Here is a 49394-nt window from a genome sequence, read left to right on the forward strand (position 1 = left end):
TCGACCCGGCTGGAGGCCAAGCGGCAGCGCCGTCGGGACGGCAGGGAGGCGGGCCGCCGCCGTGCGCCGATCCTGTCCGAGTCCGAGTTCCTGGCGCGCCGCGAGTCGGTCGATCGCACGATGGTGGTCGCGGAGCGCGGCGATTCCACCCAGATCGGCGTGCTGGAGGACGGCGTGCTGGTCGAGCACTTCGTCACGTCGGCGGGCAGCGGCTCGATCGTCGGCAACGTCTACCTCGGCCGGGTGCAGAACGTGCTGCCCTCGATGGAGGCCGCGTTCATCGACATCGGCCGTGGTCGCAACGCCGTGCTCTACGCCGGTGAGGTGGACTGGGACGCCGCCGGGCTGGAGGGCAAGGCGCGCAAGATCGAGCAGGCGCTGTCCACCGGTGACCACGTCCTGGTCCAGGCGACCAAGGACCCGGTCGGTCACAAGGGCGCGCGGTTGACCACGCAGATCTCGCTGCCCGGTCGATTTCTCGTGTACGTGCCCTCGGGCGGCGCGACCGGCATCTCCCGGAAGCTGCCCGAGAACGAGCGGCGCAGGCTCAAGGACATCCTCAAGCGCATCGTCCCCTCCGACGCGGGTGTGATCATCCGCACGGCCTCCGAGGGCGTCAGCGAGGACGAGCTCGACCGGGACGTGCGCAGGCTGAAGGCCCAGTGGGACGTCATCAAGGAGAAGGCCGACTCGGTCGGCAGCAAGAAGTCGGGCGCTCCCGCCCTGCTGTACGAGGAGCCGGACCTGCTGGTGAAGGTCGTGCGCGACCTGTTCACCGAGGACTTCGGCAAGCTGGAGATCCAGGGCGCCACCGCCTGGGAGACGATCCACTCCTACGTCGAGCACGTCGCGCCCGACCTGGTGGATCGCGTGAAGCGCTACGTCGGTCAGGGTGACGTCTTCGCCGACCACCGCATCGACGAGCAGATGACGAAGGCACTCGATCGCAAGGTGTGGCTGCCCTCGGGCGGGTACCTCGTGATCGACCGCACCGAGGCCATGACGGTCATCGATGTCAACACCGGCAAGTTCACCGGATCGGGCGGCAATCTGGAGGAGACGGTCACCAGGAACAACCTGGAGTCCGCCGAGGAGATCGTGCGCCAGCTGCGCCTGCGTGACATCGGCGGCATCATCGTGATCGACTTCATCGACATGGTGCTGGAGTCGAACCGCGAGCTGGTGCTGCGCAGGCTCACCGAGTGCCTCGGCCGCGACCGGACCCGCCACCAGGTCGCGGAGGTGACGTCACTGGGGCTGGTGCAGATGACCCGTAAGCGGGTCGGCACGGGGCTGCTGGAGGCGTTCTCCACCACCTGCGAACACTGCAAGGGCCGGGGCGTGCTCGTGTCGAGCGAGCCGCAGCGCGGTCACGGCCAGAACGGCCACGGTGGCCACAATGGCCACGGCGGCGGCGGTCAGGGCGGTGGCCAAGGCGGCCAGGGCGGCTCCCGGCGTGCGCGGAACAAGGCGAAGGCGGCGGAGCAGGAGGCGGCCAAGGCCGCCGAGGCGCCCGCGCCGACGCCCGAGCAGCGTGAGTCGGCGGTGTCGGCCGTGCAGGCCGTGGCCAACGCGTCCAAGGTGACGAACAAGGCCACCGACGCGGAGCCGGAGGCTGATCGGCCGAGCGAGGACACGCCTACCCGGTCGAGGGGACGGCAGCGCGTCACCCGCGAGACGTCCCCACCCGCCAAGCAGCGCAAGCGGGCCGACGCCGCGCCCACCGAGAAGCGGGAGGACGCTCCCGCTCCGCCCGCTCCTGCGGCGGAGCCCGCTCCGGCGGAGTCCACTCCTGCCGCTCCGGTTGCCCCCGCCGCTCCGGCCGAGCCGGCCGCTCCGGCTGCGTCGGCGGTGTCGGCCGAGCCGGCCGAGTCGGCTGCCCCGGTGCCCGCGACGCGGACCGCGACCCGGCGGCCCCGGCGGGCCGCCAGCAGGCCGGCGGGTCCGCCCGTGTCGGCACAGGACAACGGCGTGGCGGGCCACTGAGCGGACCGGCGCGGAACCCGGTGGTGGGAACGACCCCGGTGCGCCGCGCCGGGAACCGACTCAGTACCCTGTAAGGCGGCCCGCGCCCACGGCGGGTCGTCGCAGCCCCAAACCAAGTAGTCGAGTAATCAGGAGACTTCCGTGTCGGCGTATGCAGTCGTCAAGACCGGCGGCAAGCAGTACAAGGTCGCCGTCGGCGATGTCGTCGAGGTCGAGAAGCTCGACGGCGAGCCGGGCACCGAGCACACCCTTCCCGCCGTGATGGTGGTCGACGACGGCAAGGTCACGACGGGCGCCGACGCGCTGGCGAAGGTCTCGGTCACGGGCAAGGTCGTCGAGCAGACCAAGGGCCCGAAGATCCGCATCCACAAGTTCAAGAACAAGACCGGCTACCACAAGCGGCAGGGTCACCGGCAGCAGCTGACCCGCCTTGAGGTCACCGGCATCAACAAGTAAGGAACCTGACCAGCCATGGCACACAAGAAGGGCGCGTCCAGCTCTCGGAACGGCCGTGACTCCAACCCGAAGTACCTCGGCGTCAAGCGGTTTGGCGGTCAGGTCGTCAAGTCGGGCGAGATCCTCGTTCGGCAGCGCGGCACGAAGTTCCACCCCGGCGTGAACGTCGGCCGTGGCGGCGACGACACCTTGTTCGCGCTGGCGGCGGGCTCGGTGGAGTTCGGCACGAAGCGTGGCCGCAAGACGGTCAACATCGTGTCGGCCGAGGCCTGACCGGCCCGGACGGCACACGCTACTCACAACGAGGGACGGGCCCGGAACACATCCGGCCCCGTCCCTCGTTTTGTTGTGACAGGTGGACCCGGTGGTCCTGAGGAAGGCGGCACGATGGCATCCCGGTTCGTGGATCGCGCGGTGATTCATGTCGCCGCGGGCGACGGGGGCAACGGTTGCGCGTCGGTGCACCGCGAGAAGTTCAAGCCCCTCGGCGGCCCCGACGGCGGCAACGGCGGGCACGGCGGTGACGTGGTGCTGGTCGTGGATCCCGGGGTCCACACACTGCTGGACTTTCACTTCCGGCCGCACGCGCGTGGCGGCAGCGGTAAGCAGGGCCAGGGTGGGCACCGCAGCGGCGCGGCAGGGGACACGCTGGAGATGCGCGTTCCCGACGGGACCGTGGTGCTCACCGAGGACGGCGAGGTGCTGGCCGACCTGATGGGCGCGGGGACGCGGTTCGTGGCCGCACAGGGCGGCCGGGGCGGGCTCGGTAACGCCGCGCTGGCCTCGCGAGCGCGCAAGGCCCCCGGTTTCGCGTTGCTGGGCGAGCCCGGCGAGGAACGTGACCTGGTACTGGAGCTGCGCTCCGTCGCCGATGTCGGCCTGCTCGGATTCCCCTCGGCAGGCAAGTCGTCGCTGATCTCGGTGTTGTCGGCGGCCAAACCCAAGATCGCCGACTACCCCTTCACGACGCTGGTGCCCAATCTGGGTGTGGTCAGCGCGGGCGACCTCGTGTTCACCATGGCCGACGTTCCCGGCCTGATCCCCGGCGCGAGCGAGGGCAAGGGGTTGGGGCTGGACTTCCTGCGGCACATCGAGCGCTGTGCCGTGCTCGTGCACGTGGTGGACTGTGCGACCTACGAGCCGGGCCGCGATCCCGTGTCGGACATCGACGCGCTGGAGGACGAACTGGCCCGGTATACGCCCGCGCTCGGAGGCGAGCTGGCCTCGCGGCCCAGGGTCGTGGTGCTCAACAAGCTGGACGTGCCCGACGCCGCCGAGCTGGCGGAACTCGTGCGGCCGGACCTCGAAGCGCGAGGCTGGCGGGTGTTCGAGGTGTCCACGGTGGCGCACCGAGGACTGCGGGAGCTGACCTACGCGCTGGGTGAGATCGTCGAGGCCCACCGTGCCGCCCAGCCGCCGCCCACGCCGGCCAAGGTCGTGGTGACGCCGAAGGCGGTGGACGACGGCGGGTTCACGGTGGAGGCCGATCCCGACGAGGACGGCGCCTTCGTGGTGCGCGGGCCCAAGCCGGAACGCTGGGTGCGGCAGACGAACTTCGCCAACGACGAGGCCGTCGGTTACCTCGCCGACCGCCTGCACCGGCTGGGTGTCGAGGAGAAGCTGGCGAAGGCGGGCGCGACGCCGGGGTGCCCGGTCACCATCGGTGGCGTCACCTTCGACTGGGAGCCCTCCACCCCCGGCGTGGTCGGCACCCTCGCGGGCCGGGGCAGCGATCCCCGGCTGGCGGAGCAGGGCCGGGTGACCGCGGCCGAACGCAAGGAGGCGCGGCGGCTGCGCCGGGAGGGCACCGGAGACGTCGACGTGTCGGGGGAGCCCGGTGATCCCGGTACGTCCGGGAACGCCGATGAGTGAGGTCCGGCGTCGCCTCGCCGGGGCGGAGCGGCTCGTCGTCAAGGTGGGATCGTCGGCGCTGACCACGGCGGGAAGCGGACTCGACGTCGAGCGTCTCGACTCGCTGGTGGACGCGGTCGTCGGCCGGGTGAGGCGGGGTACGCAGATTGTGCTCGTGTCTTCGGGTGCCATCGGCGCGGGACTTGCCCCGCTGTCGATCAGCGCCCGGCCCAGGGACCTCGCGACCCAGCAGGCCGCCGCGAGTGTCGGTCAGCTCGCGCTGGCGCACGCGTACGCCGAGTCGTTCGGCCGCTATGCCCTGACGGTGGGACAGGTGCTGCTGACCTCCGACGACGTGGTGCGCCGCGCGCACTACCGCAACGCGCAGCGCACGTTCTCGCGGTTGCTGACGCTGGGCGCGGTGCCCGTGGTGAACGAGAACGACACCGTGGCCACCGAGGAGATCCGGTTCGGCGACAACGATCGGCTCGCGTCGCTGGTGGCCCATCTGATCGGCGCGGAGGGGCTCATTCTGCTGTCCGATGTGGACGCGCTGTACGACGGTGATCCCCGCGCGGGCGGGACCCGGCGGATCGCGGAGGTCCGTTCCGAGTCGGACCTGGCGGGCCTGGCCGTCGGCAGGTCCAGCTCGGGGCTCGGCACGGGCGGGATGATGTCCAAGGTGGCCGCCGCGCGGACCGCGGCGGCGGCGGGCATTCCCGCGCTCATCGCGTCGGCGGGCGAGGCGCCGTGCGCGCTCGGCGACGCGGCGGTCGGTACCGCGTTCACTCACGCGGCCACCCGGATGTCGGCCCGCCGGTTCTGGCTCGGGTACGCGGCGGGCTCGCACGGTCGCCTGCATCTGGACGACGGCGCGGTGGCGGCCGTGGTGGGGCGGCGGCGTTCCCTGCTCGCCGCCGGGGTCACCGGCGTCGACGGCGACTTCCAGGCCGGTGATGTGGTGGACCTGGTCGACCCGTCGCAAGCCGTGGTCGCGCGCGGGGTGGTGGCCTACGACGTCACCGAACTGCCCGACCTCATCGGCCGCTCGACCCGGGACCTTCCACCCGACCAGCGGCGCGAGGTGGTCCATGCGGACGACCTGGCGCCCCTGCCTCACTGACACCGTGTCCGCAGCCTGCGTAGCCGTGTCCGCAGGTTCTGTAGCCGTGTCCGCACTTCTCGTAGGCCGAAATCAGGTGGAGCCGTCCCGCCGCGTGGGCTAGGCTGCCCGTGTGTCCAGCCCTGAGGCGTCCAGACCCTGACCACCGGTCGTCATCGGTGGTGCTTTGTCCCGGTAGGTGAGTGCGCGTGTTGTCGTCCGCGCACGCCGCCCGCCGTGGCTCCCCGCGGCGACCGTGTCCGGTCGTTGTCCTTTTCCCGGTGATCGCCGCGCCGTCGCGCCGGTGATCATCGCGTTTTCCGACGCCGCGTGGAGTGTGTCGTGCCTGTTGTGCTGTACCTGCTCGGGTTGGCCGTGTTCGCCCAGGGAACGTCCGAGTTCATGTTGTCCGGCCTCGTCGTGGCCATCGCCGACGACCTCGCCGTCTCCGTGCCCACCGCGGGCCTGCTGACCTCGGCTTTCGCCGTCGGGATGGTCGTCGGGGCGCCGTCGATGGCGGTGTTGAGCTCGCGGTGGTCCCGCCGCCGTGCCCTGCTGTTCTTCCTGGGAACCTTCACCGCCGTCCACGTGCTCGGGGCGATGAGTGCTCACTTCGCGGTGCTGCTGGCCACGAGGGTGGTCGGCGCGCTGGCGAACGCCGGGTTCCTCGCGGTCGCCCTGGCCGCCACGGCGACTCTGGTGCCGCAGCGGTCTCGGGCGCGCGCGACGGCGGTCCTGCTCGCCGGGGTGACGCTCGCGTGCGTGGTGGGAGTGCCCGCGGGTGCGGTCCTGGGCCAGCTCTGGGGCTGGCGCGCGGCGTTCTGGGCCGTGGCGGCTCTCGCCCTCCCTGCTCTCGTGGCGATCGCGTGGGCCGTCCCGCACCAGGACCCCGGTGCGTCCCGGCCGAACGTCCGCGCCGAGTGGGCCGCGTCCCGGAACCCGGACCTGGTGCTCACGCTGCTGGCCGGTGCGTTCGTCAACGCCGCCACCTTCGCGACGTTCACGTATCTCGGCCCGGTGGCGACCTCCGCGACCGGGTTGCCCGCCGCGTCGGTGCCCGCCGTACTCGCGCTGTTCGGTGCGGGCTCGTTCGTGGGCGTCACGGTCGCGGGCCGGATCGCCGACGCACGACCCGCCGTCGTATTGCTGGGCGGCGGGCCGCTCCTGATCGTGGGATGGGCTGTGTTCGCGATGGTGGCGTCCCAGCCGGCGATCACACTGGCACTGGTGTTCGTCCAGGGCGCGCTCTCGTTCGCGGTCGGCTCGACGCTGATCGCCAGGGCACTGTCGGTGGCACCAGGAGCGCCGACGCTGGGCGGAGGGCTGGCCACGGCCGCGCTCAACGTCGGTGCGGCGGCGGGACCGTGGCTCGGTGGGGTCGCGCTCGCGGGTGGTGGCGACGCCCGGTCACCGTTGTGGGCGAGCGCGGCGCTGGCGGCACTCGGCGTCCTGTTCACCGCGACCGCACTGTGGCGCGGTGCCGCCCGCAGCGGTGTCCCGCACGCTGCGCTCACGCGGGCACGCGGCTCGTGGAGTGAGCGGTCCCGTCGGCGGTGAACTGCACCACAACCGAGGTGGGGCGGGAAAGGTCTCGACCACTGCGGGGGTTGGACTCGGACAGGTCGCCGGGACGCCGGTGCCGCCGTGCAGCGTTTAAGGTGGGTTGTCATGTCTCCACGCCGTCTCGGGGTGATGGGCGGAACCTTCGATCCCGTCCATCACGGACACCTCGTCGCCGCCAGCGAGGTGCAGCATCGCTTCGGGCTGGACGAGGTCATCTTCGTGCCCACGGGGCAGCCGTGGCAGAAGGTCGGGCGGGACGTCTCGCAGGCCGAGGACCGCTACCTCATGACCGTGATCGCGACGGCGTCCAATCCGGTGTTCTCCGTCAGCAGGGTCGACATCGACCGGGGCGGGCAGACGTACACCGTGGACACGCTGCGCGACCTGCGGACGCAGTATCCCGACGACGAGCTGTTCTTCATCACGGGTGCCGACGCGCTGGAACAGATCCTCACCTGGCGTGATGCCGACGAATTGTTCACCCTCGCGCACTTCATCGGTGTCACCAGACCGGGTTACCGGTTGGACGGCCACCATCTTCCCGAGGGCAAGGTGAGCCTGGTGGAGGTCACCGCGATGGCGATCTCGTCCACCGGATGCCGCGACCGGGTCCGGGAGGGCGCACCCGTCTGGTACCTGGTTCCGGACGGCGTGGTGCGCTACATCAGCAAGCGGGGACTGTACCTGCGTGATTCGGGCTGACCTGCGGCGTCACCTCGTTTCGGCGCTCCGGGTACGCTTTTTCGGCATACGTTCCACCGAGTAAGGAGTACCGTGGCAGCGACGGCCGAAGCCCGAGACCTCGCGACCGCGGCCGCGCACGCGGCGGCGGACAAGAAGGCGACCAACGTGGTGCTGCTGGACGTCTCGGACCGTCTGGTGATCACCGACGTGTTCGTGATCGCGTCGGCACCCAACGAGCGCCAGGTCGGCGCCATCGTCGACAACATCGAGGAGAAGCTGCGCGGCGCCGGGCACAAGCCGGTGCGCAGGGAGGGCACGCGCGAGGGCCGCTGGGTGCTGATCGACTACGTCGACGTCGTCGTGCATGTCCAGCACGAGGAGGAGCGCTCCTTCTACGGTCTCGAACGGCTGTGGAAGGACTGTCCCCGCATCGAGGTGGACGGCCTGGAGCCCGGTGCGGACACCGGGGCCGACCGGGAAACGGACACGCCGTGACACTGAGACGGCTCGTGCTGTGGCGGCACGGGGAGACCGACTACAACGCCGCGGGCCGGATGCAGGGCCAGCTCGACTCGGCGTTGACCGAGGTCGGCTGGAAGCAGGCACGGTTCGCCGCTCCCGCGCTGGCGCGCTTCGAACCGGATCTCGTCATCGCCTCCGACCTGCGCAGGGCCACCGACACCGCCACGGTGCTGACGACGGCGTTCGACCTGCCGTTGCGGTTGGACAAGCGCCTTCGGGAGACGCATCTGGGTGAGTGGCAGGGGTTGACCGGCGCTGCCATCGACGAGCGCGCCCCCGGGGAGCGCGAACACTGGCGGTTCGACGTCACGTGGGCGCCCCCGGGTGGTGAGTCGCGGCTGGAAGTGGCGGAACGCGCCCAGGAGGTCGTGGCCGACCTTCTCCACGGCGACGAACGGGTCGACACGGCGCTGTTCGCCGCGCACGGCGGCCTCATCCTCGCGTTGACGGCACGCCTGCTGCGGCTTCCGGTCGAGCTGTGGCCGTCACTCGGCGGCATCGGCAACTGTCACTGGGTGGATCTGGTGCTGCACGACGACGCCTGGCGGCTGAGGGCCTACAACGCGGGAATCACCGGGTGAGTGGACCCGGCTCGCCCCGGCTGCTGGTGTTCGGCGACTCGCTGAGCTTCCACGGCCCGGAGGGCGGCCATCCCGCCGACGACCCGAGGCTGTGGCCGAACGTCACCGCGCGGGAGCTGGGCGGGCACGCCGAACTCGTCGCGGGCACCGGGTGGACCGCCCGGGACGCCTGGTGGTCGATGACCGGTGATCCGAGGGTGTGGGCCGAGCTGCACCGCGCCGACGTGGTGGTGCTGGCGGTGGGCAGCATGGACACGCTGCCGTCGCCGCTACCGACCTATCTGCGTACGGGCCTGCGGTACCTGCGGCCCGACCGGGTGCGCCGGGTGGCTCGGCTGGCATACCTCTCCGTGCAACCCGCGCTGTCGGTGGTCCTGCGCGGACGTCCCCCCGCGCTTCCGGCACGGTTGACGGTGCGTTACCTCGACACGGCCGTGTCCGCACTGCGCGTGCTGCGGCCGACGCTTCCCGTGGTGGGATGGCTACCGTCGGTCCATCGTGCCGCGTCGTACGGATACGTGCAGGCGAACCGGCCACGGGCTGCCGCCGCCGTCAGCCGCTGGGCGGCGGGCGCCGGGGTTCCGCTGCTGGACGTGCCCGCCGTGGTGGGACGGCACATCGACCACGGGCGCGGCAATCCCGACGGAATGCACTGGGGGTGGGAGGGCCACGCCCTGGTCGGGCAGGCCATGGCCACTCTGATCGGGCCGCTGGTGACCCGCCCGCGGCACGACATGACCGGCTCCGAGGCGGTCGGGCACGTAGGCTGACCGCGTGCCGGTCGCGGTTGTCACGGATTCCACAGCTCATCTGCCCGAAGGGTTCGCCGAGAGGCACGGTGTCCGGGTCGTTCCCCTGCACGTGCTGGTCGACGGTGTGGCCTCACCCGACGGCGTCGAGATGGGGCCCGAGGCGCTCGCAGAGGCGCTCGGACAACACCGGATCGTCACCACGTCCCGGCCCACGCCGGGGGAGCTCGCGGCCGCCTTCCGCAACGCGCTCGCCGACGGGGCGGACTCGGTCGTGTCGGTGCATCTGTCGAAGAAGCTGTCCGGCACGTGGGAGGCGGCGGTGGTGGCCGCGCAGGAGGTCGGCCCCGACCGGGTCAGGGTCGTCGACTCCCGCAGCACCGCCATGGGGCTGGGATTCGCCGCGTTACGTGCGGCCGAGGAAGCCCACCGGGGCGGTTCGGCGCAGGACGTGGAGCGTGTCGCCGTGGCCACCGCGGGCCGCGCGGAGACGTTCTTCGCGGTCGAGACCCTCGACTACCTCCGCCGGGGTGGGCGCATCGGCCCCGCTGCCGCACTGCTGGGCACCGCGCTCGCCGTGAAACCCGTGCTGCACATCGCGGACGGGGAGATCCGTCCGTGGGAGAAGGTGCGCACCATGCAACGGGCGACCAACCGGCTGGTCGAGCTGGCCGCCGACGCGGCGGCGGGCGGTCCGGTCGATCTCGCCGTGCATCATCTCGCGTCACCGGAGCGGGCCGCCGAGCTGGCCACGCGACTGGAGGAGCGGTTGCACCGGTCCGCGGGATGTGTGGTGTCCGAACTCGGTGCCGTTGTCGGCGCGCACACGGGGCCCGGCGTGCTCGGCGTCGTGGTGCAGCGCGTGGAGTGAGCGGTACCGGTCGGTGACCGGGTTATCCACAGCCCTGGAGTTGTCCACAGGCTCGACAAGACGCCCTCGCCACGAGGCGACGGCGGGCCCTAGCGTCGAATGCGTGTTCGAGACAGGACGTGCGAGGCGAAACCCGAATCCGCGACGTGACGAGATCGACCGAGACGACGGCAGGGGCCCTGACCTCACTCGCGAGTCGCCAGTGGACGGTGGCGGCGAGGGCGGTGAGCGCGGGGAGCGCGGTGATGGTGACGCCGACCGGATTCGCGCCGGGCCGAGGGTCCGGCTGGCACAACTCGCCGCCCAGGCAGCACGACGACCGGCTCGGTCCCCGCGCCACGCGGCGACCGAGCCGGGTGACGACCACAGCTCCGTGCGGGGTGCGGGCAGTCTCGTCGAACGCTGGCTTCCCCGCGGTGACCGCGCCACCAACCCCCGGCGACGTCTCGCGATCGGAGCCGTCGCGGCCGGGGTGGTCACGGTGGTCGCCGTGGCGGCGACCGTGCTGGGAACCCGACCGGAGCCCGAACGTGCTCCGGATCTGCCCACGGTGCGGGAGGTCACGGAGGTGGGCGCGGCTTCACACTCGGTCGCCTCGGCCGCGGCGTCCCCGACGACGTCCGAGCGGGCGACTCCCACCTCACTCGTCGTCAGTGTCGTGGGTACCGTCGCGGAGCCTGGCCTGATCACCGTACGGTCCGGTGCACGCGTCGCGGACGCGATCGAGCGAGCGGGAGGCGCCGCCGACGACAGCGATCTGCTGGCGGTGAACCTGGCGCGCCGGGTGTCGGACGGGGAACAGATCTACGTCGGGGTGACGCCACCTCCGGGGGTGCCCGCCGAGCCACCGGAATCCGGCGCGTCCGGTCCGGTCACGACGAGCACGGCGGGCACGGCGGGCACCGTGGATCTCAACACGGCCGACGAGGGGCTGCTCGACACGCTTCCCGGCATCGGGGAGGTCATGGCCTCGCGCATCCTCGACTGGCGCGAGCGGCACGGTCGCTTCACCTCCGTGGACCAACTTCGCGAGGTGGACGGGATCGGTGACAAGCGTTTCGCTCGCCTGTCCGGTCTGGTGTCCGTCGGATGAGCGCGGTCGGACATGGTGATCAGAGCCTCCGCCGGGGTGGGCGAGGGGACCGCGCGAACGCACGACTGGCGGTTGGTTCCCGCCGCGATGACGGTGTGGACGGGCGCTCTGCTCGGACTGTTGTGGGGGTGGTGGGCATGTCTGGTGGCCGGTCTGCTGGGCTGCGGCGCCGCTGTGGCGCTGGCGCGAACCGTGTCCCGGGACGGTCGGCCCGGCACGCGCCGATGGCGGCCCGCGGCGGTGGTTCTGCTGTTCTGCGGGCTGCTGCTGGCGTGGCCGACCGCCGACCGGCTCGCGGAGGCGGAGCGGGACCCGCTGCGCGCGCTCGCGCGGTCGGGCGCCGAGACGACCCTGTCGGTCGTGGTGACCGAGCGCCCTCGCGCGTTGCGCTCGGCAGGCTACGCGGGCTCGCCGGGCGGCGCTCGATCGGTGCTCGTGGCGGCGGATGTCGTCTCGGCATCCACGAACGGCGAGACCGTGAGATCACGGGGCCGGGTGGTCCTGATCGGACCGTCGCCACCGTGGACCGGTGTGGTGCCGGGCCAGCGTGTCGAGGTGAGGGCCGAACTGGCTCCCCCACGGCCGCACGAGCTGACCGTCGCCGTCGGCTTCGTCCGCGAGGGGATCGAACGCGAGAATCCGGCGCCGTGGTGGCAGCAACAGGCGGATTCCCTCCGGACGGCGCTGCGGGCCGTGTGCGGTGTGCTGGCGGAGGAGGAGGCGGGCCTGCTTCCGGGGCTCGTGGTCGGCGACACGGGCGGGTTGCCGGAGCGCGTCGAGCAGGAGTTCCTCGACGCGGGAATGTCGCACCTCACGGCCGTGTCGGGCTCCAACGTGGCCATCCTGTGCGGCGCGGTGCTGTTGCTGGCCCGGGGTGTGCGGTGCGGGCCCCGGCTGGCCGCTCTCCTGGCCGGGGCGGCGTTGCTCGGGTTCGTCGTGCTCGTGGGCTACGAGCCCAGTGTGCTCCGGGCCGGTGTGATGGGCGCGGTGGGTCTGGGCGCGCTCGTGCTGGGGCGGCGTGGCTCAGCCCTGCCCGCCCTGGCCGTCGCGGTGGGGGCGCTGGTGCTGTACGACCCCGCGATGGCCGTCAGCATGGGTTTCACGCTGTCGGTCGTCGCGACGGCGGGGCTGGTACTCGTCGCTCCGGTCTGGTCACGAGCGCTGGGGCGCCGGGGAGTGCCCGCCGGCGCGTCCCAGGCGCTCGCTGTGCCCATCGTGGCCTTCCTCGCGACCGCTCCCGTCATCGCGGGAATGGTCGGCGAGGTGAGCCTCGTGTCGATCGTGGCCAACCTCGTGGCGGCGCCTGTCGTCGCCCCGGTCACTGTCGTGGGTGTGTCGGCGGCGGCACTCGCGCCGATGTGGCCCGGCGCGGCCGAGTTGCTGGTGCTGGTTGCCTCGCCCGGTGTGAGCTGGTTGATCGTGGTGGCACGCCAGGCCGCTGCCGTGCCGGGCGCGGTGCTGCCGTGGCCGTCCGGCTGGTGGGGAGGGCTCCTGGCCGCGCTCGTGGTGGCGGCGCTGGGACTCGCGGTGTGGCACCGGCGGGCGCGGCTGGTGGTGGCGCTGCTGCTGGCCGGGTCACTGCTGGTCCTGGTTCCCGTGCGGGTGGTGGCGCCGGCGTGGCCACCGGAGCGCTGGGCGCTCGTCGCCTGCGATGTGGGCCAGGGCGACGGCCTGGTGCTCGCTACCGGGGAGCCCGACCGTGCTGTTGTCGTCGACACCGGTCCCGACCCGGCGCTGCTCGGCCGTTGTCTGGACCGGCTCGACATCACGCGGGTGCCGCTGGTGGTGCTCACCCACCTGCACGCCGATCACGTCGGTGGCCTGGCCGCGGTGTTCGAGGGGCGCACCGTCGGCGGGGTGGCCGTGGGATCGGGCCGTACGCCGCGGTGGGCCTGGCGCGAGGTCGCCGGCACCGCGGCCGAGCACGGTGTCCCGCTCGTCCGGCTTGCCGAGGGAGACCGGTTCGGGTGGGACGAACTCCGCGTCGACGTGCTCGCGCCGCCGGGGCGGACGTCAGGTGCCGCCGTCGACAACACGGACGGCACCGAGGTCAACAACACCTCGGTCGTGCTGCGGGCCACCACCGCGGCGGGGCGCGTGCTGCTCACCGGCGATGTGGAACTGGCCGCACAGGCGCGGCTGCTGACCGGGGAAGCCGATCTGCGTGCGGACGTGCTCAAGGTGCCGCACCACGGCAGCCGCTACACCCTGGCGGCCTTCCTTGCGGCGGTGTCGCCGCGCATCGCCGTCACCAGCGTGGGCGCGGACAACACCTACGGCCACCCCAGCCCGGTGACACTGCGGGTGCTGCGCGGGCTGGGCGCACTGATCGCCAGGACCGACACCGGAGGTGACACCGCAGTGGTCAACCAGGACGGTGAGCCCGCAGTGGTCCGAAGAGGACCGTCGCGGCGGGGCAGGGTCAGTCGTCGAGCGCGGACTGCACGGCCTCCACCGACGGTGGCACGGTCGCCTTGGGGCCCACCCGGTCACCGAGCGCGTCGAGGGTCTTGAGTCCGTCACCGGTGATGAGCAGCACCGTCTCGGCGTCGGGGTCGATCGACCCGGACTCGATGAGCTTCTTCGCCGTCGCGACGGTGACGCCGCCCGCGGTCTCGGTGAAGATACCTTCGGTACGTGCCAGCAACCGGATGCCCTCCACCACCTCGTCGTCCGTGACGTCCTGGATGGCGCCACCGGTGCGGCGCACGGTGTCGAGCACGTAGGGACCGTCGGCGGGATTGCCGATCGCCAGGGACCGCGCGATGGTGTCCGGGCGTACCGGCTGCACCACGTCGTGGCCGTCGCGGTAGGCCGAGGAGACCGGTGAACACCCCGTGGCCTGGGCGCCGAACACCCGGTACGGGCTCGCCTCCACGAGCCCCAGCTCGCCCAGCTCCCGGAATCCCTTGTCCACCTTGGTCAGCTGCGAGCCGGAGGCGATGGGAACGACGATCTGCTCGGGGAGCCGCCAGCCGAGTTGCTCGGCGACCTCGAAGGCGAGCGTCTTCGAGCCCTCGGAGTAGTACGGACGCACGTTGACGTTGACGAAGGCCCACGACTCGTGCTCGGCCGCCAGTTGGGTGGCCAGCCGGTTCACGTCGTCGTAGTTGCCGTCGACCGCGAGCAGCGCGCCGTCGTACACCGCCGTCGTGAGCACCTTGGCGCGTTCCAGCGACGACGGGATCAGCACCACCGAACGCCAGCCCGCCCGTGCCGCAGCGGCGGCGACGGCGTTCGCGAGGTTGCCGGTCGACGGGCAGGCCAGCGTGTCGAAGCCGAACTCCCGTGCGGCCGCCAGCGCGACGGCGACGACGCGGTCCTTGAAGGAGTGGGTCGGATTGCCCGTGTCGTCCTTGACCCAGAGCCGCCGCACTCCCAGCGCCTTCGCGAGCCGGTCGGCGCGCACCAGCCGGGTACAGCCGGGCTCGGTGTTCGGCGTCTGCTCGACGGTGGTGGGCACGGGCAGCAGCTTCTTGTAGCGCCAGATGTTGCGCGGCCCGGATTCGATGTCCTCACGGCGTACCCGGCCGAAGTCGTAGGCGACCTCGAGCGGCGAGAAGTCGTGGGGTGAGACGAACTCGGGGGCCAGGGGCTGGCGGTGGCCCTCTTCCTTGGAGATCAACTCCGCGGCGGGGCCGAGGTTCACGGCGCGGGGGGAGGGCGTGGGCGCAACTGCGGTCATCGCGAGGTCCTTCCTCATCTGTCCCACTGACTGCGGGTCGGAATTGGCACCGATGCCGTCAGCTACCTCGCGGGATCCGAGATGACAGGCTGACGCCGGTTGCCGGGGCTTCAACGGGCCGTTCCCTCTGCCCCTCTGGATGAGCTGTTCAGTTGTGGCCGCCGCAGGCTCGTGCCCCGGCGTCGATCCGAAGCCTACGACACTCGATCGCCCGCACGCCATGCCCGTGCGGGACAGCTCACCGTGGCAGGATCGGGGGGTGACCCGCCCCTCGACCACACCGCCACCGCTGAACCTGGTGCTCGGTGACGAAGAACTGCTCGTCGAACGGGCCGTACGGCAGGCGCTCGACACCGCCCGGCTCTCCGATCCCACGGCCGACGCCACCCGGGTGCGGGTGAGCGAACTCACGCCGTCGCAGCTCGCGGAGCTGGTGAGCCCGTCGCTGTTCAGCGAGGGCCGCGTCGTCGTGCTCGACGGTGCGCAGGACATGTCGCAGGAGAACGCCGACGCCCTGCTGGCGTACGTCGCCGAACCCGCCGACGGTGTCGTCCTCGTGGTGGTGCACAACGGCGGGGGCCGCAGCAAGGCGGGCAAGGCGCTGCCCGCCGCGCTGCGCAAGGCGGGTGCGGTCGTCACGGACTGCCCGAAGATCACGAAGCCAGCAGACCGGGAGTCCTTCGTGCGCGCGGAGGTCCGCAGGGCCGGCGGCCGGATCGACGCACCGGGGCTGCTGGCCCTCATCGACGCGGTCGGCACCGACCTGCGTGAGCTGGCGTCGGCGGCGGCACAGCTGGTGGCCGACTCGGGCGGCTCGGTGGACGAGGAGGCCGTGCGGCGTTACCACCGGGGCCGGGCGGACGTGACCGGTTTCCAGGTCGCGGAGAAGGCTGTGGCGGGCGACCGGGCGGCAGCGCTGGAGTCCCTGCGCTGGGCTCAGCAGATCGGTGTCGCCCATGTCCTGCTCGCGGACGCGCTGGCGGACGCGGTGCGTACCATCGCCAAGGTCTCGGCGGCCGGACGGGGTAACCCGAACCAGCTGGCCGGGGAACTCGGCATGCCACCGTGGAAGATCCGCAAGGCGCAGGGCCAGTCCCGTGGCTGGAGCGCGCCGGGCCTCGCCGTCGCCATGCGGGTCGCCGCGCGGGTGAACGCCGAGGTCAAGGGAGCGGCGGCCGATCCGGGGTACGCGATCGAGCGCGCGGTCCTCGACATCGTGGCCGCACGGCAGCGGCGGTGACCGGATCCGGTGCCGGAGACGACGAATCCCCGGGCGCCGGAGCGCACCGGGGATTCGTCGAGAACGGCTGCCTCAGAGGCTGTTCACGCGCCGGGCCATTGCGGACTTCTTGTTCGCGGCCTGGTTCTTGTGGATGACGCCCTTGCTCGCGGCCTTGTCGAGCTTGCGACCGGCCTCGCGCTGCATCTCGGCGGCCTTGGTCTTGTCGCCCGAGGCGGCGGCGTCGCGGAACTTGCGGATCGCCGTCTTCACCGCCGACTTCTCCGACTGGTTGCGCAGGCGACGCTTCTCGTTGGTCTTGATGCGCTTCATCTGCGACTTGATGTTGGCCACGGGGGCGCTCCTTCATCCTTCGGCGGTGTTGGTCCTGCGCCGCGTTCGATCGGCCCCGGACCGGGAAGGCCCGGGTTTCCTCCCTTGCGGAATGCCACACGGCGACAGCTGACCAGCCTAGCAACGCGGCGGGTGCGGCGAGAACCACACCCCGTCGTCGCGGGTACGTGAGACGGTGGTGCCCATGGACGTGTTGAGCAGCCGTTTTCTGTTGAAGCCCGCGGACCCGGCCGTGACCACGGCGTTCTACCGCGATGTGCTGGGCTTGGCGGTGTACCGCGAGTTTCCCGTCGGGACCGTGTTCTTCCTCGGTGGGGGACTGCTGGAGATCGTGGGGAGCGGTGAGCAGGGCCGCACGGCGGACGTGGCGTTGTGGCTTCAGGTGAGGGACCTCGACACGGAGGTGGCGACGCTGCGCGAGCGCGGTGTCGTGTTCGACCGGGAGCCGCGACGGGAGCCGTGGGGCCTGGACGAGGCGTGGCTGAGCGACCCCGACGGCACCCGGATCGTGCTGGTGCAGATCCCCGCCGACCACCCCCTCAGGGTCGACGTCCGTACGCCCTGAGGGGTGCCTCAGCGTGGCCGGTAGGTGCGCAGTTGTGCGGCGCGGCTCGCGATCGGCCCCGGTGGGTCCCAGACCCAGGTCTGCGTGTCGGTGAAACCGGCGGCGGCGACCTCTCTGGCCAGGTCGTGGCGGGCGACGGGTAGCCACCGTTCGTGTGCGGAGAGCACCAGCCGCCCGCCCGGCCGCAGCACCCGGTGCAGCTCGGCGAGTGCGGCGGGCCGGTCCTCCCACAGCTGCAGTGTGTTGACGCTGAGCACCACGCTGACGCAGGCGTCGGGGAGACCGGTGTCGGTGGCCGTGCCCTCCCGCAGCGCCACGGTGCCCGCCTCGACGGACTCGGCGCACCGGCGCGCGCATGCCGCCAGCATGTCCGGCGACGGGTCGAGTCCGATCACGCTCGCGGCCCGGTCGGCCGCGGCGGCGAGCCCGACGCCGGGTCCCGGGCCGACGACCAGCACGGTCTCGTCGGCGTCGGGCTTGGCGACGGCGACGACGTGGCGTTCGGTGGCGGCGTTGCCGCGGGCCATCACCGCGCCGCCGAGCCTGCCCAGGCGGCCCCGCGGACGGCCGAAGGTGCGGTCGAGCACGTGTCCGAGAGAACTCATACTTCGAGGTCAGCACGAAAGCCCTTGACGCGCATCGGGGATCACCCCGGGATCGCCCGGGGCGAGCATGGGAACATGGAGGGCACCAGCCGCGAGTGACCCGAGGTAGGCGAGTGACACAGCGACGTCCGTCAGCCGACACCACGTTCACGCCACCGGAGCGCATCCGGAACTTCTGCATCATCGCCCACATCGACCACGGCAAGTCCACCCTGGCCGACCGGATGCTGCAGCTCACCGGTGTGGTCGAGGACAGGACGATGCGGGCCCAGTACCTCGACCGCATGGACATCGAGCGGGAACGAGGCATCACGATCAAGGCGCAGAACGTGCGCCTGCCCTGGTCGCACGAGGGTACCGAGCACGTTCTGCACCTCATCGACACGCCGGGGCACGTGGACTTCACCTACGAGGTGTCGCGGGCGCTGGAGGCGTGTGAGGGCGCCATCCTGCTGGTCGACGCGGCTCAGGGCATCGAGGCTCAGACACTGGCCAACCTGTACCTCGCGCTCGACAAGGACCTGCACATCATCCCGGTCCTGAACAAGATCGACCTGCCCGCGGCCGAGCCGGACAAGTACGCCGCCGAACTCGCCAACATCATCGGCTGCGAGCCCGGTGACGTGCTCCGGGTGTCGGCGAAGACCGGGGAGGGCGTGCGGGAGCTGCTGGACCAGGTCGTCACGCAGGTGCCCCCGCCCGAGGGGGACTCCGACGCCGCCTCCCGTGCGCTGATCTTCGACTCCGTGTACGACACGTACCGGGGCGTGGTCACCTACATCCGGGTCGTGGACGGGCGGATCACACCGCGCGAGCGCATCAAGATGATGTCGACGGGCGCCACGCACGAGCTGCTGGAGGTCGGCATCATCTCGCCGGAGCCGAAGCCCTGCAAGGGGCTCGGGGTGGGCGAGGTCGGTTACCTCATCACCGGCGTCAAGGACGTCCGGCAGTCGAAGGTCGGTGACACGATCACCGCGCAGCACCACGGTGCGGCCGAGCCGCTCGCGGGCTACCGGGAGCCGGTGCCGATGGTGTTCTCCGGTCTCTACCCGATGGACGGTTCCGACTACCCCGACCTGCGGGACGCGCTCGACAAACTCCAGCTCAACGACGCCGCGCTGAGCTACGAACCCGAGACGTCGGTGGCACTGGGCTTCGGGTTCCGCTGTGGCTTCCTCGGGCTGCTGCATCTGGAGATCACCAGGGCCCGCCTGGAGCGCGAGTTCGGTCTCGAACTGATCTCCACCGCGCCCAACGTCGTCTACGAGGTGTTCCTGGAGGACGGCACCGAGCTGCTCGTCACCAACCCGTCCGACTGGCCCACCGGCGCCAAGATCGCCGAGGTGCGGGAGCCGGTCAGCAAGGTGACCGTCATCGCCCCGTCGGAGTTCATCGGCGCGATCATGGAGCTCTGCCAGAGCAAGCGCGGTCAGCTGCTGGGCATGGACTACCTGTCGGAGGACCGCGTCGAGCTGCGCTACCAGCTGCCGCTCGGCGAGATCATCTTCGACTTCTTCGACGGCCTCAAGTCCCGTACCCGCGGCTACGCCTCCCTGGACTACGAGGAGTCGGGTGACCAGGCCGCCGATCTCGTGAAGGTCGACATCCTGTTGCAGGGCGAGCCGGTCGACGCGTTCTCGGCGATCGTGCACAAGGACGCCGCGTACACCTACGGCAACAAGATGGCCACCCGGCTGCGCGAACTCATCCCGCGCCAGCAGTTCGAGGTGCCGATCCAGGCTGCCATCGGGTCGCGGATCATCGCCCGCGAGACCATCAGGGCGATCCGCAAGGACGTGCTCGCCAAGTGCTACGGCGGCGACATTTCGCGCAAGCGCAAGCTGCTGGAGAAGCAGAAAGAGGGCAAGAAGCGCATGAAGACCGTCGGCAGGGTCGAGGTACCCCAGGAGGCCTTCGTCGCGGCGCTCTCGACGGGCGAGGGGGACAAACCCGACAAGTCCAAGGGCAAGGGAAAGAAGTAGGTCGCCGGGTGATGTGGTCCACACCTGTGGGCGCGTCATACCCCGGCCGAGGCGCTTCGTAGGCTGGTGCCATGTTCGAGAGCTTGCGCGTGCCCGTGATCGCCGCGCCCATGGCCGGTGGACCCACCACGCCCGAGCTCGTCGCCGCAGCGGGCCGGGCGGGAGCCTTCGGTTACCTCGCGGGCGGGTACCTCACCGCCGCGAGCCTGGCCGGGCAGATCGCCGCCGTCCGGGGCCTGTCGAACTCCGCGTTCGGCGTCAACCTCTTCGTCCCCGGCATCCGTTCCACTGTGGATCTGCGCGGGTACGTCGAGCGCGTGGGCCGGGAGGCCGCGCGCTACGGCACCGAGCCCGGCGAGCCCCGCTGGGACGACGACGGCTACTCGGCGAAGCTGGACCTGCTGGTCGAGTCCAGGGTTCCCGTCGTCTCGTTCACCTTCGGCCTGCCCGGGGAGTCCGACGTCGAGCGGCTGCACGAGGTGGGCACGACCGTCGTCGTGACCGTGACCACGCCGGAGGAGGCGCGGGAAGCGGCCGAGGTCGGCGCGGACGCGCTGTGCGTGCAGGGGTTCGAGGCCGGGGGACACCGCAGTGTGTTCCACGACGATCCCGCGGACCCGTGCGGGGGCGCGAGCTACGGCCTGCTGGCCGCGCTACGGCTGGTCTCAGCCGTCACCGATCTGCCGCTGGTGGCCGCCGGAGGGCTCGTGGCCGGTGCCGACATCGCGGCCGTGTTGACCGCGGGCGCGGTGGCCGCCCAGCTCGGGACGGCGTTCCTGCGCGCCGACGAGGCGGGCACCAACGCCACGCAACGGCAGGTACTCGCGGCGGGGGACCGGCCCACCGCCGTCACCCGCGCGTTCAGCGGCAGGCCAGCGCGCGGGCTGGTCAACCGGTTCCTGCGCGAGCACTCCGAGCACGCCCCGGCCGCCTACCCGCAGCTGCACCGGCTCACCAGGCCGGTGCGGTCGGCGTCGGGTCAGGCCGGAGACCCCGAGGCCATGTCGCTCTGGGCGGGGCAGACCTATCCACTGGCCGGTGCGCTGCCCGCCGACGAGATCATCGGCAGGCTGTGGCGCGACGCCCGGGAGGCCGCGCACCGGACGGCACGTCGGTTCGGATGAGCACGGTGTCCTCGGCGAAGTCGGCGACGAGCCGCGCGACCGACGCCGGGTCGTCGAGTTGCGGGCAGTGACCCCATTCGGGGCGGTGCAACAGCCTGCTGCCCGGGAGCAGTGCCGACAACCGTGCCCCTGAGCCGGTTGTCACCAGCCGGTCGCGGCCACACGCCACGACCAGGGCGGGCGTCGTGCAGGCGGGCACGTCGGTGTAGGCGTCGGTGAGTTCGGCGACGAGGGAACACGCCGCCAACCACGCGCGCGCCGTGGAATGGTGGTCGGTGAACAGCGCGGTGAAGCGCTCGACGTGGCCGGGCTGGGCGCGCGCCGCGTCCGCGTACAGCAGGCGGGGCACCAGCGCCGCCGCCACCGCGCGTACCACCGGAGAGGGAACTGGCAGCGGCCACGCCGACCACAGCCGTGCGGGCAGTGCCACCCCCGTCGCGGCCCGCACGAGCCACGAGTCGGCGAGCCCGGGGGCCGCGACCGACACCACACCCGCGATCCGGTCGCGGTGCGTGCCGCGCGCCGCCGCGCGCAGGCTGAGTGTGCCGCCGAGCGAGTTGCCCACCAGCAGCGTGGCGTGCGGTGAGCTCTCCCTGAGGAGTACGGCGTCGAGGAAGTTGTCCAGCTCGGGCAGTGCCGGTCCTTCGCCGAGAGCCGGAAGATCGACGGCGACGGCGGGTACTCCCGCGCGTGCCAGCTCGCCGAGTACGTCGAACCAGGTGTCGGCGTTGTCGCAGAAGCCGTGGAGCAGCACGACGCGGGGACCGGCCGGGTCCGCGTCAGGCGGGAGGACCTCGAGGACCCGGGTCGCGACCGTCGTGTAGCGGCGGTAGGACACCCGGACCTCGGGCACGGCGCGGCGAGCCGGTACCTGTGCCGTTCGCCGCGCCGCGATCATCCGTTCAGGTTATCCCAGATCGGGTGAATTTCGAGGCGGTCAGACCGGTCACCGGGTGAAGACGATCTTGCCGGCGGTGCGCCCGTCCAGCATGTCGGTGAATCCTCGCGCAGCCTCGGAAAACGGAAGTTCGGTGCCGACCTGCGGTCGCAGGCCCTTCAGGTCGACGTACGACAACAGGTCGGCCAGCTCGTCGCGGGTGCCCATCGTCGAGCCCGCCACGCGGAGCTGCAGGAAGAACACGCGCTGGAGATCGGCGCTCGGGTCAGGGCCACTCGTGGAGCCCGAGACCACCACGATCCCGCCCGGTTTCAGCGATTTCAGGGAGTGGGCCCAGGTCGCCTTCCCCACGGTCTCGAACACGGCGTCGACCCGTTCGGGCAGCCGCGTGCCCGGCTCGAAGGTGGCGTGCGCGCCGAGCCGCTCGGCCAGCGCGCGCTTCTCCTCGGAGCGGCCCGTCACCCACACCCGGAACCCGGCGGCGCGCCCGAGCTGGACCAGCGCCGTGGAAACGCCCCCGGACGCTCCCTGCACGAGCATCGTCTGCCCCGGGCGCAGACCGGACTTGACGAACAGCATGCGGTAGGCCGTGAGCCACGCGGTTCCCATCGTGGCCGCCTCCGCGAAGGACAGCCCGGGCGGCTTCGGCAGCACGTTGTGAGCGGGCACGACCACGCTGTCCGCGAAGGTGCCCTGCAACTTCTCGGTGAGCAGCGTGCGCTTCGGGTCCAGGGTGTCGTCCCCTCGCCACGCGGGGTCGTTGATCACCGAGTGCAGCACCACCTCGGAGCCGTCGTCCGTCACCCCGGCCCCGTCACATCCGAGGATCATCGGGAACTGGTCGGGCTTGATCCCGACCCCGCGCAGGGTCCAGAGATCGTGCATGTTCAGGCTGGCCGCGCGCACCGAAACCCGCACCCAGCCGTCGGGCACCTCGGGATCGGGACGCTCGCCCACGACGAGGGAGGCCAGCGGATCGTCGGCGTTCGGTTCTTTGGCGTAGACGGCGAACATGGCGTCAACCTACCTGGCGTACGCTCGGTCGCGTGTTCGACGGAGTGGCCCGCTGGTGGGACGGCGCTGAGCTGTGGCTCGCGCAGCAGTGGTTTCCCGTCCAGTTCGTGCTGGTGATCGCCGTGCTCCTGCCGTTGTGCGCCGGGCTGGCCTGGGTGATCCATCGCGGCGTGGACGGTGTGGCCGACCTGCTCGGCCGGTCGCGTCGCGGCGACCGGACGGCCGCCGGTGGCGAGGGAGGCGATCCCGGTGCTCGCTCGTAGGCGCATTCGGGTCGCGCTCGTCGTTCTGCTCGTGCTCGCGCTCGTCGGGTGGTTCGTGCAACAGGCCTTCGGGGTTGGAAATCCGGGCCCCCACAGCGGTAGCCTGCCGGGCGCGGAACGGGAAACCGGGCCGGTGCCGGTGTGCGCCGCCCCGGGACCCGGCCCGTGGCAGGACGGCTGGACCTTCGGCACGAGGGAGATGGAGTTGCCTCACTCGGCATCCCCCTGCGGGCAGCACATCCCGCAGCACGTCACGGCGGTTCTGCCGTGACCACGGTCAACCCCCGCCTCGACTCGGCGACCGCCGCCGACCAGGCACGGGCGCGGGGCGCCTACCCGCACGTCGTCGACGCGGCCTCGTGCCCGGATCGGTGCGGCACACTGGACGCGATCGCGTCGGCGCTGTCGCTGCCCGATCACTTCGGTCACAATCTCGACACGCTGTACGACGGGCTCACCGACCTGTCGTGGCTGCCGCCGGGCGAGCACGTGCTGATCTGGCGGGCCGCCGACGTGCTCAGGCGCAGCGACCCCCGCTCCTACCTCGCCGTACACGGGGTGCTCTCCGACGCCCAGCGCGCGCTCACCCCTCGGCGGGGCACCCGGGACGGGCGCAGGTTGACCGTGGTGCTCGCGGACTGACCCACGCCCGGCAGGCGTTCGGCTCAGTCCTTCGGTACCCAGTTCGGCCTGCGTTTCTCGGCGAACGCCGCGATGCCCTCCTGGCCTTCCTCCCCCGCGAAGAACTGCGCCGACAGTGACTGCATCGCCTCGAAGGTCTCCGGCATCGTGCGTGCCACCTCGCCCTGGAGCAGTTCCTTCGTGGCCGCGAGCGCGGTCGGGGCCCCGAGGGCCAGCGCCGTGGTGTAGCGCCGCACGGTGGCGTCCAGCTCCCCGGCGGGAACGGCGGCGTTGAGCAGGCCGATCGCGGCGGCCCTTCGCGCGTCGAACGTCTCGCCGGTCAGGAACAGTTCGTGCGCCGCCCGCGCGTCCAGCCGGGGCAGTACGGTCACCGAGATCACCGCGGGGACCACGCCGATCCGGACCTCGGTGAAGGCGAACGTGGCGTCCTCGACGGCCACCGCGATGTCGGTGGCGGCCACCAGCCCGACGCCCCCGGCTCGCGCGGGGCCCGCCAGCTTCGCGACGACGGGTTTCGGGCTCGTCCAGAGGCGGTGCAGCAGCGCGGGGAAGTCGTTCACGCCCTGCTGCCCGGCTCCGGCGCCCCTGGCTTCCTTGAGGTCCATTCCCGCGCAGAACACGGGCCCGGTGTGGTCGAGGACGACCACGCGCACGGTGTCGTCGCCGAGGGCCTGGTCCAGCCGCGCGCCGAGTTCCGAGCGCAGCTGGGCCGACAGCGCGTTGCGGTTGTGGGGGGAGTCGAGCGTGATGGTCGCGACTCCTGCCGCCGTGGTGTAGTGCACCAGTTCGTCAGCCATGCCCCAACCTTGGCACAACCGTGTCCGCAGCCCCCGTAGCCGTGTCCGCATCCGGCGTAGCCGTGTCCGCAGGTCACGTAGTGGTGTTCGCAGTTCGGGGAGATCACGGCCGGACGTGTCGGCAGCGATCGACGCAGGCGCCGTGTTCTGACTACGCAGCCTGCGGACACGGCTACGCAGCCTGCGGACACGGCTACCTAGGCTGCGGACACGGCGGCGGTGGCGTAGCGGTCGAGGACGACGTCGGCGACTCGGGCGTCGGCGCCCAGGGGCTCGGCGACGGGAGCGCGGGCCACGCTCGCGGCCTCGCGCACGCGGTCGGGCAACAGGCCGGGCGCGAGGAACCACGACGCCACCGCGAACCGCCGTGCGCCTCGGGTGCGCAACGCCGTCAGCGCCGCCGCGACGTCCGGCTGCGCGGCGCTGGCGAATGCGGGGGACACCAGGCACCCGTGGCGCGCCTCCCACTCGCGGGCCAGCCGTGCCACGGCCTCGTTGGCCGGCGCGTGGGAGGACCCGACGGCCGACAGCACGACGCCCAGTCCGGGGTCGGCGAGGTCCACGCCGGTCGCGCGGAGCCGGTCGAGGGCGAGTTCCCGCAGCGCTGGGTCCGGCCCGAGCACCTCGGCCTGACTCACCCCGAGTCCCGGGTACTCGCCGGTGACGTCGGCGAGGATCGACGGCAGGTCCACGCGGGCGTGGTAGGCGCTGCCGAGCAGCAGCGGCACCAGTACCACGTGCCGGTGCCCTGCCGCGTGCAGGTCGGCGAGTACGGCCGGCACGGGCGGATCGGAGAGGTCGAGAAACGCCGTTCGTACCTCGGCGGCCCCTGCCCGGTCGCGCACCAGTGCGACGAGATGGCGCACGGTCGCCGCGGACCGGGGGTCGCGGCTGCCGTGCGCCACCACGACCAGTGGCGCGGCGTCCGTCACCCGGCCGTTCCGAGCGCGGCGAAGCGCTCCCCGACGAGCCCGGCGGCCAGGGTGTCTCCCGCGGCCGGGTCGATCACGAGGAACGCGCCCGTGCGCGGGCTGTCGGTGTAGTCGTCGACCGCGATCTGCTCGGCCAGCCGCAGTCGCACGTAACCGATCTCGTTGAGCTCCAGCGTGCCGGGCTCCGGGACGGTCGAGAGCGCCTGCTCGTCGAAGCGCGACTCGATGTCCTGCACGAGTGCCTGCACGGTGCGGGCGCCGTGCTTGACCAGCACTTTGGCGCCCGGCTTCAGCGACGTTCCCGAGAGCCAGCAGAGCGTGGCGCCGAACTCGTCCGTCACGGCGGGAGCCGCCGAGTCCGCCGAGCCCGCCGGAGCCGCCGCCAGGAGGTCTCCACGGGAGATGTCGAGGTCGTCCGCCAGCAGCACGGTGACGGACGCGCCCGCGCCGGCCTCGTCCCGGGGCCCGTCGGCGGTGTCGACGCGCTCCACCGTGCTGCGCAGCCCCTGCGGCAGCACGACGACCTCGTCGCCGGGCCGCACGGTTCCCGCCGCGATCTGCCCGGCGTAGCCCCGGTAGTCGGGATACTCGGCCGTGCGTGGCCGGATCACGTACTGCACCGGGAACCGGAACGCCGCCTCGTGCGGGTTCGGCGCGACGGGCACGGTCTCCAGGTGCTCCAGCAGCGTGGGGCCCTGGTACCACGGGGTGTGCTCCGACGGCGTGGCGACGTTGTCGCCGTGCAGCGCGGACACCGGGATCGACAGCACCGCGCCCTCGGCGTAGCCCAGCGAGGCGGCGTGCGCGGTGAACTCCTTGGCGATGACGCGGAAGGCTGCCTCGTCGAAGTCGATGAGGTCGATCTTGTTCACGGCCAGCACCAGGCGCGGCACGCCGAGCAGGGCGAGCACGGCCGCGTGGCGCTTGGTCTGCTCGACCACGCCCTTGCGCGCGTCCACGAGCAGCACGGCGAGCTGCGCGGTCGACGCGCCGGTGACGGTGTTGCGGGTGTACTGCACGTGGCCCGGCGTGTCCGCGAGCACGAAGCTGCGTCGTGGTGTGGCGAAGTAGCGGTACGCCACGTCGATGGTGATGCCCTGTTCCCGCTCCGAGCGCAGCCCGTCCACGAGCAGTGACAGGTCGGGGGTGGACAGCCCCTTGTCGACGCTGGCGCGCTGCACCGCGTCGAGCTGGTCGGCGAGTACCGACTTGGTGTCGTAGAGCAGGCGACCGACGAGCGTGGACTTGCCGTCGTCCACGCTTCCGGCGGTGGCCAGCCTCAGCAGGCTCGACATCAGAAGTACCCCTCCCGCTTGCGGTCCTCCATGGCGGCTTCCGAGAGTCGGTCGTCCGCCCTGGTGGCGCCGCGTTCGGTGAGTCGGCTGGCCTGCACTTCGGCGATGACCTCCTCCACGGTGGTCGCGGTCGACTCGACGGCGCCGGTGCAGGAGCCGTCGCCCACGGTGCGGTAGCGCACCATCAGCTCGGTGACCTGCTCGTCGTCCCGGGGCCCGCCCCACGGCCCCTCGGTCAGCCACATCCCGTCGCGGCGGTACACCGCGCGCCGGTGGGCGTAGTAGATCGAGGGCAGGTCGACGTTCTCCCGTGCGATGTAGTTCCACACGTCGGTCTCGGTCCAGTTGGACAGGGGGAACACGCGGACGTGCTCGCCGGCCCGGTGCCTGCCGTTGTAGAGGTTCCACAGCTCGGGCCGCTGGCGGCGCGGGTCCCACTGGCCGAAGGCGTTGCGCAGGCTGAAGATGCGTTCCTTGGCCCTGGCCCGCTCCTCGTCGCGCCTGCCGCCGCCGAACACGGCGTCGAACCGGTGTTCGGTGATGGTGTCGAGGAGCGGTTGAGTCTGCAACGGGTTGCGGGTTCCGTCGGGGCGTTCCTGCAGGCGCCCGTCGTCGATCCAGTCCTGGACCTTCGCCACGACCAGGCGCAGCCCGTACTTCTCGACGACATGGTCGCGGAAGCGGATGACCTCGTCGAAGTTGTGTCCCGTGTCCACGTGCAGCAGCGGGAACGGGACGGGGGCGGGCCAGAACGCCTTGATAGCGAGGTGCAGCAGCAGCGTGGAGTCCTTGCCGCCGGAGAACAGGATCACCGGCCGGTCGAACTCGCCTGCGACTTCCCGGAAGACGTGTACCGCCTCGGATTCGAGTGCGGCGAGGTTGTCCCGCGCCGCGTCGGTCGCGGTCTGCGCAGTGGTCATGGGTTCCCTTCCTCGGCGCGCGTGGCGCGTCGTCGTCAGGCGTGCAGGCCGCACTCGGTCTTCGACGAGCCCGCCCAGCGGCCACTGCGCGGGTCGGCCCCGGGGGCGACCTTCGCGGTGCAGGGCGCGCAGCCGATGGACGGGTAACCCTCGCTCACCAGCGCGTTCTGCAACACGCCGTGCCGGTGGAGGTAGTCGTCGAACTCGTCGTCCGTCCAGGCCGCGATGGGGTTCACCTTCACCAGACCGTTGCGGTCGTCCCAGGTGACGATGGGCGTGTCGGCCCTGGTGGGCGCGTCGGCCCTGCGCACGCCGGTGATCCAGCACTGGTAGTCGCCCAGCGTCCGGCGCAGTGGAATCACCTTCCGCAGGTGGCAGCACTGGTTCGGGTCGCGTTCGAACAGGTTGGCGCCGTACTCGGCGTCCTGTTCGGGCACGGTCTGCTCCGGGGTGGCGTTGACGATCCGGATCTCCGGGTACACGGTGGCGACCGCGTCGCGGGTGCCGATCGTCTCGGCGAAGTGGTAGCCGGTGTCGAGGAACAGGACGTCCACGTCCGGCTTGACCTTGGTCACGAGATCGACGAGCACCGCGTCCTGCATGTTGGCGGCCACGATGAGGTGGTCGCCGAACTGCTCGACGGCCCACCGCAGCGCCTCGTCGGCGCCGGCGTCGGACAGCCGTACGGATGCCTCGTCCGCCAGGGCTTTGAGCTCGTCCCGCGAAGCCGCCGCGGTCATCGACTTACCTCCGGTATCCGCAAACCCTCGAACTGGACCGTGAAGACCCTCCGGCAGTCGGCGCACAGCCAGGCCGCGCCCTCCTCCGGTCGAAGATCCTCCTCGCCACAGTACGGACAGTGGAAGGGGGTGGCGCGAGTGGGACCTGGGTCGCTCATGTCAGCTCCGCCTCGTCGGCACGGGCGGCCCACTGGGCGAACCTCTCACCGTCGGCGCGCCCGGCGAGGTAGTTCCGTACGACTCGTTCCACATAGTCCGTCAGCTCGGTGGCGGTGACCTTGTGTTTGCGCAGTTTACGGCCGAAGCCCGCGTCGAGGCCCAGACCACCGCCCAGATGCACCTGGAAGCCCTCGACCTGGCGGCCGTCGGAGTCGGTGACGATCTGGCCCTTGAGGCCGATGTCGGCCACCTGGATGCGGGCGCACGAGTTGGGGCACCCGTTGAGGTGCACGCTCACGGGGTGCGGCAGCCCAGCCTGGATGCCGGCGAGCCGCTGTTCGAGTTCGTCGACGAGCTGCTTGGCCCTGGCCTTGGTCTCGACGATCGCGAGCTTGCAGAACTCGATGCCGGTGCACGCCATGACACTGCGCCGCCACGGTGACGGCCGGGGGTCCAGACCGGCGTCCACGAGCGCGGTGCACAGCCCGTCCAGTTCCGCTTCGGCGACGTCGAGCACCACGAGCTTCTGCTGCGGGGTCAGCCGCACCCGGCCCGAACCCGCGCGCTCGGCGGCCTTCGCCGCCGCGATCAGCATCGATCCGGAGGCCCGCCCGGCGACCGGCGCGGCGCCGACGTAGTAGCGGCCGTCCCGCTGCCGGTGTACGCCGACGTGGTCGAGCGGTACCTCGGGCACGGCGGGCGCGGGCCCGTCCAGCAGTTCCCTGCCGAGGTAGCGGGTCTGGAGCACGTCGCGGAACTTCTCCGCGCCCCAGTCCTTGACGAGGAACTTGAGCCGCGCGCGCGAGCGGAGCCTGCGATAGCCGTAGTCGCGGAAGACGCTCACCACGCCCTCCCAGACGTCGGGGACCTCCTCCAGCGGAACCCAGGCTCCGAGCCGCACTCCCAGCATCGGGTTGGTGGACAGACCGCCGCCCACCCAGACGTCGAAACCGGGGCCGTGCTCGGGATGCTCGACGCCGACGAACGCGACGTCGTGGATCTCGTGGGCCACGTCGGCGAGCCCGGAGACGGCGGTCTTGAACTTGCGCGGCAGGTTGGCGAAGGCGGGATCGCCCACGTAGCGGCGGCGGATCTCGTCGACAGCGGGAGTGCCGTCGATCACCTCGTCGGCGGCGATGCCCGCGACCGGCGAGTTCAGGATCACGCGCGGGCTGTCGCCGCACGCCTCCGTGGTGGACAGGCCTGCCGCCTCCAGCTTCGCCCAGATCGCGGGCACGTCCTCGATCCGGATCCAGTGGTACTGGACGTTCTGCCGGTCGGTGATGTCGGCGGTGTCCCTGGCGTAGGTCTCGGCCAGTTCGCCGAGCAGGGCGAGCTGCTCGGTGGTGAGCGCGCCGCCGTCGACGCGCACGCGCAGCATGAAGTAGCGGTCCTCGAGTTCCTCGGGTTCCAGCGTCGCGGTCCTGCCGCCGTCGACGCCGGCCTTGCGCTGGGTGTAGAGGCCGAACCAGCGGAACCGTCCGCGCAGGTCACCCGGGTCGATCGAGTCGAATCCGCCGTGGGCGTAGACGTTCTCGATGCGGGCCCTGACGTTCAGCGGCGGGTCGTCTTTCTTGGCCCTTTCGTTCGGGTTGAGCGGTTCCCGGTACCCGAGTGCCCACTGGCCCTCGCCACGGGGTCGTCGGGTGCGGGCGGTTGTGTGGGGAGCCATGAGGCGGTGTCCTCCGAAAGCGGGTCGGCTGGGTGGGCGCCGTCGCGTGCCCGTGGCGGGCGGTCGGCCGGGAGCGGGCGCGTCGGCGCGCTCGGGCGCGGCGGGCGGTGGCGCGCGCCGTCGTCGGCGAGCGCGGTCAGCGTCGGCAGAGACTGCTGGACACGCGCAGGAAGTCGACGTGGCGTCGCACCACGAGGGACACACCTGCCGAAGTCACCCGGTCACGATCGCACGCGCTCCCGAGGCCGTCCAGGCTGGTTCGCATGCTGGGAAAGCCCGCCTCACCTGCGGTTCTCGGCCACCCGGATGTGGTGCTTGCACTCCCGTTCCAGTGTCTTCTGCCGCCGCACGCGCTGCCACAGCCGCAGGGGTGCCAGCGCGCCACCCGGTTCGCCCTCGCGATGCGTCACGGCGAGGTCGCGGCCGGTGAGCGTGCCGGATGCCGACCACGTCTCCCACCGCTCCAGATCCGGCATCGTGTAGTCGTGGCCGAACACGAGCGCGCGCCCGTCGCCGGGGCCGGAGTCGCGACCGTCCAGCGGTGCGACGCGCAGGTCCCGCGCGCCCGGACCGGCCGCGGCTACGTCCACCACGTCCACCACGTCCACCACGTCGACCCGGGGTCCCTCGGAGCCGGAGCCCACGAGCAGGGCGTGCCGTTCCGGATTGGTGCGGGCCGGAAGGTCGCGAGCCGGTCCGGAAGCGCCTAGCCGCACGATGACGCGGGGTAGCCACCACCAGTTCTCCCGGCACAGCAGCGGGCTGTCGGCGAGGGCCCGGGACGGCGGGTACTTGACGAGTTCCTGCCGGAGCAGTTCCACCGCGAAGTGATCGCCCTCGACGTCGTCGACGACTTCGGGGGTGCCGACTCGCACGGCGCCGGGCCGCTCGCGGCGCAGCGAACGCGAGTCCGTGACGGCGAAGGCGACCCGGCTCGCCGTGCGCAGACCCGCGGCCTCGGTGGCGCGGGAGTAAGGCAGAGCGATCGCGGCCACTCCCCGGTCGAGAAGTGGCGTGGCCGCGATCGCGGCGGGCCGCCCCTCGGTGTCCACCCAGCACACCTCGGCGGTGAGCGCACGCTGCCATAACGGAAGAAACTCGGTCATCGTCGTCGCTCTTACCAGATCGTCATTCGGCTGTTACCGTGCCTGCTCGTCACATCGAGGGTCAGCCCTGTTCGCAAGGAGTGTGCGGTATGCCTGCCATTGTCGTGGTGCTTGCCGTGGCGGTGTTGTTCTACCTGGGGTATCGCTCCTACTCGGCGTACCTGGCCAAGAAGGTGTTCGCGCTGGACCCGGCGTTCGTCACGCCGGCGCACAGCATGCGAGACGGCATCGATTTCGTGCCGACCAACAAGCACGTCCTTTTCGGTCACCACTTCACCTCGGTCGCCGGTGCCGCGCCCATCGTGGGCCCCGCGATCGGCGTGTTCTGGGGCTGGGGTCCCGCGCTGGCCTGGGTCGTCCTCGGGACGATCTTCGCAGCGGGGGTCCACGACTTCGGCGCGCTGGCGGTGTCGGTGCGGCATCGCGCCAAGAGTATCGGCACGCTGGCGAAGGAAGTGGTGAACAAGCGGGCGCGCACCCTCTTCCTTCTGATCATCTTCTTCCTGCTGACCCTGGTCAACGCCGTCTTCGCGGTGGTGATCGCCAACCTGTTCGTCGCCAACCCCGAAGCGGTGCTGCCGATCCTGCTGCAGATCCCGATCGCGATCGGGATCGGCCAGTACGTGTACCGCACCCGCAGTGCGGCGCTGCTGCCCTCGATCGTCGGCGTGGTCGTGCTGTACGTCACGATCGGGCTCGGGCAGCTGCTGCCGATCTCGCTGGAGGGCATCGCGGCCCAGGACGGCCTGTTCACCGAGCGCAACATCTGGGTGCTGCTGCTGTTCGCCTACACCTTCGTCGCGTCGCGGCTGCCGGTGTGGGTGCTGCTGCAACCGAGGGACTACATCAACTCGCACCAGCTGTTCATCGCGCTCGGCGTCATCGGCCTCGGCATCCTGGTGGGGATGGACACGATCAAGGCGCCGCTGGTCAACGATCCGCCGGAGGGATCGCCCAGCTGGTTCCCGTTGCTGTTCATCACCATCGCGTGCGGCGCCATCTCCGGCTTCCACAGCCTGGTGGCGTCGGGCACGACGGCGAAACAGCTCGACAAGGAGACTGACGCCCGCTACGTCGGCTACGTCGGGGCCGTCGGTGAGGGGTCGCTGGCGCTGGGCTCGATCCTCGCGTGTACGGCGGGGCTCGTGGCCACGACGGCGGACTGGGACGCGATCTACGCCGACTTCTCCTCGGCGTCGGGTGGTGCGACCTCCAACTTCGTGAACGGCGTCGCGAGCTTCGCGGGCAACCTCGGTGTCCCCGCCTCCATCGGCGTCATCTTCGCCGCGGTCGTGGTCATCAGCTTCGCCGCGACCACGATGGACACCGGGGTCCGGCTCCAGCGCTACATCGTCCAGGAGATCGCCGAGATCACGGGCGCGAGGAAGATCGCCCGCAACGCCACCCTCGCCACCGGCATCGCCGTGATCGTGCCGCTGGTGATGGCGCTGTTGCCCGGTGGCGGCGACAAGGGCTACACGTTCGGCGTGCTGTGGCAGCTGTTCGGCACCACCAACCAGCTCACGGCCGGTCTCGCGCTCGCCGTGATCGCGGTGTGGGTCACGAAGAGCCGCCGCAACCCGGCGGCTGTGCTGATCCCGCTCGTGTTCCTGCTGGTTATGACCTGCTGGGCGCTGGTGGAGAACCTCGCCACGTTCGTGGACGAAGGGCAGTGGGTGCTCGCGCCCCTCGACGCGATCATCTTCGTGCTGGCGCTCTGGTTGATCGTCGAGGCCGCGCTGGCGCTGCGGGGCGCGTGGGCGTCGCGCGACGCCGAGCCCGCGCCCGAGCCGGAGCCGGAACTCGACCGGTGAGCGTGGGCGCACGGCTCGCCGCCGCCTGGCGGAAGCTGGAACGCGGGCACGACCAGCTCTTCGTCGCCCGCTGGCGGCGTGGGCTGCACCAGCAGGCCCGCAGGGAGCAGGACACTCTGCGGGCGCTGGTGCTGCTGGAGTCGCTCGGGGTGGACAACCCGGTGGCGTACGAGACTCTGGACCTCGTGCCGTACCTCGTCGCCGACGTCCACGCCTGGCACCAGCGGCTGGGACGCGAGCGGTTCGGTGACCCCGGGGTGTGCTGTTGATCCGGTTCTTCGGCGGCAAGGGTGGCGTGGGCAAGACCACGCTGGCCGCCGCGTTCGCGCTGTCCCGCGCGCGGAGCGGGCTGCGCACGCTCGTCGTGTCGACCGATCCAGCGCACTCGCTGGGTGACGTGCTCGACACGGCGCTGTCCGACGCCCCGGCCGAGGTGCTGCCGGGCCTGTGGGCCGCCGAGATCTCCGGGGAGCGCCAGGCCCGCCGCCGTGTCGCCGAGATCACCGAGGACGCGCGCCACGCCGTGCCCCGCGATGTGCTGCCCGCCGTCGAGCGCCACCTCGCCCGCGCGGTGGACAGCCCGGGCACCGTGGAGTCGGCCCTGCTCGACCGGCTCACCGAACTCGTCGACCAGGTCGGTACCGAGTGGGACGAGCTGGTGGTCGACAGCGCACCCACCGGCCACATGGTGCGGCTGCTGACGCTGCCCGCGCTGCTCACCCCCTGGATCGAGGGCCTGGCCCGCCAGCGCGCGAAGGCGTCGGACGCGGAGCGCATGGTCGCGGGGATGATCGGCGACACGGCGGACGACGAACCGGACCCGTTGCTGCGGCGCCTGCACGCCCGGCGCGAGCGCATGGAGTGGATGCGGACGCAGCTGGTGACTCGTGCGCTGGTGCATCTGGTGGTGGTGCCGGAGCGGCTGCCGCTGGCCGAGACGGTGCGGGCCGCGGAGTCGTTGACCGACGCCGGGCTGCGCCTGGGAGCCGTGCTGGTCAACCGCGTGCTGCCCGACGACGATCCCGGACTGCTCGGCCGCCGGGTCGACCAGCAGGAGGAAGTGTTGCGGCGGTTGACGGCGCGGTTCGCCGACCACGGGGTCGTCGCGGTGCCGTTGCTGGCCGACGCCCTGACCGGTGCCGGGGAGCTGGGCGTCCTGGCCGACCTGCTCGCCGCCGCCGACCTCGCCTGAGGCGGCGCCCGCCCACGGTGCGACACTGGCGGTGTGGGTGCTCCGGCCTCGTCGTTCGTCCTGCCCGAGTCCGCGTCGCGTGGACTGGGGACCAGGCCCTTCGGCGTCTACGTTCATGTTCCGTTCTGCGCGACGCGCTGCGGGTACTGCGACTTCAACACCTACACGGCGGGTGAACTGGGCAGTGCCGCCTCACCGGCGTCCTGGCTGGACGGCCTGCGCGGGGAGCTGGAGCTCGCGGCCGCGACCCTCGGATCGCCCCCGCCCGCCGACACCGTGTTCGTCGGCGGCGGCACGCCGTCGCTGCTCGGCGCCGACGGGCTGGCACAGGTGCTCGACGCCGTGCGCCAGGCGTTCGGCCTCGCCGACGACGCCGAGGTGACCACCGAGTCGAATCCCGAGTCCACCTCACCCGAGTTCTTCGCCGGGCTGCGGGCCGCCGGATACACGCGGGTGTCGCTCGGTATGCAGTCGGCCGCGCCGCACGTGTTGCGCGTGCTCGACCGCACGCACACGCCCGGCCGTCCCGCACGGGCCGCCGCCGAGGCCCGCGACGCGGGGTTCGAGCACGTCAACCTCGACCTCATCTACGGGACACCGGGTGAGCGCACCGAGGACCTGCGGGAGTCGGTGGAGACCGTGCTGGCGGCCGGCGCGGATCACGTGTCGGCGTACGCGCTGATCGTCGAGGAGGGCACGGCGCTGGCCCGCCGGGTGCGGCGGGGCGAGTTGCCCGCGCCGGACGACGACGTGCTGGCCGCCGACTACGAGTTGATCGACTCGCTGCTGCGGGGTGCGGGCCTGCACTGGTACGAGGTGTCGAACTGGGCGGCCTCGCCCGAGGCGCGCTGCCGCCACAACCTGGGCTACTGGCTCGGCGGCGACTGGTGGGGAGCGGGGCCGGGCGCGCACAGCCACGTCGGCGGCGTGCGGTGGTGGAACGTGAAGCATCCCGCGCGCTACGCGGCCGCGGTGGCGGGTGGTGAACTGCCCGTGGCCGACCACGAGCGGTTGACCGGCAGCGACCGGCATCTGGAGCGGGTGATGCTGGAGTTGCGCCTGGCCGAGGGTCTGCCGCTCGATGTGCTGGCGCCCTCGGGCCGCGAGCAGGCCGGTGCGGCCGTCGGCGAGGGGCTGCTCGACCCCGGCGCCGCTGCCGAGGGCAGGGCGGTGCTGACCGGGCGTGGCCGGTTGCTGGCCGACGCCGTGGTGCGGCGCCTCGTCGACTGAGGTCGCCTACCGCGCCGGGCCCCGCCGCACCACCCGGATCGTCAGGCCCGCTGTCGACAGCCGGTGCAGCAGCGCGTCGCCCATCGCGGTGGCGGTGGTGACCTGGCCAGCCGTCGGGGGCAGGTCGTCAAAGGCCAGGCAGAGCGCCGACTCGGCCAGCATCTTCGCGGTCTCGTCGTAGCCGGGGTCGCCGCCCGCGAACTCGGTGACGACCCGCTCGCCGCCACCCTCGCCGACGAACCGCACGGAGAACCACGACCGCAGCCTGCGGTGCTCGCTGGGCCCTTCGCCGGGCTTGCGGATACCGGCCAGCGCCCGGCGGGCGGGCGGAATCTGGGCCAGTATCCCGAGCACCGCCAGCCCGAGCCCGGCGGCGAGGATCGTGGGCAGGCGTTTCACCGACGCGTAGTGGCGGTAGGTGAAGTCCGGTCCGTAGCGCTCCAGCGCGGCGGCCGAGCGACCGACGATCTGCGGGTCGAGTGTCGGCAGTGGAACGAGCCAGCGACGGGTCTCGGGGTCGCGGCGTGGCGGCCCGCCCGGCAGGTGTACCCGGCGGTGCCGTGGCTCGACGCGGCGGCGTTGCCGTGCGACGCGGGCCATCTGACGTGGTCGCGACAGCGCGGTGAGCGCGGAGGCGTAGGTGCCCCCGGAGAACTCCGCGCGGGCCCGCACCTGGCCCTGCACCCGCAGCGGCACATCCTGGGGCAGGTGCTGGACGGTGAAGTAGACGCCGAGGTCGTAGGGCACGGAGTCGAATCCGCAGGCGTGGACCAGGCGGGCGCCGCTCTTCGCCGCCGTGTCATGATGCGCCAGATACATCCGGTCAACGAACTCCGGCTCCCCGGTGAGGTCCACGTAGTCGGTGCCGGTCCGGGCGCACGCGGCCACCAGCGCTTCGCCGTAGTGCAGGTACGGCCCGACGGTCGTGATCACTACCCGGGTGGACTCGGCGAGCCGCGTCAGCGACCCGGGGTCACCGACGTCGGCGTGCAGCAGCGGCAGCTCGGCGCACGCGGGGTTGATCCGTGCCAGCCGCTCTCGTACCCGTTCGAGCTTGTCCCGGCTCCGCCCCGCGAGGGCCCAGCGGCAGTCGTCCGGGGCGTGGCGGGCCAGATAGTCCGCCGTGAGCCCTCCGGTGAAGCCGGTTCCACCGAAGACGACGACGTCGTACTCCCGATCGGCCATGGTGTCCCTCCGTGGTCGCCGTGTGTTCCATGCGTAACACGGAAAACCGTCGCGACGGGCCGGAGGTGACGAGAGTCAACCCGTGCGGAGGTGCGACACGCCCGCACGACACGCGATCGTCCGCCGGATTGAAAGGCATGGCACCGGGGTACCTGCTCGATCATGACCGATAACCACGAGCTGGCTCCCGAGGCCGATGTCACCGAGCAGCGCCTGTCCGCCAGTGACGGGGCCGACGCCGACACCGGCGGTGCCGACGCCCTGGAGCAGTCGCTGCCGATGGAGGCGAACCCCGCCGACGTGGCCGAGCAGGCGACGGTCGTCCCACTGGAAGACGACGACGAATTCCGGGCGGATAGCTGAGGTGTGGATTTCTCGCAACCGGGGTAAACGGCCCCCACTGACGCGGATCGCACGAGCACGGAGGTGACACCACAGATGGCCGACACGTCTCGCCTGCCCACACCGGTCGCCGAGGTCTGGGAGTGGCAGCGGCACGGCAACTGCCGCAATCTCGACAGCGCGGTGTTCTTCCATCCTGACGGCGAACGCGGTTTCGCGCGCGCCGACAGGGTGGCGCGGGCCAAGGAGATCTGCCGCACGTGCCCCGTCATCGTGCAGTGCCGTCACCACGCGCTCACGGTGCAGGAGCCCTTCGGGGTCTGGGGCGGTCTCGACGAGACCGAACGCCGCGAGGCCATCGCGCGGCGCAAGAAGCTGCAGCCCGCGGTCTGACTCGGGGGAGGTGCACCGCGTGCGGTTCGGGTACACCACACTCACCGAGCAGGCTGGGCCGAGGGAACTGGTCGCGCACGCCGTCGGGGCGGAACGGGCGGGATTCGACTTCTCGGTAATGAGCGACCACTTCTCGCCGTGGCTGGACTCGCAGGGCCACTCGCCGTACGCCTGGAGCGTGCTCGGAGCGGTCGCGCAGGCCACGGAGCGCGTCGAGCTGATGACGTACGTGACCTGCCCGACGATGCGGTATCACCCGGCCGTGGTGGCGCAGCAGGCCGCGACCGTGCAGCTGCTGTCCGAGGGGCGGTTCCTGCTGGGCCTTGGAGCGGGGGAGAACCTCAACGAGCACGTGGTGGGGCGCGGGTGGCCGCCCGCGAACGTTCGCCACGAGATGCTCACCGAGGCCATCCAGATCATCAGTGATCTCTTCGAGGGCGGGTACACGAACTTCACGGGCGCGCACTACCGGGTCGACTCGGCGAAGTTGTGGGACCTGCCCGAGTTGCGCACGCCCGTCGGCGTCGCGGTGTCCGGCGAGCAGTCGGTGCGCCGGTTCGCCCCACTGGCCGACGCGATGATCGCCGTCGAACCCCGGCGCGAGCTCTGCGCCCGGTGGGACGAGGTGCGCTCGGCCGCCGACGTCGGGAACTCGCGCAAGATCGGGCAGCTTCCGGTCTGCTGGGACCGCGACGACGAGGCCGCGGTGGCCCGCGCGCACGATCAGTTCCGCTGGTTCGCGGGTGGCTGGAAGGTCAACGCGGAGCTGCCCGGCCCGGCGTCCTTCGCGGCGGCGACGCAGTTCGTGACGCCCGAGGACGTGGCGGCGGCCATTCCGTGCGGTGCCGACGTGCAGCGGATCGTGGACGCGGTGACCCCGTTCGCGGAGGCCGGCTACACCGATCTCGCGCTGGTGCAGATCGGCGGCGAGCACCAGGACGTGTTCCTCGACGTCGCGGAGCGGGAACTGTTGCCGGCGTTGCGGAAGGCGTTGCCGCACTGACTCGCGCCTCGCGGCTACCACGCTTCGGGGGTCGTGCTGCGCCGCAGCCGCGCCAGCGCCCGGTGCTGTGAGGTGCGGACGTTCGCGGGCGAGAGTCCCAGCACGTCGGCGGTTTCCCTGGCGGAGAGCCCGACCACCACGCGCAGCACCACGATGTCGTGCTGCAACGGCGACAGTTGCCCCAGCAGGTCGTGCAACCGGTCGCCCGCCTCGGCGTTGAGCAAGTGGTGCTCCGGCTCGTTCCCGTCGTCGAACGTGTCGGGAACCACGGGAGTCGGCAGGCTGCGTTCGCGCGCGACGAGGCGGAACGCGTCGGCCACCTTGTTCGACGCGATGGCACGCACCAGAAACAGGAACGATCCGCCACGGTCGCGGTACTGGGGCAGTGCCTGCAACACCGCGACACAGATGTCCTGGGCGACGTCGTCGGCGCTGATGTAGCCGAAGTCGCGACGGCCCAGCTTCGCGCGGCAGTAGCGGGTCACCACGGGGGCGATCATCGTGGCCAGCACGTGCACCGCGTGGGCGTCGCCTTCGGCGGCGTCCCGGACGATCGGGTCGATCCGCGCGGTGGTCAGTTCCTCTCGCGGTGCTGGAACGACACTGTCCATTGTCGGCTCCCACTACGGGTGGGTGCCGTCGGAGTCCGGCGGCGACGGCGGACGGGCGACCGTACGGCGTCTGGTCCACACGGCATCGAAGGGGAGCGGTACGTGTGGTGGACGTGTACGCCATGATAGGCCGCCGTCCACCGGCGATCCACCTCAGTCGTTTCCTACCGGGACGGCACCAGCAGCGCGAGCAGCGCGAGCAGGGCCGTGGCGGCGACGAGCACTGTGACGGCCGCGGGCACCGCCGGTGGCAGCGGCCGGGGCGGTGCCGCGGCGCGCAGCTCGCGGTCCCGGTAGGCCCCCACAGCCGCGAGTCCCACTGCCAGAACGGCGGTGCAGGCAGCGGTCACCGGTAACACCTGCCAGCCGGTGCGCACGGTCTGGTAGAGCAGCAGCGCCGAGACGGTGGCGGCTCCCAGCGCACTGCGCTGCCACGCGAGACCGGTGCGCTCGGCGGGCACACCCCGCGTGGGTTCACCGCCGCTCATCCCGACACCAGCAGCACGGCGGCGACCGCCGTGATCACCAGCACCGCCACCGACACCACGAGCAGCAGGATGTTGCGCGGCAGCGGTTCGTCGCGGCGCATGGCTCGCTGCACCCGCCACCAGCGCGGGTAGGCGGCACACGCGAGCACGGTGGCCAGCGCGAGGCACAACGCGGCCAGAAGCGAGCGAGCACGCTCGGTCGCCAGATCCGGCAGCAACTGGTGTACCGCGACGCCCCCGGCGATCAGGCCGAGCGCGGTGCGGATCCACGCGAGGAACGTCCGCTCGTTGGCGAGGGTGAACCGGTAGTCGGGTTCGGAATCGCTTCGCCCGCCGCCGTCGGGTTCGTGGCGCCGACCCCGGGGTGAGGACGGGCCGTCCGGGTGGCGGCCCGCGTTCACTCCGCCCCGGACACGGCCCTCACCGCGTCGGCGGTGTTCTGGTACACCGGCATCTGCGACACCAGCCCCGTCGCCTCCAGCGGGCGCAGTACCACCCGCTTGGTCGCCACGATGGCCCAGGCGAGCCGGTCGTTCGCGGCCTGTTCCGACAGTTCGGCGAGGACGGACAGCCCGGCGGACCCGAGGAACCCGATGCCGTCGAGGTCGAGCACCAGCCCCGCGGACGCGGGCACGCTCTCCGAGACCCACTGTCTGAGTTCGGGAGCGGAGAGCAGGTCGACCTCACCGGAGATGCGCGCGAGCACCGCCTGACCCTCCTGCCACTCGGCGTCGATGCGCATGCCGTGGCTGTCGAGCGATCGGAGTCCTGCGGGTGTCGTCGACTGGGAACTCAGGGTGTTCGGGTCGCTGCTACGCACTGTCGTCCCTCCGTGCGCTTCGAAGTCGGCCACACGGGCAGAAGCCGGAATTCCGACGCGAGGAAAGGCTGCGCAAGGTCCGGAACCTGCCGTGAACGCGGCTGCACACGGCAACCGCGCTTTCCACCGTAGAAAGGTGGCGTCGCAATTCGCAACCTCCTCGTGCGCTTGTCACACGACACCGCCGTGGGGTTTGCCGGGGTGATCGGCAGGGTAAGCCGCTACCTCGCCGCACACCGCGAGCGAAACAGGAGGGTGCCGATGAGTGACGGCAGTGAGCCGGTGACCCCGCCGCAGGACACGGGGCTGCCCGACAGCGCCGAGACCGATCCGGCCGGACTGAGCAGCGCGGAGGACCTCGATGAGGACCGGCTGCGGGTCGATCCGCTGGAGGAGGGCGTCGAGCCGCCGGAACACTGGAGCGAGGCCGATCGCTACGGCATGACCCCGTTCGAGCAGCAGCAGGGCGAGCCGCTCGAGGAGCGTGTCCGGCAGGAGGAGCCCGACGTCGCGCAGGCCGAGATTCCCGAGCGGCCCGTGGCCGCCACCCCCGCGACCGAACTCGACGACACAGTGGACCAGGTGACCGAGGACGTGGCGCCGGTCATGCCGGAGGACGACCCGGCCCCGCCGGACACCCCGGGTGTGCGGCGCGGCCAGAACGCCGATCAGGCGGGCGGTTCCGTCGCCGACGCGCTGCGCACGCCGGGCGGCGACGACGCGGACAGCGGGCGCCCGTGAGTCCCGCTCCCGCCGACGCGCGCGGCACGACCGAACGGTTGCTCGCGGCGGCGCGGCGGGACGACGTGGCCGAGCTTGCCGCCGTCCTCGCCACGGTCGTCAGATCGCGGGGTGAGCGAGACGGGCTCGTGGAAGGCGTGCTGGCCGAACTCGTCGCCGCGGTGTCGGCGTCGCTGGGACGGCGTGCGGGTGCGCCGGCGCGTGGTGATGTCTTCACGGCGGATCTCACCGACGCGGACGACGAGGCGCTGGCCGTCGACGAACTCGACCCCGCGCTGCGCGCGGTGCTCAGGGCCGTCCTGGCCCAGCTCAACGGGGATCCGGACGACTCGCGATTCCAGATCGGTCTTGTGCGCGCCGATCCCGAACCGCTGTCGCGACTGGACGCGCTGTGGCACGCCCTGCTGTGGGTGACGCTGCTGGAGGACGCGGACTCTGGCGACGGCTGAGCCACCGGCGGCCATCCGGTGAACCGACACCGATGACCGGTCACAGATCCGCGACCCGCCGAGTACCCGCGCGGGCGGCGTGCGCGCGCGAATACCCCTACGGTGGGGGTGGCAGCAGTACGCAATCGAAGGGAAACGCCGACATGCTCGCCATGACTGACGCTGCCGCCGAGGCGATCAGCGCGCTGACCGCACAGGACGGTCAGGAATCCGCAGGGCTGCGGTTCGCGGTGCGGGAGGAGAACGAGAGCGGCGCCCAGCTCGCGCTGTCGATCGCTCCGTCCCCCGAGGAGGGCGATCAGGTGCTCGGCACCGACAGCGGCGCCAAGGTGTTCCTCGAACCTCAGGCGGCGACCTTCCTGGACGACAAGGTCCTCGACATCCAGCAGGATGACCAGGGCCAGCTGAACTTCGCGGTGATGCAACAGCAGGAAGAGGCGTAGGCGACGCCGTTTGCCCCCGGGGCGCCGGTGGTATGCCGCGTCGGTGACCGGTCGACGGTGCCGGCGTGGCGGCCACCGGCGGCTCGGCGGGTGTACGTGGCGCTCGCCCGGTCACGGACCGCCGAGCGAGGGGAGCCGCATGAAGGCCGTGACGTGGCAGGGCAAGCGTTCCGTCCGGGTGGACGAGGTCGCCGACCCCCGGATCGAGCAGCCGACCGACGCCGTGATCCGGGTAACGTCGACCGGCCTCTGCGGTTCCGACCTCCATCTGTACGAGGTGCTGGGGGCGTTTCTGGACCCCGGTGACATCCTGGGGCACGAGCCGATGGGCGTGGTCGAGGAGGTCGGCGCCGAGGTCGGCAATCTCAAGCCGGGCGACCGGGTCGTCGTCCCGTTCAATGTTTCCTGTGGACACTGCTACTACTGTGACCGCGATCTCCAGTCGCAGTGCGCCACCACGCAGGTCGTGGAGCACGGTAAGGGCGCGTCGCTGTTCGGCTACACCAAGCTGTACGGGCAGGTGCCCGGTGGGCAGGCCGAGCGTCTGCGCGTTCCCTTCGCGAACTACGGGCCGATCAAGGTCCCCGAGGGCCCGCCCGACGACCGGTTTCTGTATCTCTCCGACGTCCTGCCGACCTCCTGGCAGGCGGTGGAGTACGCGCACGTTCCCGACGGTGGCTCGCTGCTCGTCCTCGGGCTCGGCCCGATCGGGCAGATGACCGCACGCATCGCGCGGCATCGCGGCGCGCGGCACGTCATCGGGGTCGACCTCGTCGACGAGCGACTCGACCTCGCCCGCCGCTACGGCATCGACACGATCGATCTGCGCCAGTACAAGCACGTGGGCGACGCGGTCCGCGATCGCACCGACGGCCGAGGAGCCGACTCCGTCGTGGACGCCGTCGGCATGGAGGCACACGGCTCGCCGGTGACGGGGGTGGCGCAACAGCTCGCGACCCTGCTGCCCGGACCGGTGGCCGCCAAGGCCGTGGAGAAGGCCGCCGTCGACCGGCTTTCCGCGCTCTACACGGCGATCGACGCGGTGCGCAGGGGCGGCACCATCTCACTGTCCGGTGTGTACGGTGGCATGCTCGACCCGATGCCCATGATGACGTTGTTCGACAAGCAGGTCCGGCTGCGCATGGGCCAGGCGAACGTCCGGGCCTGGATCGACGACATCCTGCCCCTGGTCACCGGGCAGGACGATCCGCTCGGGGTCGAGGACTTCGCCACGCACCACCTGCCGTTGTCGGAGGCGCCGGACGCCTACGCGATGTTCCAGCAGAAGCGGGACGGCGCCATCAAGGTCGTGTTTCAGCCCTGAGGTGTCAGGAGCCTAAGGCGTTCGGCCTGCGGCGCGCACTACGTCGGCGGTCGCGGAGCGTAGCAGGACCGCGGCGCGGCGCATGGCGTCGTCGGCCGAACTCGCCCGGTCCGCCAGCGCCCGCCACACGGTGATGCCCGCGCGGGACAGTGCCGCGTCGTCCAGGGCGATGCGGCCCGCGACGGCCGCCACGGGCGCGCCGGTGAGCCGTGCGCGGGCGGCGACACCCGCGGGGGCCTTGCCCGCGAGGCTCTGTTCGTCCAGCGAGCCCTCGCCCGTGATGACCAGATCGGCGCCCTGGATGGCGTGGTCGGCGCCGGTCACGGCGGCGACCAGGTCGAACCCGGACTCGACGGTGGCGCCCACGGCCACGGCGCCGCCCGCGACCCCGCCTCCCGCACCGGCACCCGGCACGGACGCCGGGTCGGCAGCACCGGCCCGCACGAGTGCCTCCGCCCAGGTGGCCAGGCCGGTCTCCAGCAACTCGACCTCGCGCGTGCCCGCGCCCTTCTGGGGTCCGAAGACCGCCGCCGCGCCTGCCGGGCCCAGCAGCGGGTTGGTGACGTCGGTGGCGACCCTGAGCTCGGCCCCACCGAGAGTCCGCCGCACCGGGTCGAGATCGACCGTGGCGACGGAGCGCAGCGCGCCACCACCGAGAGCGACCGGCTCTCCCCGGTCGTCGAGCAGCCGTGCGCCGAGCGCCCGCAGCATCCCGGCGCCACCGTCCGTGCTGGCGGTGCCGCCGACCGTGAGCACGATGCCGCGCGCCCCGCCCGCCAGCGCGTGCCGGATCAGTTCGCCGACTCCGTGGGTGTGGGCGGCCAGTGCGGTGGCCGGGGTGGGAAGGACGTGTTCGATCCCGCAGGCCCGCGCCGACTCGACGTAGGCCCGGCCGTCGAGCACCACGTAGTGCGCCGCCACGGGATCGGACAGCGGCCCCCGGACCCGCGCGTCGACCCGGCGACCACCCGCGGCGAGCAGCACGTCGAGCGTGCCCTCTCCGCCGTCGGCGACGGGGCAGCGATCGACCTGCGCTCCTGGCACGACGTCGCGGACGCCCGCCGCCATCGCCTCGGCCGCCTCGACGGCCGTGAGGCTGCCCTTGAACTTGTCCGGTGCCACGACGACCCGCATGGTGCTCACCCGCGCACCGGGGTCAGCGGTGCGTCGCCCCGGAGTACGGCGACCGCATTGCGGGCCGCCAGCGTGGCCATCGCCGTCCGCGTCTGAAGGGTCGCGGAACCCAGGTGCGGGGCGAGGGCGACGTTGTCCAGTTCGAGCAGCCCCGGATGCACGTCGGGCTCCTTCTCGAACACGTCCAGCCCGGCGCCCGCGATGCCGCCCCGGGCGAGGGCGTCGGCGAGTGCGGCCTCGTCGACGACCGGGCCGCGGGTGGTGTTGACGAGGTAGGCGGTCGGCTTCATCGCGGCGAGCGCGTCCGCGTCGATCAGATGCCGGGTCGATTCGGTCAGCGGGCAGTGCAGCGACACGACGTCCGACTCCCGCAGCAGCGCGTCCAGTGGCAGGTACCGCGCACCGAGTTCGGCCTCGACGTCGGCGTCGGCGCGTCGGCGTCCGGTGTAGGCGATGCTCATGCCGAACGCGCGGGCCCTGCGGGCCATCGCCGTGCCGATCTGGCCGAGCCCGACGATGCCGAGTGTCGTGCCCTGCAACCCGGTGCCCAGCAGGAAGCCGAGGTCGAACCGCCACGGCGTGCGGGAGCGCAGCAGCCGCTCGCCCTCGCCGAGCCTGCGGGTCACCGACAGCAGCAACCCGAAGGCGAGGTCGGCGGTCGCGTCGGTGAGCACGTCGGGGGTGTTGGTGACGACGACGCCGCGCGCGGCCAGCGCCGCAACGTCGATGTTGTCGTGGCCCACGGCGACGGTGGACACGACGCGCAGCCGGTCGCCCGCCGCGTCGGCGAGTGCGCCGTCGATGGGGTCGTGCAGCGTGCAGACGATGCCGTCGGCCCCCGCGACGGCGTCGTGCAGTTCCCCGGCCGGCAGCGCGCGGTCGGGTTCGGGCAGCCACACGTCGCCCGCCTCGCGCAGCAGGGCCAGCGCGTCCTCGGGCAGCTTCCTGGTCACCACGATGCGGGGTCGCACGGCGTCGGGCCCCTCTCCTGTGTGTCGTGCGGGTCGGCGTCGAGCGTCACCTTACGGCACCGGACGGCATTGACACCGCTGCTATGTTCATATGAAGAACTTGTGTGCGTCATGCGAACAGAACGAGGTGCTGGAGTGGCGGAGATCGTTTCCCTCGCCGACGCCGTGGCCGAGCTCGTCCACGACGGCGACACCGTGGCGCTGGAGGGGTTCACCCATCTCATCCCGCACGCGGCGGGCCACGAGATCATCCGGCAGGGCCGCCGGGACCTGACGCTCGTGCGGATGACCCCCGACGTCGTGTACGACCAGCTCATCGGCGCGGGCTGCGCGCGCAAGCTGGTCTTCTCGTGGGGCGGTAATCCCGGCGTGGGCTCGCTGCACCGGTTCCGGGACGCCGTGCAGCACGCCTGGCCGGGACCGCTGGAGATCGAGGAACACAGCCACGCAGGGATGGCCAACCGCTACGTCGCGGGGGCGTCGGGCCTGCCGTTCGGGGTGCTGCGCGGCTACGCGGGCACCGATCTGCCCCGGCACACCGGCACGATCGCCGAGATCACCTGCCCCTTCACCGGCGAGCGGCTCGCTGCGGTGCCCGCGCTGAACCCCGACGTGTCGATCGTGCACGCGCAGCGCGCCGACCGGCACGGCAACGTGCAGCTCTGGGGACTGGTCGGTGTGCAGAAGGAGGCGGTGCTCGCGGCCTCCCGCAGCCTGGTGACCGTCGAGGAGGTGGTGGACGAGCTGGAACCGGTGCCGGGCCAGCTGGTCCTGCCGGGCTGGGCGGTGAGCCGGGTCGCCGAGGTGCCGCGCGGGGCGCACCCGTCGTACGCACAGGGCTACTACGAACGTGACAACGACTACTACCGTCGGTGGGACGCGATCAGCCGCGACCGGGACACGTTCCGGTCGTGGGTCCGCGAGACGGTGTCCGGTGCGGAGGTGACCACGGCGTGAACGCGGCAGCGAGGCCGGAGACCGGCTACACGTCCGACGAGATGATGTCCATCGCGGCCGCGCGGGCCCTCACCGGCGGCACCCGCTGCTTCGTCGGCATCGGGCTGCCGTCCACGGCCGCCAACCTGGCGCGCCGGACCCACGCACCGGAGCTCGTGCTGATCTACGAGTCGGGCACCCTCGGGTCGAAGCCGGATCGGCTGCCCGCCTCGATCGGGGACGGGATTCTGGCCGAGACGGCCGATTCGGTGATCAGCGTGCCCGAGGTGTTCAACTACTGGCTCCAGCCGGGCCGCATCGACGTCGGCTTTCTCGGCGCCGCGCAGCTCGACCGCTTCGGCAACATCAACACCACCGTGATCGGCGACGACTACGCCGACCCGAAGGTGCGGCTTCCGGGAGCGGGCGGAGCGCCCGAGATCGCGGGCTCGTGCCGCGAGGTGTTCGTGGTGGTCCGGCAGACGCGGCGCAGCTTCGTCGAGCGGGTCGACTTCGTCACCTCGGTCGGGTTCGGGCGCGGGCCCGGCGATCGTGAGCGGCTCGGCCTGCCCGGCGCGGGCCCGACGCTGGTGATCACCGATCTCGGCATCCTGCGGCCCGACCCCGAGACCTGCGAGCTGGTGCTCAGCCAGGTCCATCCCGGTGTGGACGTCGACCACGTGCGGGAGTCCACCGGGTGGCCGCTGGACGTGTCGCCGGAGCTCACGACGACCGAGGCGCCGACGGAGGACGAGCTGAGGGCACTGCGTGCGCTCACCACAGTGTCGTGACGACTACCGTCCCGAGCGGACAGAGGAGACCCCATGAGTGACGTGTTCGTGCTCGACGCCGTGCGCACGCCGTTCGGCCGCTACGGCGGCGCGCTGTCGGGAGTACGTCCCGACGACCTCGCCGCCCAGGTACTCCACGCGCTGGGCGAGCGATCCGGGCTGGCTCCCGACGCGGTCGACGAGGTCGTGCTCGGCGACGCGAACGGCGCGGGCGAGGACAACCGCAATGTGGCGCGCATGGCGACGTTGCTCGCGGGCTGGTCCACGGAGGTCCCCGGCAGCACCGTGAACCGGCTGTGTGGTTCGGGCCTCGACGCGGTGATGCAGGCGAGCAGGCAGATCGCGCTCGGCGAGGCGTCGGTGGCCGTCGCGGGCGGGGTGGAGTCGATGAGCCGCGCGCCGTGGGTGCTGCCCAAACCGGGCCGCGCGTTCCCGAACGGCAACGAGACGCTGTACTCCACCGCACTAGGGTGGCGCATGGTCAACCCGAGGATGCCCTCGGAGTGGACCGTCTCGCTGGGGGAGAGCACCGAACTGCTGGCCGAGCGCTACGGCATCGGCCGGGACGCCCAGGACGAGTTCGCCCTGCGCAGTCACCAGGCGGCGGCCCGCGCGTGGGACGAGGGCTTCTACGACGACCACGTCGTCGACGTCGCCGGAACGGAGCTGCGGCGGGACGAGGGCATTCGCGCGGACACCTCGCCCGGGAAGCTGGGCGCGCTCAAGCCGGTGTTCCGGCAGGACGGCAGCGTCACGGCGGGCAACGCGTCACCGCTGAGCGACGGCGCGTCCGCCGTGCTGCTGGCCGACCGCGAGGGTGCCGACCGCATCGGCTCGGCGCCGATCGCGCGGATCGCCGGTCGCGGTGCCGCCGGGGTCGACCCGGACGTGTTCGGCATCGGCCCGGTGAGAGCGGCAAAGCTCGCCCTGCGGCGCGCGGGCATCGGCTGGGGCGATCTCGCCGCGGTGGAGCTCAACGAGGCGTTCGCCGCGCAGTCGCTGGCGTGCCTCGCGGACTGGCCGGAGCTCGACCCGGCGCTCGTCAACGTGCGGGGCGGGGCCATCGCGATCGGCCATCCGCTCGGCGCGTCGGGCGGCCGGGTGCTGGCGACGCTGGCCCACGAGCTGCGCCGCCGTGGTGGCGGCTGGGGCCTCGCCGCGATCTGCATCGGGGTGGGGCAGGGCCTGGCCGTGGTGCTGGAGGCGTGAGGTGTCCGGCAAGACATAGGAGGACGGAATGAGCCAGGCTGGTGGTGGGCTTGTTCGGTCCGACCGGGTGCGGGTGTCCCGCAAGACACAGGAGGACGGAATGAGTACGTCGTCGGAGTCGGGGTTGATCCTGCCCCGGTACCGCAGGGACCCGGAGGGAACGCATCCGCCGTTGGACTCCCCGGGATACGGTTCGACGCGGCTGAGGCATCCGACGCAGCCACTGGTGTTGCTGCCCCACAAGCTGACCGAGGTCACCGGCCCGCTGCTGGGGCCGGGACGGCTCGGGGAGTTCGACAACGACCTCACCCGGCAGCATCCCCAGGAGCCGCAGGGCCAGCGCATCCTGGTACACGGCCGGCTGCTCGACGGCGACGGCAGGCCGGTGCCGAACTCGCTCGTGGAGATCTGGCAGGCGAACGCGGGTGGCCGGTACCGGCACGTGTGGGACAACTGGCCGTGTCCGGTGGACCCGAACTTCGAGGGCGTGGGCCGGACGATCACCGACGACGAGGGCCGCTACGAGTTCGTCACGGTGAAGCCGGGCGCGTATCCGTGGAAGAACCACGACAACGCCTGGCGGCCCGCTCACATCCACTTCTCCGTGTTCGGCTCGGCGTTCACCCAGCGGCTGGTGACGCAGATGTACTTCCCGGACGATCCGCTGTTCTCTCAGGACCCCATCTTCAACTCGATCCCCGACGAGAAGGCCCGCCAGCGGCTGGTCTCGTCGTTCGATCTGGACCGCACCGTTCCGGAGTGGGCACTGGCGTTCCGGTTCGACATCGTGCTGCGGGGGCGTGAGGAAACGCCCTTCGAGGCCGAGGACGGCGATGAGGAGGAGGACGAATGAGCCAGGCTGGTGGTGGGCTCGTGGAGTCCGAC

General features: G+C 71.8%; 54 protein-coding genes and 1 riboswitch (1 of these 55 running past the window's edge). Of the genes, 34 read left to right on the forward strand and 20 right to left on the reverse strand.

All coding sequences use genetic code 11. The features are described from left to right. The 13 genes from FFT09_RS18180 to FFT09_RS18240 form a co-directional block, all read left to right on the forward strand. On the forward strand, positions 1-1986 hold the 3' portion of the coding sequence (locus FFT09_RS18180) for a translation initiation factor IF-2 N-terminal domain-containing protein (protein WP_138383428.1). It extends 1059 nt beyond the left edge of the window; only the last 1986 of its 3045 coding nucleotides appear in the window; its start codon lies beyond the left edge, outside the window; its stop codon occupies positions 1984-1986. 141 nt (positions 1987-2127) lie between these two features. Next, the gene (gene rplU / locus FFT09_RS18185) at positions 2128-2442 is read left to right on the forward strand and encodes a 50S ribosomal protein L21 (RefSeq protein WP_024875863.1); all 315 of its coding nucleotides are present in this window, start codon (positions 2128-2130) and stop codon (positions 2440-2442) included. 15 nt (positions 2443-2457) lie between these two features. After that, positions 2458-2715, forward strand: a complete 258-nt coding sequence (rpmA, locus tag FFT09_RS18190; protein WP_024875862.1) for a 50S ribosomal protein L27 — start codon at positions 2458-2460, stop codon at positions 2713-2715. A gap of 114 nt (positions 2716-2829) precedes the next feature. Further along, positions 2830-4314, forward strand: coding sequence for a GTPase ObgE (gene obgE, locus FFT09_RS18195; RefSeq protein ID WP_138383429.1), 1485 nt, complete (start codon positions 2830-2832; stop codon positions 4312-4314). Then, a complete protein-coding gene (proB, locus tag FFT09_RS18200; RefSeq protein ID WP_081195000.1) occupies positions 4307-5416 on the forward strand; it encodes a glutamate 5-kinase in 1110 nt (369 codons plus the stop codon). Before obgE ends, proB begins: the two co-directional genes overlap by 8 nt. Before the next feature lie 321 nt (positions 5417-5737). Then, the gene (locus FFT09_RS18205) at positions 5738-6952 is read left to right on the forward strand and encodes a Cmx/CmrA family chloramphenicol efflux MFS transporter (protein ID WP_138383430.1); all 1215 of its coding nucleotides are present in this window, start codon (positions 5738-5740) and stop codon (positions 6950-6952) included. A 111-nt stretch (positions 6953-7063) separates the two neighbouring features. After that, entirely contained in the window at positions 7064-7660 is a 597-nt protein-coding gene (gene nadD / locus FFT09_RS18210; protein WP_024875858.1) for a nicotinate-nucleotide adenylyltransferase, read from the forward strand. 72 nt (positions 7661-7732) lie between these two features. Continuing rightward, positions 7733-8137, forward strand: a complete 405-nt coding sequence (gene rsfS / locus FFT09_RS18215; protein ID WP_081195004.1) for a ribosome silencing factor — start codon at positions 7733-7735, stop codon at positions 8135-8137. Then, complete coding sequence (locus FFT09_RS18220; RefSeq protein WP_081195006.1) at positions 8134-8745, forward strand: histidine phosphatase family protein; 612 nt, start codon at positions 8134-8136, stop codon at positions 8743-8745. The genes rsfS and FFT09_RS18220 overlap by 4 nt, the downstream gene beginning before the upstream one ends. After that, a complete protein-coding gene (octT, locus tag FFT09_RS18225) occupies positions 8742-9515 on the forward strand; it encodes a diglucosylglycerate octanoyltransferase (RefSeq protein ID WP_081195008.1) in 774 nt (257 codons plus the stop codon). The genes FFT09_RS18220 and octT overlap by 4 nt, the downstream gene beginning before the upstream one ends. Positions 9516-9519: 4 nt before the next feature. Then, positions 9520-10365, forward strand: a complete 846-nt coding sequence (locus tag FFT09_RS18230) for a DegV family protein (protein WP_138383431.1) — start codon at positions 9520-9522, stop codon at positions 10363-10365. Between the two features lie 103 nt (positions 10366-10468). After that, a complete protein-coding gene (locus FFT09_RS18235) occupies positions 10469-11458 on the forward strand; it encodes a ComEA family DNA-binding protein (RefSeq protein WP_244231411.1) in 990 nt (329 codons plus the stop codon). 12 nt (positions 11459-11470) lie between these two features. Further along, positions 11471-13972 carry a ComEC/Rec2 family competence protein gene (locus FFT09_RS18240; protein WP_138383432.1) on the forward strand — a complete coding sequence of 834 codons (2502 nt, stop codon included), beginning with the start codon at positions 11471-11473 and terminating at the stop codon, positions 13970-13972. On the opposite strand, the gene thrC is transcribed toward FFT09_RS18240, so the two are convergent. Then, the gene (thrC, locus tag FFT09_RS18245) at positions 13881-15143 is read right to left on the reverse strand and encodes a threonine synthase (RefSeq protein ID WP_024875851.1); all 1263 of its coding nucleotides are present in this window, start codon (positions 15141-15143) and stop codon (positions 13881-13883) included. The genes FFT09_RS18240 and thrC overlap by 92 nt on opposite strands. An 11-nt stretch (positions 15144-15154) precedes the next feature. Then, a riboswitch (SAM riboswitch) is annotated at positions 15155-15289 on the reverse strand. A gap of 113 nt (positions 15290-15402) precedes the next feature. On the opposite strand from thrC, the gene holA reads away from it, so the two are divergent. Then, complete coding sequence (gene holA / locus FFT09_RS18250) at positions 15403-16383, forward strand: DNA polymerase III subunit delta (protein WP_024875850.1); 981 nt, start codon at positions 15403-15405, stop codon at positions 16381-16383. 72 nt (positions 16384-16455) lie between these two features. Here holA and rpsT read toward each other — a convergent pair whose 3' ends face one another. After that, positions 16456-16716: a 30S ribosomal protein S20 gene (gene rpsT / locus FFT09_RS18255; protein ID WP_024875849.1), complete on the reverse strand. Its 261-nt coding sequence runs from the start codon at positions 16714-16716 to the stop codon at positions 16456-16458. A gap of 184 nt (positions 16717-16900) precedes the next feature. Here rpsT and FFT09_RS18260 point away from each other — a divergent pair, with 184 nt between their 5' ends. Continuing rightward, positions 16901-17281: a VOC family protein gene (locus tag FFT09_RS18260; RefSeq protein WP_081195014.1), complete on the forward strand. Its 381-nt coding sequence runs from the start codon at positions 16901-16903 to the stop codon at positions 17279-17281. A gap of 8 nt (positions 17282-17289) precedes the next feature. Here FFT09_RS18260 and FFT09_RS18265 read toward each other — a convergent pair whose 3' ends face one another. Next, the gene (locus tag FFT09_RS18265) at positions 17290-17886 is read right to left on the reverse strand and encodes a class I SAM-dependent methyltransferase (RefSeq protein WP_138383433.1); all 597 of its coding nucleotides are present in this window, start codon (positions 17884-17886) and stop codon (positions 17290-17292) included. 113 nt (positions 17887-17999) lie between these two features. On the opposite strand from FFT09_RS18265, the gene lepA reads away from it, so the two are divergent. Further along, positions 18000-19871: a translation elongation factor 4 gene (gene lepA / locus FFT09_RS18270; protein WP_024875846.1), complete on the forward strand. Its 1872-nt coding sequence runs from the start codon at positions 18000-18002 to the stop codon at positions 19869-19871. A 71-nt stretch (positions 19872-19942) separates the two neighbouring features. Continuing rightward, positions 19943-20995, forward strand: a complete 1053-nt coding sequence (locus FFT09_RS18275) for a nitronate monooxygenase (protein ID WP_081195018.1) — start codon at positions 19943-19945, stop codon at positions 20993-20995. On the opposite strand, the gene FFT09_RS18280 is transcribed toward FFT09_RS18275, so the two are convergent. Continuing rightward, positions 20931-21893 carry an alpha/beta fold hydrolase gene (locus FFT09_RS18280; protein WP_138383434.1) on the reverse strand — a complete coding sequence of 321 codons (963 nt, stop codon included), beginning with the start codon at positions 21891-21893 and terminating at the stop codon, positions 20931-20933. The genes FFT09_RS18275 and FFT09_RS18280 overlap by 65 nt on opposite strands. Positions 21894-21941: 48 nt before the next feature. After that, positions 21942-22907: a zinc-binding dehydrogenase gene (locus FFT09_RS18285; RefSeq protein WP_138383435.1), complete on the reverse strand. Its 966-nt coding sequence runs from the start codon at positions 22905-22907 to the stop codon at positions 21942-21944. A gap of 32 nt (positions 22908-22939) precedes the next feature. Here FFT09_RS18285 and FFT09_RS18290 point away from each other — a divergent pair, with 32 nt between their 5' ends. Beyond that, positions 22940-23170, forward strand: coding sequence for a hypothetical protein (locus FFT09_RS18290; protein WP_024875842.1), 231 nt, complete (start codon positions 22940-22942; stop codon positions 23168-23170). 267 nt (positions 23171-23437) lie between these two features. Further along, positions 23438-23812, forward strand: coding sequence for a barstar family protein (locus tag FFT09_RS18300; protein WP_024875840.1), 375 nt, complete (start codon positions 23438-23440; stop codon positions 23810-23812). A 23-nt stretch (positions 23813-23835) separates the two neighbouring features. Here FFT09_RS18300 and FFT09_RS18305 read toward each other — a convergent pair whose 3' ends face one another. From FFT09_RS18305 to FFT09_RS18340, 8 genes are all read right to left on the reverse strand, one after another. Next, positions 23836-24609, reverse strand: coding sequence for an enoyl-CoA hydratase-related protein (locus FFT09_RS18305; RefSeq protein WP_081195036.1), 774 nt, complete (start codon positions 24607-24609; stop codon positions 23836-23838). A gap of 197 nt (positions 24610-24806) precedes the next feature. Further along, a complete protein-coding gene (locus tag FFT09_RS18310) occupies positions 24807-25541 on the reverse strand; it encodes a sirohydrochlorin chelatase (RefSeq protein ID WP_081195038.1) in 735 nt (244 codons plus the stop codon). Continuing rightward, entirely contained in the window at positions 25538-26836 is a 1299-nt protein-coding gene (locus FFT09_RS18315) for a sulfate adenylyltransferase subunit 1 (RefSeq protein WP_138383437.1), read from the reverse strand. Before FFT09_RS18315 ends, FFT09_RS18310 begins: the two co-directional genes overlap by 4 nt. Continuing rightward, complete coding sequence (cysD, locus tag FFT09_RS18320; RefSeq protein WP_138383438.1) at positions 26836-27756, reverse strand: sulfate adenylyltransferase subunit CysD; 921 nt, start codon at positions 27754-27756, stop codon at positions 26836-26838. Before cysD ends, FFT09_RS18315 begins: the two co-directional genes overlap by 1 nt. 35 nt (positions 27757-27791) lie before the next feature. After that, complete coding sequence (locus FFT09_RS18325; protein ID WP_138383439.1) at positions 27792-28496, reverse strand: phosphoadenylyl-sulfate reductase; 705 nt, start codon at positions 28494-28496, stop codon at positions 27792-27794. Further along, positions 28493-28654 (reverse strand): Insertion element protein, encoded by a 162-nt coding sequence (locus FFT09_RS23350; RefSeq protein WP_081195046.1) that lies wholly within the window; start codon positions 28652-28654, stop codon positions 28493-28495. Before FFT09_RS23350 ends, FFT09_RS18325 begins: the two co-directional genes overlap by 4 nt. Further along, on the reverse strand, positions 28651-30327 hold the full coding sequence (locus FFT09_RS18335) for a nitrite/sulfite reductase (protein ID WP_138383440.1): 1677 nt from the start codon (positions 30325-30327) through the stop codon (positions 28651-28653). Before FFT09_RS18335 ends, FFT09_RS23350 begins: the two co-directional genes overlap by 4 nt. A gap of 281 nt (positions 30328-30608) precedes the next feature. Then, a complete protein-coding gene (locus tag FFT09_RS18340; protein ID WP_138383441.1) occupies positions 30609-31433 on the reverse strand; it encodes a hypothetical protein in 825 nt (274 codons plus the stop codon). Positions 31434-31522: 89 nt separating this feature from the next. Here FFT09_RS18340 and FFT09_RS18345 point away from each other — a divergent pair, with 89 nt between their 5' ends. The 4 genes from FFT09_RS18345 to hemW are packed head-to-tail and all read left to right on the forward strand — an operon-like array spanning position 31523 to position 35669. After that, on the forward strand, positions 31523-33247 hold the full coding sequence (locus FFT09_RS18345; protein ID WP_138383442.1) for a carbon starvation CstA family protein: 1725 nt from the start codon (positions 31523-31525) through the stop codon (positions 33245-33247). After that, positions 33244-33516, forward strand: coding sequence for a cory-CC-star protein (locus FFT09_RS18350; RefSeq protein ID WP_024875831.1), 273 nt, complete (start codon positions 33244-33246; stop codon positions 33514-33516). The genes FFT09_RS18345 and FFT09_RS18350 overlap by 4 nt, the downstream gene beginning before the upstream one ends. Then, positions 33507-34439 (forward strand): ArsA family ATPase, encoded by a 933-nt coding sequence (locus FFT09_RS18355; RefSeq protein ID WP_138383443.1) that lies wholly within the window; start codon positions 33507-33509, stop codon positions 34437-34439. Before FFT09_RS18350 ends, FFT09_RS18355 begins: the two co-directional genes overlap by 10 nt. A 33-nt stretch (positions 34440-34472) precedes the next feature. Then, complete coding sequence (gene hemW / locus FFT09_RS18360; protein WP_024875829.1) at positions 34473-35669, forward strand: radical SAM family heme chaperone HemW; 1197 nt, start codon at positions 34473-34475, stop codon at positions 35667-35669. A gap of 6 nt (positions 35670-35675) precedes the next feature. Here hemW and FFT09_RS18365 read toward each other — a convergent pair whose 3' ends face one another. Continuing rightward, on the reverse strand, positions 35676-36854 hold the full coding sequence (locus tag FFT09_RS18365) for a saccharopine dehydrogenase family protein (RefSeq protein WP_138383444.1): 1179 nt from the start codon (positions 36852-36854) through the stop codon (positions 35676-35678). Positions 36855-37016: 162 nt separating this feature from the next. Between FFT09_RS18365 and FFT09_RS18370 the strand changes: the two genes are divergently transcribed. From FFT09_RS18370 to FFT09_RS18380, 3 genes are all read left to right on the forward strand, one after another. After that, on the forward strand, positions 37017-37217 hold the full coding sequence (locus FFT09_RS18370; protein ID WP_138383445.1) for a hypothetical protein: 201 nt from the start codon (positions 37017-37019) through the stop codon (positions 37215-37217). A gap of 75 nt (positions 37218-37292) precedes the next feature. Beyond that, the gene (locus FFT09_RS18375; RefSeq protein WP_024875826.1) at positions 37293-37589 is read left to right on the forward strand and encodes a WhiB family transcriptional regulator; all 297 of its coding nucleotides are present in this window, start codon (positions 37293-37295) and stop codon (positions 37587-37589) included. 19 nt (positions 37590-37608) lie between these two features. Further along, entirely contained in the window at positions 37609-38592 is a 984-nt protein-coding gene (locus FFT09_RS18380) for a TIGR03557 family F420-dependent LLM class oxidoreductase (protein WP_138383446.1), read from the forward strand. Between the two features lie 14 nt (positions 38593-38606). On the opposite strand, the gene shbA is transcribed toward FFT09_RS18380, so the two are convergent. From shbA to FFT09_RS18400, 4 genes are all read right to left on the reverse strand, one after another. Then, on the reverse strand, positions 38607-39203 hold the full coding sequence (gene shbA / locus FFT09_RS18385; protein WP_138383447.1) for an RNA polymerase sigma factor ShbA: 597 nt from the start codon (positions 39201-39203) through the stop codon (positions 38607-38609). Between the two features lie 164 nt (positions 39204-39367). Next, positions 39368-39691 (reverse strand): DUF202 domain-containing protein, encoded by a 324-nt coding sequence (locus FFT09_RS18390; RefSeq protein WP_081195065.1) that lies wholly within the window; start codon positions 39689-39691, stop codon positions 39368-39370. Next, a complete protein-coding gene (locus FFT09_RS18395; protein WP_138383448.1) occupies positions 39688-40092 on the reverse strand; it encodes a YidH family protein in 405 nt (134 codons plus the stop codon). The genes FFT09_RS18390 and FFT09_RS18395 overlap by 4 nt, the downstream gene beginning before the upstream one ends. Next, a complete protein-coding gene (locus FFT09_RS18400; RefSeq protein ID WP_024875821.1) occupies positions 40089-40511 on the reverse strand; it encodes an anti-sigma factor antagonist in 423 nt (140 codons plus the stop codon). The genes FFT09_RS18395 and FFT09_RS18400 overlap by 4 nt, the downstream gene beginning before the upstream one ends. A gap of 261 nt (positions 40512-40772) precedes the next feature. On the opposite strand from FFT09_RS18400, the gene FFT09_RS18405 reads away from it, so the two are divergent. The 4 genes from FFT09_RS18405 (at position 40773) to FFT09_RS18420 (ending at position 43468) form a co-directional block, all read left to right on the forward strand. Then, on the forward strand, positions 40773-41252 hold the full coding sequence (locus FFT09_RS18405) for a hypothetical protein (protein WP_081195069.1): 480 nt from the start codon (positions 40773-40775) through the stop codon (positions 41250-41252). Then, a complete protein-coding gene (locus tag FFT09_RS18410) occupies positions 41249-41701 on the forward strand; it encodes a hypothetical protein (RefSeq protein ID WP_138383449.1) in 453 nt (150 codons plus the stop codon). Before FFT09_RS18405 ends, FFT09_RS18410 begins: the two co-directional genes overlap by 4 nt. Positions 41702-41844: 143 nt before the next feature. Then, positions 41845-42144, forward strand: coding sequence for a HesB/IscA family protein (locus tag FFT09_RS18415; RefSeq protein WP_024875818.1), 300 nt, complete (start codon positions 41845-41847; stop codon positions 42142-42144). Positions 42145-42283: 139 nt separating this feature from the next. Beyond that, a complete protein-coding gene (locus FFT09_RS18420) occupies positions 42284-43468 on the forward strand; it encodes a zinc-dependent alcohol dehydrogenase (RefSeq protein ID WP_138383450.1) in 1185 nt (394 codons plus the stop codon). Positions 43469-43480: 12 nt separating this feature from the next. Here the strand turns inward: FFT09_RS18420 and FFT09_RS18425 are convergent, their stop codons facing one another. After that, positions 43481-44602: a glycerate kinase gene (locus tag FFT09_RS18425; RefSeq protein ID WP_138383578.1), complete on the reverse strand. Its 1122-nt coding sequence runs from the start codon at positions 44600-44602 to the stop codon at positions 43481-43483. Positions 44603-44607: 5 nt separating this feature from the next. Further along, the gene (locus FFT09_RS18430) at positions 44608-45573 is read right to left on the reverse strand and encodes a 2-hydroxyacid dehydrogenase (RefSeq protein ID WP_138383451.1); all 966 of its coding nucleotides are present in this window, start codon (positions 45571-45573) and stop codon (positions 44608-44610) included. 135 nt (positions 45574-45708) lie between these two features. Here FFT09_RS18430 and FFT09_RS18435 point away from each other — a divergent pair, with 135 nt between their 5' ends. From FFT09_RS18435 to pcaH, 4 genes are all read left to right on the forward strand, one after another. Next, complete coding sequence (locus FFT09_RS18435; protein ID WP_024875810.1) at positions 45709-46530, forward strand: CoA transferase subunit A; 822 nt, start codon at positions 45709-45711, stop codon at positions 46528-46530. A 41-nt stretch (positions 46531-46571) separates the two neighbouring features. After that, positions 46572-47300, forward strand: a complete 729-nt coding sequence (locus tag FFT09_RS18440; protein ID WP_138383579.1) for a CoA-transferase subunit beta — start codon at positions 46572-46574, stop codon at positions 47298-47300. Positions 47301-47333: 33 nt separating this feature from the next. After that, positions 47334-48509 carry a thiolase family protein gene (locus FFT09_RS18445; protein WP_138383452.1) on the forward strand — a complete coding sequence of 392 codons (1176 nt, stop codon included), beginning with the start codon at positions 47334-47336 and terminating at the stop codon, positions 48507-48509. Between the two features lie 100 nt (positions 48510-48609). Then, positions 48610-49362, forward strand: a complete 753-nt coding sequence (gene pcaH, locus FFT09_RS18450; RefSeq protein ID WP_081195081.1) for a protocatechuate 3,4-dioxygenase subunit beta — start codon at positions 48610-48612, stop codon at positions 49360-49362. The last annotated feature ends 32 nt before the right edge of the window (positions 49363-49394 follow it).

The sequence above is a fragment of the Saccharomonospora piscinae genome (genome assembly GCF_005862235.1).
Lineage (GTDB): Bacteria > Actinomycetota > Actinomycetes > Mycobacteriales > Pseudonocardiaceae > Saccharomonospora > Saccharomonospora piscinae.

What these genes read in the sequence shown, in the direction of transcription:
- FFT09_RS23350 (WP_081195046.1), bottom strand. Translation starts at nt 28,654, where the DNA reads ATGAGCGACCCAGGTCCCACTCGCGCCACCCCCTTCCACTGTCCGTAC.
- FFT09_RS18280 (WP_138383434.1), bottom strand. Translation starts at nt 21,893, where the DNA reads ATGATCGCGGCGCGGCGAACGGCACAGGTACCGGCTCGCCGCGCCGTG.
- FFT09_RS18440 (WP_138383579.1), top strand. Translation starts at nt 46,572, where the DNA reads ATGATGTCCATCGCGGCCGCGCGGGCCCTCACCGGCGGCACCCGCTGC.
- rpmA (WP_024875862.1), top strand. Translation starts at nt 2,458, where the DNA reads ATGGCACACAAGAAGGGCGCGTCCAGCTCTCGGAACGGCCGTGACTCC.
- FFT09_RS18340 (WP_138383441.1), bottom strand. Translation starts at nt 31,433, where the DNA reads ATGACCGAGTTTCTTCCGTTATGGCAGCGTGCGCTCACCGCCGAGGTG.
- FFT09_RS18405 (WP_081195069.1), top strand. Translation starts at nt 40,773, where the DNA reads ATGAGTGACGGCAGTGAGCCGGTGACCCCGCCGCAGGACACGGGGCTG.
- FFT09_RS18365 (WP_138383444.1), bottom strand. Translation starts at nt 36,854, where the DNA reads ATGGCCGATCGGGAGTACGACGTCGTCGTCTTCGGTGGAACCGGCTTC.
- FFT09_RS18390 (WP_081195065.1), bottom strand. Translation starts at nt 39,691, where the DNA reads ATGAGCGGCGGTGAACCCACGCGGGGTGTGCCCGCCGAGCGCACCGGT.
- FFT09_RS18305 (WP_081195036.1), bottom strand. Translation starts at nt 24,609, where the DNA reads ATGGCTGACGAACTGGTGCACTACACCACGGCGGCAGGAGTCGCGACC.
- thrC (WP_024875851.1), bottom strand. Translation starts at nt 15,143, where the DNA reads ATGACCGCAGTTGCGCCCACGCCCTCCCCCCGCGCCGTGAACCTCGGC.
- FFT09_RS18275 (WP_081195018.1), top strand. Translation starts at nt 19,943, where the DNA reads ATGTTCGAGAGCTTGCGCGTGCCCGTGATCGCCGCGCCCATGGCCGGT.
- cysD (WP_138383438.1), bottom strand. Translation starts at nt 27,756, where the DNA reads ATGACCACTGCGCAGACCGCGACCGACGCGGCGCGGGACAACCTCGCC.
- FFT09_RS18445 (WP_138383452.1), top strand. Translation starts at nt 47,334, where the DNA reads ATGAGTGACGTGTTCGTGCTCGACGCCGTGCGCACGCCGTTCGGCCGC.
- FFT09_RS18265 (WP_138383433.1), bottom strand. Translation starts at nt 17,886, where the DNA reads ATGAGTTCTCTCGGACACGTGCTCGACCGCACCTTCGGCCGTCCGCGG.
- FFT09_RS18335 (WP_138383440.1), bottom strand. Translation starts at nt 30,327, where the DNA reads ATGGCTCCCCACACAACCGCCCGCACCCGACGACCCCGTGGCGAGGGC.
- FFT09_RS18315 (WP_138383437.1), bottom strand. Translation starts at nt 26,836, where the DNA reads ATGTCGAGCCTGCTGAGGCTGGCCACCGCCGGAAGCGTGGACGACGGC.
- FFT09_RS18260 (WP_081195014.1), top strand. Translation starts at nt 16,901, where the DNA reads ATGGACGTGTTGAGCAGCCGTTTTCTGTTGAAGCCCGCGGACCCGGCC.
- FFT09_RS18420 (WP_138383450.1), top strand. Translation starts at nt 42,284, where the DNA reads ATGAAGGCCGTGACGTGGCAGGGCAAGCGTTCCGTCCGGGTGGACGAG.
- FFT09_RS18425 (WP_138383578.1), bottom strand. Translation starts at nt 44,602, where the DNA reads ATGCGGGTCGTCGTGGCACCGGACAAGTTCAAGGGCAGCCTCACGGCC.
- shbA (WP_138383447.1), bottom strand. Translation starts at nt 39,203, where the DNA reads ATGGACAGTGTCGTTCCAGCACCGCGAGAGGAACTGACCACCGCGCGG.
- nadD (WP_024875858.1), top strand. Translation starts at nt 7,064, where the DNA reads ATGTCTCCACGCCGTCTCGGGGTGATGGGCGGAACCTTCGATCCCGTC.
- pcaH (WP_081195081.1), top strand. Translation starts at nt 48,610, where the DNA reads ATGAGTACGTCGTCGGAGTCGGGGTTGATCCTGCCCCGGTACCGCAGG.
- FFT09_RS18415 (WP_024875818.1), top strand. Translation starts at nt 41,845, where the DNA reads ATGCTCGCCATGACTGACGCTGCCGCCGAGGCGATCAGCGCGCTGACC.
- FFT09_RS18285 (WP_138383435.1), bottom strand. Translation starts at nt 22,907, where the DNA reads ATGTTCGCCGTCTACGCCAAAGAACCGAACGCCGACGATCCGCTGGCC.
- FFT09_RS18240 (WP_138383432.1), top strand. Translation starts at nt 11,471, where the DNA reads ATGGTGATCAGAGCCTCCGCCGGGGTGGGCGAGGGGACCGCGCGAACG.
- obgE (WP_138383429.1), top strand. Translation starts at nt 2,830, where the DNA reads ATGGCATCCCGGTTCGTGGATCGCGCGGTGATTCATGTCGCCGCGGGC.
- FFT09_RS18375 (WP_024875826.1), top strand. Translation starts at nt 37,293, where the DNA reads ATGGCCGACACGTCTCGCCTGCCCACACCGGTCGCCGAGGTCTGGGAG.
- FFT09_RS18370 (WP_138383445.1), top strand. Translation starts at nt 37,017, where the DNA reads ATGACCGATAACCACGAGCTGGCTCCCGAGGCCGATGTCACCGAGCAG.
- FFT09_RS18345 (WP_138383442.1), top strand. Translation starts at nt 31,523, where the DNA reads ATGCCTGCCATTGTCGTGGTGCTTGCCGTGGCGGTGTTGTTCTACCTG.
- FFT09_RS18325 (WP_138383439.1), bottom strand. Translation starts at nt 28,496, where the DNA reads ATGACCGCGGCGGCTTCGCGGGACGAGCTCAAAGCCCTGGCGGACGAG.
- proB (WP_081195000.1), top strand. Translation starts at nt 4,307, where the DNA reads ATGAGTGAGGTCCGGCGTCGCCTCGCCGGGGCGGAGCGGCTCGTCGTC.